Annotated in this window: 61 protein-coding genes, 2 tRNA genes, 1 other RNA gene and 1 pseudogene; 56 read left to right on the top strand and 9 right to left on the bottom strand. The window is 28.0% G+C overall.

Annotated features, from left to right (window positions below):
- Nucleotides 1-96 precede the first annotated feature (96 nt).
- From HCG70_RS09200 to HCG70_RS09095, 22 genes are all read left to right on the top strand, one after another.
- Nucleotides 97-1,164 (top strand): ABC transporter permease, encoded by a 1,068-nt coding sequence (locus tag HCG70_RS09200; RefSeq protein WP_055291507.1) that lies wholly within the window; start codon nucleotides 97-99, stop codon nucleotides 1,162-1,164.
- Nucleotides 1,164-1,838: a hypothetical protein gene (locus HCG70_RS09195; protein ID WP_055291508.1), complete on the top strand. Its 675-nt coding sequence runs from the start codon at nucleotides 1,164-1,166 to the stop codon at nucleotides 1,836-1,838. Before HCG70_RS09200 ends, HCG70_RS09195 begins: the two co-directional genes overlap by 1 nt.
- The gene (locus tag HCG70_RS09190) at nucleotides 1,828-2,718 is read left to right on the top strand and encodes an ABC transporter ATP-binding protein (RefSeq protein ID WP_055291509.1); all 891 of its coding nucleotides are present in this window, start codon (nucleotides 1,828-1,830) and stop codon (nucleotides 2,716-2,718) included. The genes HCG70_RS09195 and HCG70_RS09190 overlap by 11 nt, the downstream gene beginning before the upstream one ends.
- Nucleotides 2,719-2,979: 261 nt before the next feature.
- Complete coding sequence (locus HCG70_RS09185) at nucleotides 2,980-3,318, top strand: hypothetical protein (protein WP_055277854.1); 339 nt, start codon at nucleotides 2,980-2,982, stop codon at nucleotides 3,316-3,318.
- A 20-nt stretch (nucleotides 3,319-3,338) separates the two neighbouring features.
- A complete protein-coding gene (locus tag HCG70_RS09180) occupies nucleotides 3,339-3,644 on the top strand; it encodes a hypothetical protein (RefSeq protein WP_055277853.1) in 306 nt (101 codons plus the stop codon).
- A 74-nt stretch (nucleotides 3,645-3,718) separates the two neighbouring features.
- Entirely contained in the window at nucleotides 3,719-4,345 is a 627-nt protein-coding gene (locus tag HCG70_RS09175; protein WP_055277852.1) for a hypothetical protein, read from the top strand.
- Between the two features lie 82 nt (nucleotides 4,346-4,427).
- The gene (locus tag HCG70_RS09170; RefSeq protein ID WP_055277851.1) at nucleotides 4,428-4,736 is read left to right on the top strand and encodes a DUF960 family protein; all 309 of its coding nucleotides are present in this window, start codon (nucleotides 4,428-4,430) and stop codon (nucleotides 4,734-4,736) included.
- Nucleotides 4,737-4,755: 19 nt separating this feature from the next.
- Entirely contained in the window at nucleotides 4,756-5,106 is a 351-nt protein-coding gene (locus HCG70_RS09165; protein WP_055277850.1) for a hypothetical protein, read from the top strand.
- Between the two features lie 1,279 nt (nucleotides 5,107-6,385).
- Nucleotides 6,386-6,661 carry a Mor transcription activator family protein gene (locus HCG70_RS09160; protein WP_055277849.1) on the top strand — a complete coding sequence of 92 codons (276 nt, stop codon included), beginning with the start codon at nucleotides 6,386-6,388 and terminating at the stop codon, nucleotides 6,659-6,661.
- Nucleotides 6,661-7,002 carry a hypothetical protein gene (locus HCG70_RS09155; protein ID WP_055277848.1) on the top strand — a complete coding sequence of 114 codons (342 nt, stop codon included), beginning with the start codon at nucleotides 6,661-6,663 and terminating at the stop codon, nucleotides 7,000-7,002. Before HCG70_RS09160 ends, HCG70_RS09155 begins: the two co-directional genes overlap by 1 nt.
- Nucleotides 6,992-7,846: a hypothetical protein gene (locus HCG70_RS09150; RefSeq protein WP_055277847.1), complete on the top strand. Its 855-nt coding sequence runs from the start codon at nucleotides 6,992-6,994 to the stop codon at nucleotides 7,844-7,846. The genes HCG70_RS09155 and HCG70_RS09150 overlap by 11 nt, the downstream gene beginning before the upstream one ends.
- Before the next feature lie 99 nt (nucleotides 7,847-7,945).
- The gene (locus tag HCG70_RS09145; RefSeq protein ID WP_055277846.1) at nucleotides 7,946-9,151 is read left to right on the top strand and encodes a hypothetical protein; all 1,206 of its coding nucleotides are present in this window, start codon (nucleotides 7,946-7,948) and stop codon (nucleotides 9,149-9,151) included.
- Nucleotides 9,152-9,428: 277 nt separating this feature from the next.
- The gene (locus HCG70_RS09140) at nucleotides 9,429-10,820 is read left to right on the top strand and encodes a phage/plasmid primase, P4 family (RefSeq protein ID WP_055277845.1); all 1,392 of its coding nucleotides are present in this window, start codon (nucleotides 9,429-9,431) and stop codon (nucleotides 10,818-10,820) included.
- A gap of 274 nt (nucleotides 10,821-11,094) precedes the next feature.
- Nucleotides 11,095-11,640, top strand: a complete 546-nt coding sequence (locus tag HCG70_RS09135; RefSeq protein WP_055277844.1) for a hypothetical protein — start codon at nucleotides 11,095-11,097, stop codon at nucleotides 11,638-11,640.
- A gap of 187 nt (nucleotides 11,641-11,827) precedes the next feature.
- Nucleotides 11,828-11,968 (top strand): hypothetical protein, encoded by a 141-nt coding sequence (locus HCG70_RS09130; RefSeq protein WP_156327490.1) that lies wholly within the window; start codon nucleotides 11,828-11,830, stop codon nucleotides 11,966-11,968.
- A gap of 40 nt (nucleotides 11,969-12,008) precedes the next feature.
- Nucleotides 12,009-12,536: a hypothetical protein gene (locus HCG70_RS09125; protein ID WP_055277843.1), complete on the top strand. Its 528-nt coding sequence runs from the start codon at nucleotides 12,009-12,011 to the stop codon at nucleotides 12,534-12,536.
- A gap of 73 nt (nucleotides 12,537-12,609) precedes the next feature.
- Complete coding sequence (locus tag HCG70_RS09120) at nucleotides 12,610-12,993, top strand: hypothetical protein (RefSeq protein ID WP_055291510.1); 384 nt, start codon at nucleotides 12,610-12,612, stop codon at nucleotides 12,991-12,993.
- A gap of 165 nt (nucleotides 12,994-13,158) precedes the next feature.
- Nucleotides 13,159-14,874 carry a recombinase family protein gene (locus HCG70_RS09115; protein ID WP_055291511.1) on the top strand — a complete coding sequence of 572 codons (1,716 nt, stop codon included), beginning with the start codon at nucleotides 13,159-13,161 and terminating at the stop codon, nucleotides 14,872-14,874.
- Between the two features lie 92 nt (nucleotides 14,875-14,966).
- Entirely contained in the window at nucleotides 14,967-16,751 is a 1,785-nt protein-coding gene (locus HCG70_RS09110; protein WP_242858788.1) for an ATP-dependent endonuclease, read from the top strand.
- A gap of 129 nt (nucleotides 16,752-16,880) precedes the next feature.
- A complete protein-coding gene (locus tag HCG70_RS09105) occupies nucleotides 16,881-17,468 on the top strand; it encodes a DUF6037 family protein (protein ID WP_055291512.1) in 588 nt (195 codons plus the stop codon).
- A 12-nt stretch (nucleotides 17,469-17,480) separates the two neighbouring features.
- Nucleotides 17,481-18,023 carry a hypothetical protein gene (locus HCG70_RS09100; protein ID WP_055291513.1) on the top strand — a complete coding sequence of 181 codons (543 nt, stop codon included), beginning with the start codon at nucleotides 17,481-17,483 and terminating at the stop codon, nucleotides 18,021-18,023.
- Nucleotides 18,024-18,052: 29 nt separating this feature from the next.
- Nucleotides 18,053-18,304, top strand: coding sequence for a hypothetical protein (locus HCG70_RS09095; protein WP_055291514.1), 252 nt, complete (start codon nucleotides 18,053-18,055; stop codon nucleotides 18,302-18,304).
- Nucleotides 18,305-18,494: 190 nt separating this feature from the next.
- Here HCG70_RS09095 and HCG70_RS09090 read toward each other — a convergent pair whose 3' ends face one another.
- Together HCG70_RS09090 and HCG70_RS09085 are read right to left on the bottom strand one after the other, a co-directional pair.
- A complete protein-coding gene (locus tag HCG70_RS09090; protein ID WP_042397328.1) occupies nucleotides 18,495-20,441 on the bottom strand; it encodes an NAD(P)/FAD-dependent oxidoreductase in 1,947 nt (648 codons plus the stop codon).
- A 180-nt stretch (nucleotides 20,442-20,621) separates the two neighbouring features.
- Entirely contained in the window at nucleotides 20,622-21,689 is a 1,068-nt protein-coding gene (locus HCG70_RS09085) for an AraC family transcriptional regulator (RefSeq protein ID WP_154821277.1), read from the bottom strand.
- A gap of 126 nt (nucleotides 21,690-21,815) precedes the next feature.
- Here HCG70_RS09085 and HCG70_RS09080 point away from each other — a divergent pair, with 126 nt between their 5' ends.
- The 10 genes and pseudogenes from HCG70_RS09080 (at nucleotide 21,816) to HCG70_RS09035 (ending at nucleotide 28,707) form a co-directional block, all read left to right on the top strand.
- Nucleotides 21,816-21,989 (top strand): DNA/RNA helicase domain-containing protein, encoded by a 174-nt coding sequence (locus HCG70_RS09080; protein ID WP_078061306.1) that lies wholly within the window; start codon nucleotides 21,816-21,818, stop codon nucleotides 21,987-21,989.
- A 356-nt stretch (nucleotides 21,990-22,345) separates the two neighbouring features.
- Entirely contained in the window at nucleotides 22,346-23,011 is a 666-nt protein-coding gene (locus tag HCG70_RS09075; protein WP_042397335.1) for a response regulator transcription factor, read from the top strand.
- The gene (locus tag HCG70_RS09070; protein WP_005211996.1) at nucleotides 23,008-24,453 is read left to right on the top strand and encodes a HAMP domain-containing sensor histidine kinase; all 1,446 of its coding nucleotides are present in this window, start codon (nucleotides 23,008-23,010) and stop codon (nucleotides 24,451-24,453) included. Before HCG70_RS09075 ends, HCG70_RS09070 begins: the two co-directional genes overlap by 4 nt.
- Nucleotides 24,454-24,661: 208 nt before the next feature.
- The gene (locus HCG70_RS09065; protein ID WP_042397341.1) at nucleotides 24,662-26,020 is read left to right on the top strand and encodes an FtsX-like permease family protein; all 1,359 of its coding nucleotides are present in this window, start codon (nucleotides 24,662-24,664) and stop codon (nucleotides 26,018-26,020) included.
- Between the two features lie 11 nt (nucleotides 26,021-26,031).
- Nucleotides 26,032-26,664 (top strand): ABC transporter ATP-binding protein, encoded by a 633-nt coding sequence (locus tag HCG70_RS09060; RefSeq protein ID WP_005212002.1) that lies wholly within the window; start codon nucleotides 26,032-26,034, stop codon nucleotides 26,662-26,664.
- Between the two features lie 47 nt (nucleotides 26,665-26,711).
- The gene (locus HCG70_RS09055; RefSeq protein WP_005212003.1) at nucleotides 26,712-27,074 is read left to right on the top strand and encodes a hypothetical protein; all 363 of its coding nucleotides are present in this window, start codon (nucleotides 26,712-26,714) and stop codon (nucleotides 27,072-27,074) included.
- 333 nt (nucleotides 27,075-27,407) lie between these two features.
- Nucleotides 27,408-27,620: a hypothetical protein gene (locus tag HCG70_RS09050; protein ID WP_042397347.1), complete on the top strand. Its 213-nt coding sequence runs from the start codon at nucleotides 27,408-27,410 to the stop codon at nucleotides 27,618-27,620.
- A gap of 41 nt (nucleotides 27,621-27,661) precedes the next feature.
- Nucleotides 27,662-27,976 (top strand): annotated as a pseudogene (locus HCG70_RS09045) (hypothetical protein).
- A 66-nt stretch (nucleotides 27,977-28,042) separates the two neighbouring features.
- Nucleotides 28,043-28,381, top strand: coding sequence for a hypothetical protein (locus tag HCG70_RS09040; protein ID WP_195951586.1), 339 nt, complete (start codon nucleotides 28,043-28,045; stop codon nucleotides 28,379-28,381).
- Nucleotides 28,382-28,401: 20 nt separating this feature from the next.
- Nucleotides 28,402-28,707 carry a hypothetical protein gene (locus tag HCG70_RS09035; RefSeq protein ID WP_042397354.1) on the top strand — a complete coding sequence of 102 codons (306 nt, stop codon included), beginning with the start codon at nucleotides 28,402-28,404 and terminating at the stop codon, nucleotides 28,705-28,707.
- A gap of 254 nt (nucleotides 28,708-28,961) precedes the next feature.
- Here the strand turns inward: HCG70_RS09035 and HCG70_RS09030 are convergent, their stop codons facing one another.
- Nucleotides 28,962-32,669, bottom strand: coding sequence for a M60 family metallopeptidase (locus tag HCG70_RS09030; protein ID WP_221697690.1), 3,708 nt, complete (start codon nucleotides 32,667-32,669; stop codon nucleotides 28,962-28,964).
- Between the two features lie 62 nt (nucleotides 32,670-32,731).
- On the opposite strand from HCG70_RS09030, the gene HCG70_RS17390 reads away from it, so the two are divergent.
- The 11 genes from HCG70_RS17390 to HCG70_RS08980 all read left to right on the top strand — a co-directional run bounded on the left by HCG70_RS17390 (nucleotide 32,732) and on the right by HCG70_RS08980 (nucleotide 41,017).
- Nucleotides 32,732-33,136, top strand: a complete 405-nt coding sequence (locus tag HCG70_RS17390) for a reverse transcriptase domain-containing protein (protein WP_260457804.1) — start codon at nucleotides 32,732-32,734, stop codon at nucleotides 33,134-33,136.
- A gap of 30 nt (nucleotides 33,137-33,166) precedes the next feature.
- The gene (locus tag HCG70_RS17385; RefSeq protein ID WP_052330635.1) at nucleotides 33,167-33,712 is read left to right on the top strand and encodes a group II intron maturase-specific domain-containing protein; all 546 of its coding nucleotides are present in this window, start codon (nucleotides 33,167-33,169) and stop codon (nucleotides 33,710-33,712) included.
- A 227-nt stretch (nucleotides 33,713-33,939) separates the two neighbouring features.
- A complete protein-coding gene (locus HCG70_RS09020) occupies nucleotides 33,940-34,287 on the top strand; it encodes a PepSY domain-containing protein (RefSeq protein ID WP_042397360.1) in 348 nt (115 codons plus the stop codon).
- A 37-nt stretch (nucleotides 34,288-34,324) separates the two neighbouring features.
- On the top strand, nucleotides 34,325-34,993 hold the full coding sequence (locus HCG70_RS09015; protein WP_042397363.1) for a response regulator transcription factor: 669 nt from the start codon (nucleotides 34,325-34,327) through the stop codon (nucleotides 34,991-34,993).
- 2 nt (nucleotides 34,994-34,995) lie between these two features.
- A complete protein-coding gene (locus HCG70_RS09010) occupies nucleotides 34,996-36,372 on the top strand; it encodes a cell wall metabolism sensor histidine kinase WalK (RefSeq protein ID WP_052330636.1) in 1,377 nt (458 codons plus the stop codon).
- Between the two features lie 104 nt (nucleotides 36,373-36,476).
- Nucleotides 36,477-37,094 (top strand): PepSY domain-containing protein, encoded by a 618-nt coding sequence (locus HCG70_RS09005; protein ID WP_052330637.1) that lies wholly within the window; start codon nucleotides 36,477-36,479, stop codon nucleotides 37,092-37,094.
- A gap of 160 nt (nucleotides 37,095-37,254) precedes the next feature.
- Nucleotides 37,255-37,986 (top strand): MerR family transcriptional regulator, encoded by a 732-nt coding sequence (locus HCG70_RS09000; RefSeq protein WP_221697689.1) that lies wholly within the window; start codon nucleotides 37,255-37,257, stop codon nucleotides 37,984-37,986.
- Between the two features lie 347 nt (nucleotides 37,987-38,333).
- Nucleotides 38,334-38,675 carry a zinc ribbon domain-containing protein YjdM gene (locus tag HCG70_RS08995; RefSeq protein WP_042397370.1) on the top strand — a complete coding sequence of 114 codons (342 nt, stop codon included), beginning with the start codon at nucleotides 38,334-38,336 and terminating at the stop codon, nucleotides 38,673-38,675.
- Nucleotides 38,676-38,799: 124 nt separating this feature from the next.
- On the top strand, nucleotides 38,800-38,982 hold the full coding sequence (locus HCG70_RS08990; protein ID WP_042397374.1) for a hypothetical protein: 183 nt from the start codon (nucleotides 38,800-38,802) through the stop codon (nucleotides 38,980-38,982).
- 786 nt (nucleotides 38,983-39,768) lie between these two features.
- Nucleotides 39,769-40,659: a polysaccharide deacetylase family protein gene (locus HCG70_RS08985; RefSeq protein ID WP_042397378.1), complete on the top strand. Its 891-nt coding sequence runs from the start codon at nucleotides 39,769-39,771 to the stop codon at nucleotides 40,657-40,659.
- Nucleotides 40,660-40,711: 52 nt separating this feature from the next.
- The gene (locus tag HCG70_RS08980; RefSeq protein ID WP_042397381.1) at nucleotides 40,712-41,017 is read left to right on the top strand and encodes a hypothetical protein; all 306 of its coding nucleotides are present in this window, start codon (nucleotides 40,712-40,714) and stop codon (nucleotides 41,015-41,017) included.
- 56 nt (nucleotides 41,018-41,073) lie between these two features.
- Here HCG70_RS08980 and HCG70_RS08975 read toward each other — a convergent pair whose 3' ends face one another.
- Nucleotides 41,074-42,681 (bottom strand): DEAD/DEAH box helicase, encoded by a 1,608-nt coding sequence (locus HCG70_RS08975; protein WP_042397384.1) that lies wholly within the window; start codon nucleotides 42,679-42,681, stop codon nucleotides 41,074-41,076.
- Nucleotides 42,682-43,089: 408 nt separating this feature from the next.
- Nucleotides 43,090-43,812 carry a 1-acyl-sn-glycerol-3-phosphate acyltransferase gene (locus HCG70_RS08970; RefSeq protein WP_042397387.1) on the bottom strand — a complete coding sequence of 241 codons (723 nt, stop codon included), beginning with the start codon at nucleotides 43,810-43,812 and terminating at the stop codon, nucleotides 43,090-43,092.
- Nucleotides 43,813-43,962: 150 nt separating this feature from the next.
- Between HCG70_RS08970 and HCG70_RS08965 the strand changes: the two genes are divergently transcribed.
- Both HCG70_RS08965 and HCG70_RS08960 read left to right on the top strand, forming a co-directional pair.
- Nucleotides 43,963-44,418 (top strand): staygreen family protein, encoded by a 456-nt coding sequence (locus tag HCG70_RS08965; RefSeq protein WP_042397390.1) that lies wholly within the window; start codon nucleotides 43,963-43,965, stop codon nucleotides 44,416-44,418.
- Between the two features lie 57 nt (nucleotides 44,419-44,475).
- Nucleotides 44,476-44,550 (top strand) — tRNA-Arg (locus HCG70_RS08960).
- 49 nt (nucleotides 44,551-44,599) lie between these two features.
- Here HCG70_RS08960 and HCG70_RS08955 read toward each other — a convergent pair.
- Nucleotides 44,600-45,493, bottom strand: coding sequence for a DUF368 domain-containing protein (locus HCG70_RS08955; protein WP_042397393.1), 894 nt, complete (start codon nucleotides 45,491-45,493; stop codon nucleotides 44,600-44,602).
- A gap of 222 nt (nucleotides 45,494-45,715) precedes the next feature.
- Here HCG70_RS08955 and HCG70_RS08950 point away from each other — a divergent pair, with 222 nt between their 5' ends.
- The 6 genes from HCG70_RS08950 to ppcA all read left to right on the top strand — a co-directional run bounded on the left by HCG70_RS08950 (nucleotide 45,716) and on the right by ppcA (nucleotide 50,912).
- Nucleotides 45,716-46,960 (top strand): HlyC/CorC family transporter, encoded by a 1,245-nt coding sequence (locus HCG70_RS08950; protein ID WP_042397396.1) that lies wholly within the window; start codon nucleotides 45,716-45,718, stop codon nucleotides 46,958-46,960.
- Between the two features lie 110 nt (nucleotides 46,961-47,070).
- Nucleotides 47,071-47,541, top strand: coding sequence for a nucleoside deaminase (locus HCG70_RS08945; protein WP_042397399.1), 471 nt, complete (start codon nucleotides 47,071-47,073; stop codon nucleotides 47,539-47,541).
- Between the two features lie 11 nt (nucleotides 47,542-47,552).
- Nucleotides 47,553-48,326 (top strand): prolipoprotein diacylglyceryl transferase, encoded by a 774-nt coding sequence (gene lgt / locus HCG70_RS08940; protein WP_042397474.1) that lies wholly within the window; start codon nucleotides 47,553-47,555, stop codon nucleotides 48,324-48,326.
- 198 nt (nucleotides 48,327-48,524) lie between these two features.
- Nucleotides 48,525-48,614: transfer RNA gene (locus HCG70_RS08935), tRNA-Ser, on the top strand.
- A 3-nt stretch (nucleotides 48,615-48,617) separates the two neighbouring features.
- An RNA gene (ffs, locus tag HCG70_RS08930) (signal recognition particle sRNA large type) lies at nucleotides 48,618-48,882 on the top strand.
- A gap of 413 nt (nucleotides 48,883-49,295) precedes the next feature.
- Complete coding sequence (ppcA, locus tag HCG70_RS08925) at nucleotides 49,296-50,912, top strand: phosphoenolpyruvate carboxylase (RefSeq protein WP_042397402.1); 1,617 nt, start codon at nucleotides 49,296-49,298, stop codon at nucleotides 50,910-50,912.
- 61 nt (nucleotides 50,913-50,973) lie between these two features.
- Here ppcA and HCG70_RS08920 read toward each other — a convergent pair whose 3' ends face one another.
- On the bottom strand, nucleotides 50,974-51,465 hold the full coding sequence (locus HCG70_RS08920; protein ID WP_195951637.1) for a dihydrofolate reductase: 492 nt from the start codon (nucleotides 51,463-51,465) through the stop codon (nucleotides 50,974-50,976).
- On the bottom strand, nucleotides 51,465-52,256 hold the full coding sequence (locus tag HCG70_RS08915; RefSeq protein WP_042397409.1) for a thymidylate synthase: 792 nt from the start codon (nucleotides 52,254-52,256) through the stop codon (nucleotides 51,465-51,467). Before HCG70_RS08915 ends, HCG70_RS08920 begins: the two co-directional genes overlap by 1 nt.
- Nucleotides 52,257-52,749: 493 nt before the next feature.
- Between HCG70_RS08915 and dnaX the strand changes: the two genes are divergently transcribed.
- The 3 genes from dnaX to recR all read left to right on the top strand — a co-directional run bounded on the left by dnaX (nucleotide 52,750) and on the right by recR (nucleotide 55,462).
- The gene (gene dnaX / locus HCG70_RS08910) at nucleotides 52,750-54,378 is read left to right on the top strand and encodes a DNA polymerase III subunit gamma/tau (RefSeq protein WP_042397411.1); all 1,629 of its coding nucleotides are present in this window, start codon (nucleotides 52,750-52,752) and stop codon (nucleotides 54,376-54,378) included.
- A gap of 88 nt (nucleotides 54,379-54,466) precedes the next feature.
- The gene (locus tag HCG70_RS08905; RefSeq protein ID WP_042397414.1) at nucleotides 54,467-54,811 is read left to right on the top strand and encodes a YbaB/EbfC family nucleoid-associated protein; all 345 of its coding nucleotides are present in this window, start codon (nucleotides 54,467-54,469) and stop codon (nucleotides 54,809-54,811) included.
- A gap of 54 nt (nucleotides 54,812-54,865) precedes the next feature.
- On the top strand, nucleotides 54,866-55,462 hold the full coding sequence (recR, locus tag HCG70_RS08900; protein ID WP_042397416.1) for a recombination mediator RecR: 597 nt from the start codon (nucleotides 54,866-54,868) through the stop codon (nucleotides 55,460-55,462).
- A gap of 151 nt (nucleotides 55,463-55,613) precedes the next feature.
- On the opposite strand, the gene HCG70_RS08895 is transcribed toward recR, so the two are convergent.
- Nucleotides 55,614-56,462: a DegV family protein gene (locus tag HCG70_RS08895; protein WP_042397418.1), complete on the bottom strand. Its 849-nt coding sequence runs from the start codon at nucleotides 56,460-56,462 to the stop codon at nucleotides 55,614-55,616.
- Nucleotides 56,463-56,711: 249 nt separating this feature from the next.
- On the opposite strand from HCG70_RS08895, the gene HCG70_RS08890 reads away from it, so the two are divergent.
- A complete protein-coding gene (locus tag HCG70_RS08890) occupies nucleotides 56,712-56,987 on the top strand; it encodes a DUF2508 family protein (RefSeq protein ID WP_042397421.1) in 276 nt (91 codons plus the stop codon).
- 79 nt (nucleotides 56,988-57,066) lie between these two features.
- A complete protein-coding gene (locus HCG70_RS08885; RefSeq protein ID WP_042397423.1) occupies nucleotides 57,067-57,315 on the top strand; it encodes a pro-sigmaK processing inhibitor BofA family protein in 249 nt (82 codons plus the stop codon).
- The last annotated feature ends 356 nt before the right edge of the window (nucleotides 57,316-57,671 follow it).

Here is a 57,671-nt window from a genome sequence, read left to right as displayed (position 1 = left end):
AAAATAAACTTGAAGGTAAGTAGTCGAGGTAAAAGATATGGGAGGAATATTTAGAATTTAAAATAAACTTTAAAATAAAGAATGGAGGCAAAGAATATGAGAGGAATAATAAAAATGACTATTAAAGATATGATAAAACAACCCTTTTATTATATTGGATTAATACTATGCTGTTGCTATGTATATGTAAATCTATGTCAATATTTAAATGTGCAATATTTTGAGAATGATAGCCAAATTGTTACCCTAGATGAAAATAGTATTTCAGATGCAGACATAATGAATGGATATATTCCTGTAAATGATAACGAAAAAGAACAACTGGCATTAAGTACAATTTATAAGAATTTAGTTGAAGAATTAGATGTAGAACCCAATGAAGCTAAAGAGGTAATTAAAGAGTATAAACAAGGGATTAGTATAGATGACTTTGCTAACTATTTAGATGAAAGTTATGGCTATAAGAGTGCAGAGTATGCTTTTTATGACGCTAATATGAAACAAGCAACTATAGAAGAAGCAAATAATTATATTAGAGAAAAACTAGGTGAAGAAAATTATACTGAGTGGTTTTCTAAAAAGTTTGTAGATTATTTTGGAGTATGCTTAATATTCTTTATGATAGCTTTATTTCCAATATTATATATGAAGGATTGTAAAAGAGATATATATGAATTGATTCATACCAAATCCATATCATCTATAAAGTATATTGGAGGGAAAGCCATAGCAGGTTTTTTAGCTATGATTCCAGTAATATTAGTAATAACTCTTTTTTATAATTTTTTAGCTATGAAGATTTCATATAAGTGGGGATTTAATTCTTCAATGTTTGATATTTTTAAATATGTAATAATATTTATTTTACCAAGTGTAGTGATGGCACTTGCAATTCATAGTTTAGTAACAGTTATATTTAAAAATCCACTGCCAACAATACCTATTATGATTTTATATATTCTTTATTCTAATATAGGTGCAGAAATATTAGAGGGTAATATTCATTATAAGACACATCCTTTAAGTATATTTATTAGATTCCCTGAAATATTTTTTGAAACTAAAATATCTTTAGGAATGTATATTAATCAAATATCATTATTAATAGTTTCAATACTTATTTTTATGATAGCAACTGTTGTTTGGAAAAGGAGACGTTTTTGATGAAGCAGGATTTAGTAATTGTAGTTAGTAAATATAAGTTATGGATTTGTATAATATATGTAATGCTATTATCTATAATTTTTCCATTAGCATATGCTGATGAAATAGGAGGCGTTATTGATCCATATAGTTCACTTTTGTCTATTCTTTTCTTTTCAGATTTATTTTATTTAGAGATTTTAGAAAAGAGGTATGAAGTTATTAAGTTAAAGTCTAAAGACGTTTTAATAGGGATAGTAAAAAGAAGGTTTTTTATAGCTTGGTTATTTGTAGAATTATTAGCATTAGTTCAATATAGTTTGTATTTAATGAAAGTCAATAATAATATAGGGAAAATGGATAACTTATCAATGATTATAATTACTTTAATTGCAACAGGAGTAAGTATCGCATTTTTCGGATATTTAACTGTAGTATTAGTGAATATTACAAAGAAAATTGGTATTGGCGTAGGAATAGCTGTACTTATTTGGTTCTTATTAAATTCAACTATTGGAATGAATATTTTTAAAAGTGCTAATATATTTGCTTTCTGTGAGTTTTTTACTAATGATTTAGATTATAGTTGGGTAATTGGAAAATTAATAGGAGCTATTATTGTATTATTTGGAATGACTGTATTTAAAAGCAGCTTAATTTATTATAAAAATGAGGTGAAGAGATATGACAATTAATATAAAAGGGTTAACTGTAGAATTTAATAATGGTACTAAAGCTATAGATAATCTAAACCTAAATATTGAAAAAGGAATATATGGTCTATTAGGAGAAAATGGAGCAGGGAAAACTACGTTAATGAGAGTTTTAACAACAATATTGCCAGTATCAAAAGGAAATATTTTAATTAATGGAATTAACTTAGAAAAAAATAATTATGAAATGATACAGAAACAAATTGGATATCTACCTCAGGAGTTAGAAGTATACCCAAGCTTGACAGTTAGAGATTCACTTGAATATTTAGGGAGAATGTCAGGAATACCAAAAAACATATGCAAAGATAGAATAGATTATTATTTAGAAAAAACAGGGTTGATAGATAAACAGAATAAGAAGAATAAACAACTTTCTGGTGGAATGAAAAGAAGAGTTGGTTTAGTTCAAGCTTTATTAAATGAACCACCAATTCTAATTGTAGATGAACCTACAACAGGATTAGATCCAGAAGAAAGGATAAAAATTAGGAACTTATTAGTTGATTTTGGAGAAACAAGAACTGTTATCTTTTCAACACATGTAATTGAAGATATAGCATCTACATGCAATAAATTAGGGATTATGCAAAAAGGTAATTTAATCTTTAATGGAGAAATAAGTGAATTGTTAAAGAATGCAGAGAATCATGTATGGAATTGTTTAATAACAAATGAGAAAGAAATATTAGAATTATCTAGATATGCAACAATATCGTCTAAGCAATATGTAAATGGTAATATAATGACTAAAATTATATCAGAAGAAAAGCCTAGAATAGATTGTATAAGAGCAGAAGTAACACTAGAAGATGCTTATTTATATATGATGAAGATGTATGAAATAAATGATGTTAGATAAAATGCTTTAAGTTTTAGAAATTGCAATATAAAAATTCTAAATATATAAAACTTTTTGATAATTTAAGAGATTCTAAGCATTAAATTACAATTTAGGGATTAGAGTTTGAGGAACAATAGTAAACTATTACGAAATAAATCTAAAATATAAATATATATTATAGTTAAGAATAATATATTTAATAAAGATATTACTTACAAGAAACTTCTATGTGTAATTAGATTGCATATAGAAGTTTTTATATTTTAGGGAGGATTAATGATGAAGAAGATTTATAAAGAAAATCAATTGCTAGAAGTAAACAATATACCATCAGAAGTAATTGAAAGCATAAAAGTAACAATATATGTACTGAATGAAAACTATGGAGTTAATAGAGATATAGAATCAGACTTAGGTGGATATATAGTTGTAGCAGAAAATATCGTAGATATCCAAATACTGAAACAAGATAAATTACAAGGACTAATACCAGAATATACTGATATAATTGAATGTAGTGAAGGAGTTAATTGGACTTCTTCACTATTTTTGATTTCAAGTGATTATGCAATTGTAGTAGTAACAACAGAAGAACTTTCTAAGTTCCTATTAGAATAAGATGAGGAGGTTGAATAAACATGAGTAAGAAGAGTGAAGCAAAGATAATAAAAGAAACTAAGTACTGCAAAATAATAAGCCAAGGGAAAGTTGGAGAAGGAGAGTACACATACTCAATAGAGAAAATCTACATAAAAGAACTAAAGAGAGATGAAGTAAGGTTCTGTGTCTACAAGGCAACTAGAAGAGGTGATGAAACATACATTCCAAGAAGTCTTGATGTAACAGAACTAGAATTAATAGAGCTAATAAAAGAATCCATAAGTAGAAAAGTATTTTCAGAGGGATTCATTGAAATGTTAAAACAAGAAATAAATAAAATCTAAAAGTCTTAATTGCTATAAAGATAGTGATTAAGACTTTTTGCATTTAAATAAAAGGATAGAAAGAGTGAGTATAAATGTTTAATAAAGATAATGTGTTCATTGCAGTTAATGAAGAAGTTTCTTCAATAATTCAGCAGTATATAATAAGAGAAATTAAGAAAGTATTAGATAAATACAAGAGTATAACAACAGAAGAAATAAGTAGAGTAGAAAAATTAATAAACAGCATAAGTGATAAAGAGTTAAAGGCGGAATTCCTAAATGATTGGAGTATGTCAATAAAGTTAGCAAAAGAAATTGGAGAAAATGAAGTTGATGACAGGATAATTTCTATGTACCGAAATCTAAAAAGTAATGGATTAGAAGAATTATCAATAGGACATGTTATTAATTGGTGTAATGAGTTAGATGAACAAGGTTATGTAATGATTGATGATTATAGCATAATTTATAAAAGTTCAGCTAATCTAAAAGATATTTCAAGAGAGCTATTAGATGATATGCTTGATGATGCGATTTATGTTGATTCATTAATAGATAAAGATTCATTAGTTGAATATTGGATAGAGCAAACTAGTAAGGAAGAGGTAATAGATGACTTAATTAGAGGAAATAATATTGAAGAATTATTAGGACTTGCTCCAGAAGCTATATATGAAGATGAATATAATAAATATTTATATTCTGAAATAGATTGTTAAGAGGTTATATCTTAGTTGATAAGGTATAGCCTTTTTACTTTTAGATTGAGATAAGAAATTAATAATAAGGAGATAAAGAACTATGTTCAAGAAAGATAATAGATATGTAACTAGAGGTGTAAATGATGAAGTAGATATAAGATTACAACTTATAATGTGGAGCATGATTGATAAGTTGAAGGATGAAGAAAGTGTTGAAGTGGATTACTTACAGGTGTTCAAGATAAGAAAAAAAGATAGTAAGGTTGTAATAAATCAAAGCCAAGAAGTTCCTGAATATTCATGCACATATGAAATAGAGATAGAAGATATTCAGATAGAAGATGAGATTAAAGTTTATGTAATAGATAGTGGAGAATATTCTACAATGCTTTTTCCATCAGAATACTAATTGAAGGAGATTCAAGTAAATGATAAATAAGCTAAGTAAAGAGAAATATTTTAAATATGATAGCAAAGAACTTCTTGGAGTAATGAGGTTCGACTTCTATGATGGAAGATTATCTAACCAATGGAATCCTAGAGAGTTAATAATTGAAATGAATGATAGGAAATTAATAGATCTAAAGAAGTTACAACAAGAACTTAATTATATTCAATTCACAGTGGTAGAAGATTTCAATAAAGTTGTAGAGCTATGTAATGGTACAGGTTATGATAAAGAAACTCTAGTATACATAGAGCTTGAAGAAGGTAAGTATGTGATAAAGCTAATACCTGTAAAGGATAGTTACTCATATATATACACGTACAAGAGATAGGAGGAGAAAGTTATGGATATAGTAACAGTAATAAAAGTAGTTGGAACAATATTAACAGTTGTAGCTACTTCAATAGAAGCAACAACTAAGAAGTAGTGTGAAATATAATATCATCACGATAAATAAAATAATAAATTAATTGTGATGATATTATAAGAATAAGCTAATTTTTTTATAACAATAATAAACTACTGGAAAATATCGTTGTAATAGGAGTGTTGATGTAACGATAGTGACGATATTTTCTGTAAGAAAAAGATTGAAAGTATAATGTAGAAGATGTAACTTAACTACAAAGAAAGATGAAGTAGAAAAAGTTGAGTAGGTAATCTAGATAAATATGTCCTAAAAGCAACGATAACACATCAGAAAACAGAGATTTTAGAAAAGGTGAAGAAATGTAGTAATAGGAATGAAAAAACGTAACGAGAGGATAAATCGAATGTTTTAATAATAATCTAGTAATGAATAAAGAAAAATCAGTAAATAATAGATTCATAACTATGTAAACTAGGAGATCAAGGCATGAAAGACTATGAGATGTTGAAGTTGGATGAAAAGATAATTTCACTCAAAAATAAAAAGAATCCAAAAGATAAAACATATAAATAATGGAACTTGGAAATAGGGAACTCGGTATCAGGAAAGGGCAACGGGGGGATAGGGGGGCTAAGGTCTTAATAGAAAATAAGGATTGAAATAGATTAATAAAAATATATTTCAATTAAAAACAAATAAAAAAGAATAAAAAGAAATTAATAAATAGAGAGATAACAATAAAGAATAGAAGAAAGAAGTAAATAAATATTCAGTATAATATAAGAATTACAATAATAGATAATTAATCAGATATAATGATAAAAAGAGTTGATAATTAATGAATATAATATCCAGTAATTAAAGATTAATAAATCAAAATGTAATACAAACTTTAAGTGGAGTAAATAGATAAAAAATCTATATACCAATAAAGATAAATAGATCAAAAAACAACAATAACATATCAAAAAACAGGGATTTCATAAAATGTGAATAAGAGTAGCATCCAAAAAGAAAAACATAAATAAAAAACCAAATTAACTGTTTTAACTGATATGTTTAGATATATATTATAAATTTGATAAAGAGTTAATGTTTCTAATGAAAGAAGCATTAACTCTTTTTATATTAAATTTTAAATTAATTATTAGTAAGTTTTTAATGAATTTTTCAATGATTTATTCGCATGAATAATCATTTTAAAGTAGTTATTATTTTTTATAGGAGGTGAAGTTAATATATGGATATAAGGAAGGAACATTTTAATGGAGTATATTCGACCATCTTTGAGCATATGGGAGAAAGAGTTACAAGAGAAATACATAGTGTGTTTAGGGGTCAGCAATTTAATTTTCCTAAAAAGTTATATTCAATGGAATATGTAATTAGATATTTAAAAGAAAATTATAATGGAAAGAATGTAAGGCAATTAGCTAAAGAACTTGACTATTCTGAGAGATGGGTTCAAGCAATAATAAATAAAAATAAAATAGTATCAAGAGGGGATGAAAATTAATGAATATTTTTGATGTAGGAGGGATTGTGTCAACTATAGCTTTAATATTCACGTTACTTATAGGTACAGGAATATTTATAGGAATAAATACAATATTTGAATGCTGGTATTTTGGTTGGAGAGCTTTAATTGGAGAATGGCTTGGATGTGTTATAGTAGCAGCATTTATTGTTAACTTTTTAAGTGGAATAGTTGGGGGATTGTTTTCGGTATTATGGTTTCTAATAAAATTAGTTGTAGTTATTGGGGGATTAGGAAGTATAGCAATATTTATTTATTCAAAGGTTAAGGGTAAAAATAATACATTAGGAGGAGAGGAGAAGGTTAATAATGAAGAGTAAAAAAATATTAATAGGTATAGTGGTAGTTGTTGTATTATTTATAATTGGATTAATAGGTAAAAATAATAATGAAGCAAAAATGGTTATAAAGAATGCAGAAATAGCTATTAATGAAGGTAATTATGAAAAAGCTAGAGAGTTATTGTATACAGTAGTTGATGGTAATAATAAAAAAATAGATAAGTTATGGAATATAGTTAATAGTTATCAAAATGCTCAAACAGCAAACTTAGAAGCAGGATTAAAGTATCTTGATGAAATTGATAATAGTTATAAAAAATATAATAAGTTAAAAGAAGATGTAGATAATTTAAGAGAAGAATTATTATCTACAAAGAAAGTTAGGGAAAAATTTAAATTAAAAATTGATGAAGTAAAAGGTTTAATAGATAAAGGTAATTACAAAGAAGCTATGGAGTTAAGTGAAGAAACATCAGAATGGCAACATATAGAGCAAAAAGATAAAAACACTATGTACGACTTACATGTACAAGCGATGGAATTATATAGTGAACAAGTGAAAGAAGAGAGAAAAGAAGAACAGAAGAAGCAAGATGAAGAAGAGAAAATAAAAAATGAGCAAGAAGAACAAAGCAAGAAGGAAAATCAAGAGAATAACTTTTCAAAAGAAGTAGCACAAAAAATAATAGACAAATTAAATAATGATAATGGAAACAGTCGTAATTTTTATGAAATAACATCAGATTTAAAAACTGATGATAATGGTAAAAAGTATTTTGATGTTGTAGCAAAGGATAAAGACTGGATAAAGTTTGATGACCATACTGTATTAGCTAATTATAAATTGTATTCTAATGAAGATTTAGTTGAAGTTCAAAATTAAAAAGGGGGAAACCTCTTTTTTTTATTTTTTAGGTAGATGTTATTAAACTTACTATTTAAAATATAAGTAAAAAGCAGTCTATAATTATGGAGAATTTTAATGAAAAGAAAGACAGATAAGAATTTAGAAGCAATAAGAGAATACATAGAAAATGAATTAAGTAGAAATGAAATTACAGAGGAAAGAAAAAGAGAATTAAAAGTGATTAATGATTATTATTTCTCGGAATTAACTGGGGAAAAAATATGTACACAATATAATATAAGTAGAAGAACACTATACAAGTATAGAGATAGATTTAATATGATGTTTAGTAATAAAGCTAGTTATGGAAATTTAAAGAAAGGAAATAATAAGCTTTATGATTTTCAAAGAAATAAGTTAGAAGATGCATTAAGTAAATCACCATTTATTGAAAATTTTAAGTTTTTAGAATGGAATGAAAAGATACTAAAGGAGTATATAAAGGAGAAATTTAACTTAAGTTATACTAATCAACAGTATAAAAGAATTATTGAAAATATAAAGATTGATTATAAAAAACAGTTTGATAGTATATGCTCAGGCTATGATGACATTATATATGTAGACTTCTTTAGTGTAAAAACTGCAAATATATCGTATGAGGAAGAGGTTATAATTAGAACTAAAGTAAAGGATATTAGGAAGGTATGTTATATTTTTTTAGAATACTTAAAAAATAAAGAGTATTTAAAGGATGAAATAAAAGCAGAAAATCTTTTAAAGAGTACTATACATACAAAAGCAGAAGAGATAATAGAAAATAGCGATATTGTTGTAAAAGTTTTTAGTGAGTATATTTGCGTGGAAGATGAAAAAGTAAAACAAAAACTTGAAGAAAGATTAAAAAAAGAAATAGAGTGTATTAATGAAAGAAAATATACTGTTATTACAAGTAAAGATAAGTTGGATAAAAAAATAGAACTATATGTAATAATAGGTATAAATAAAAAGGAAAATATTTTAGTAGAAAGTTATTCGGGAAGAAATTTTGAGGATAATATATTTGAGAAATTCATAAATAAAATAAGCAATAATAAGAGGGTTATAGTAATAGTTAAAGAAGACCAACTTGGTAAGAATAAATTAGATGAATTAATTAAGGCTAAAGATAAAAGGAATGTGAAGCTACTTTATATTAAAAATACAAATAATAGTAAATATAAATATATAAACAGAATTAAAGAAATCTTAGAATATGAATTTAACGATATAAAAATATTATCAGGAAGAAACTATATTAAAGAGATAGAAGGAATAGTAAATATGAAAAAAGGATATTAGGAGCAAAACTTCTCCTAATATCCTTTAATTGTATACCGGAAATAATTGTAATAAAAAAATACTATATTTAATGAAAATGAATGTAATAGTTAGAAAACAAGAGGAAATAAAAGAAAATTAGTAGTTAATGTTATTTTAAAGTATAGATATTTTACTAGAAAGTCTTAATAAGGACGGGATTACAGAATGATGAGATTTAAATAATCAAATATAATAAAGCTGTAAACAACATAAGAAGTTCATTACCTTACTTGATTAACAAGTAAGGAGGGAAGAAATGTTTTCAAAAGAACAATTAAAAGAAATTGAAAACATGGGGATAGAGATATCTCCTAAATCAGAAAAAGTAAAAGCCTTTAGTCCAAATAAGTTTGCTTCATACATAGCAGATAACTTAAAGATAATCAACAATAAAGATTATTTCTATGTATATAAAGATGGAGTGTGGAAGAAACTGGATGATATGTACTTATTCCAAAAGTTAAGAAATAAGTTACATACATACTTTGATGATATCTGGTCTTTGAAAAGTGAAAATGAATATATACAAGCTCTTAAGAGAATAGTTTATTACGGTGGAGACTTAAATGATAAAAAGAGATATTTAAATCTTTTAAATGGAATGTTTGATTTAGAGACATTCACATTAGTTGAACATAGTCCTGAATTCTATAGTAGTATTCAATTACCGATAACTCTAAAAAGAGATGTGGATTGTCCTAATTTCAAGAAGTTTTTAGGTCAATGCTTTTCAGGTGATGAGGAAGCAATAAATCTAGCACAGGAATGGGCTGGATATTTACTTACAGCAGAAACAAGAGCACAAAAAGCACTAATACTATATGGCCTGGGCAAAAATGGAAAAGGGGTCTTCATTGACATCATTAGCGAGTTAATAGGTGAAGATAATATATCTAGTATAGCAATGAATGAGTTGCATAGACCATTTTCAAGAGTATGTATATATGGGAAGCTAGCTAATATCAGCAATGAAAACGAATTCAATGGTAGGAGTTTTAATACCCAATATTTAAAGGCTATCGTAGGTGAAGATAATATAAATGCTGAACAAAAGCATCAACCTGTATTTAACTTTAAACCTACAGTTAAATTAGTGTTTACAACTAATAATCTACCTCACACAAATGATGGGGGATATGCACTTATGAGAAGGTTATGTATGCTTCATTTTACTAATACAGTAAAGGAAGAAGATAGAGATATGCATTTAAAGGACAAGCTTAGAAGTGAATTAGATGCTATATTCCTATGGGCATTAGAAGGACTGAAAAGACTTAAAGAAAATAACTATAAATTCTCAGAGTGTAAAAGTTCTAATGATCTACTTAAACAGTATGAGAAAGAATTGAATCCAATGATATTATTCTTTGAGCAATGTGTTATTAAATGTGAAAGTACTCATAAGGAGAATAATAAAATTATTTATAACACTTACAGGGAATGGGCTAGAGCAAATGGAATGGAAGGACAAGCTAAAATAAGTGTTCAAAAGTTCTGGAAGAAGTTTGAGGAGTACGCTAAATCATTAGGCTATGACTGTAGAAGTGGAAAGTCAAATGCTTTTAGATACCATACAGGGGTAAGAATAATTGGAGATTTTAGAATTTCTTTAGCTGACTCTAGGATAGCAGGACAGTTAGGTGGTTAAGTTAGGATTAAGTTGGAATGGATTCAAGAAAGATAAATCAATAAATAGGGCGTAAGGACTAAGTAAATTTAGAAAATCTCCTAAAAGAGATTTTCTAAATAAAAGAAATTAGATAGAGAAAGGAGGTGATAAATATGCGTCCATACGTCCAACTAAGATAAATCAATGGAAAAGATACATAAAATGAATCCTAGAAAGATACACAATAAAGTCCAGTAAGACAAGTAAGGTAATGAGGAAGAAAAAATAAGGTGAAGAAAAGGAGATAAAAACAATGGCAGTAGTAAAAAGAAGACAATCACCATCAGTAATGGGAAAAGCAATGACAAGAGAAAATCAGGAGAATGATGTGGATGGGAAAGAGAGAACAGAAAAGGCGGTAAAAAAGGAAGAGATATGGAAGCCAAGAGAACCGAAAGTAGAATTAGAATACAATGGATTAGAGGAATTCCAAGCATCAGAAGCAAAGCAAAGTACTTGGAGAACAACTGATTCTGGAATACTATCAATAGTAAAATCTGAAACAGGAAATAGGCTAATGTTTGCAAAGGAGATGATGGATAAGCTAAGTAATCCTAAAAGAGTAGTAATTTCATTCGCAGATGAAAAAATTGCTATAGGAGAACAATTACCTAACAATGAGAATTATTTAAAGGTTAATTACTCAAAAACAAAAGGAGTTATCTATTCAGCAGGAGTAGTTAAAGAGATAGTAGATAAATATGACTTAGATTTTAGTACGAGAACTTCAATTACATTTTCAGAAGTTAAGTACGTTAGATATGAAAATCATGTAGTAGCAATAGTAACTATAGTTTAAATAAGAGGTATAAGTATGAATGAATTAACAACAGAAGACATAATTGATGCAATAACAGAAACGATAAGATTGTACATACTAGCTTCAAAGCTAGAGGAGTTAGAAGAAGACTAAATAATCTACTAAGCATTGATCCGAATAAGTTCAATGCTTAGTGAAACTAAAATAATTTTAGGGGGAATACATAGTGAGCATTAATAGTCAGTTAGAGAGATTAGCATTAGAATATTCAGCAAGTATAAGAGAAGAAGATGTAACACTAAAAGAGCAAGAAGAGATAATGAACAGTGAATGGTTTATAAGTTGGATGAAAGAATATCATCAATAAATAAAGTTGAAAATCAATAAGATTAGAGGGAGAGATAAACATGGCAACTATAAAGAGAGATGGAAGAATTACAGAAATAGAAGTAGGATGTAAGAAATGCAGAATAGTAGGCTATCAATCAAATGGTAGAAAGGCTATAAAAAGAAATGTATTTAAACAAGGATACATAACATTTGAGCTTGAGGATGGAACAGAAGTAAAACAATATATGCTTATAGCACCATGGAATACATATTTATTTTATAAATTAATTAAGGCTATTAAAGCAGAAGGCTTTAATATATTCAATGAATGTGATGCATTTGATGAAAATGAAATAATAGGTAAGGAAGTAGTAATAGAATTAGAAAATGAAGTTAAGGATTCTGGTGAATATATCAATGTTACTAATATCTATAATGTTGAGGAAGGAGAGATTATCATAGCTTATGATAATAAGTTAAAGGAAAAGAAGTATTCAGAAATGGAGAAAAATAAAGAAATGAGCATGGAGTATATAAGAAGTAAAGCAAATGAAGTTATTCCACAGCAGGAAATTACAAGTGAAGAGGACTTAATGAACTTTTAGAGGTTATATAGGTACTTTAGTTAACATCTAGAGTACCTATATTTAGAGAGTTATAACTGGAGGAGAGATAAAAATGATAAATATAAATAAAATAATGAAAGAAAATGTATCAATTAATATGAATTTAGATGTAGAAAATAGAGGATTGTGGGAAAAGGGAAATCAATTGGGCTGTGATACTATAACTTTAACTATTCCAGTTAATGAAATATCTAATGATATAGATATTGATAAGCTAGAAAATGACTTACATTTTGAAGTAAGTAATTTTACTATAAATAGCAACGAAGTAAAATTTAATATATTTACTGGAGAAACAATATTCTTTAGTTCTTTAGTATCTATATATGAATATATAGAACACTATGTAAGTTTCTTATGTGAAAAGCTAGATAGATTTATTAGTGAAAGTTTTAAGCTAGAGTTTGATTTCTATATGTCTTTTATGGAAGATTAAAATAAAAGTAATACATTCAATTAATATTAAGAGACTAACTTTAAAGTTTACTCTTAATATTAATTGGAGAAATATATAGTAATATTTAGTTCTAGAAAATATCTAAATTAATAGATAGATATATATTATAAATTTGATAATTTAATAGTGAGGGAGAGCTGTAAGATGATTAATAATTATGTATCAATTGATATCTCAATACAAGAATTAATAAAGAGAATTAATAGAGTCCCTAGAATAGCAATATATTGTCGTGTAAGTACGACAGAACAGGCAGAAACTGGGTACAGTATAGATGAGCAAGAAAGATTGCTAATTGATTGGTGTAATAAGAATGGATTAGAAGTTTTTAACTGTTATTCGGATAGAGGAATAAGTGGTAAAAATATTAAGAACAGACCAGCTTTAAAAGCATTATTGAAAGATGTAGAAGATAGAAAAGTAGATATGGTAGTGAGTTGGAAGCTAAACCGTATCAGTCGTAAGCTTGCAGATGTTCTTAAAATAATGGATTTACTAGAGAAAAATAATGTTACATTTAAGTCTTATTCAGAGCCATTTGAAACTACTACACATGTGGGAAGAATGCAAATGCAGATGATGGCAATGATTGGGGAGTTTGAGCGTGGGACAATCTCTCAGAACGTAAAGGTTTCCATGTGTGCTAAGGCTAGAGCAGGCGAATGGTGTGGTAACCGTGTGCTAGGCTATGATTTAGTACCAATGGAAGGTACAGAAAACAATAAAAGGAGAAAATCAAGACTAGAAATAAATAAGGAAGAAGCAGAAATAGTAAGGATAATATTTAATGAGTATGCTAGTGGTAAAGGGTATAAGGCAATTACTAATAAATTAAATAAACTAGGATGTAAGACTAAGAAAGGTAACAATTTTTCACAAGGTTCAATTAGAGATATCTTAATGAATCCAGTATACATAGGAAAGGTTAGGTACAATGTTAGACAGAATTGGAGTGAAAAACGTAGAAGAAACATCAATCCAGAGCCAATAGTGGCAGATGGAATTCATAAAGCTATAATTGATAATGATACATGGGATAAAGTTCAAGTGATGTTACAATCTAAATCTGGTAAACCTTCAAGAGTCTATGATGGATTTTACCCATTAACGGGAATATTAAAATGTCCTAAGTGTGGAGCTGGTATGGTTATTTCAAGAACTACTAATGTACTAGCTGATGGAACTAAGAAAAGAATAGCTTATTATTGTTGTGGAGCATGGAAAAATCAAGGTACAGGTATATGCAATTCAAATACCATAAGAGTAGAGAAAGCTAATGAGTATGTGTTTAATAAACTTTCAAGTGTTTTATCTAATGATGAAATGATTAAATCAATAGTAAGAAACATAAATAAGGAAAGAATAAAGAGAGTAGATCCAAGTAAGAGTGAGTTAGAAAGAATAGATAAGGAACTAGAAAACATAGATAAGAAAAAGAGAAAGATTTTTGAAGCATACGAAGATGACATAATAACAAGAGAAGAATTTCTAACTAGAAAAGATGAGCTAAATCAAAGAGCTAAAATATTACAAGAGTCAAAAGAACCTCTATTAGTTACATTAGCTGATGATGTAAGTGAAGAAATATCTTATGAGTTTATTAAAAGTATACTAGACAATTTCAGTAAGTTGTTAAATAATAAAGAGTCAAGAGAGCAGAAGAAGAAGTTATTACATATGATAATTTCTAAGATAACAATAAATGAATTAAGAGAGGTTGATTCAATAAACTTAACTATAAATGATAAGTTAGTAGATTATATAAGTAAAGAAGAAGGAGTATCTATAAAGGATGCTCCTTCTTCTTTTATGTTAAGAAATGTTGGGATGAGTGTATTGAATTTAGATATTATAGTATAGATTTAAAAAAATGTAAGTTAATGTGTAAATATAGATAATATATAAAAATATGGTATAATTTTGATGTTAAATATTAAAGGGGAGAGATTCAATTGAAGTTAAGAGAATTAATAATTAAAAATTATGGTTGTATTGGAGAAAATGAATTAAGAGTGGTAATAGATGATATAATTGTACTAATTGGACCTAATAATGTTGGAAAGACCACAGTATTAAATGCTTATGAATCTTTTGCTGGATCAGGAGTAGCTTTAGATAAAAATAAATTCCATAAAAATAGCACGGATTCTCCAATAGAGATATCAGGAATTTTTTCAGATATAACAGATGAGGATAAAATACAAATAGGAGAAAAATGGATATTTAATCATCCTGATTATAATGAATGTATAAAATATAAATATGTATGGGAAAAAGAGAATACTAAGGGCGTTAAGTATTCTTGGAATAATGAAGAGGAACAATGGAAAAAAGGAGGTATGGGAGGATGGGATACGAAGATAGCTAGTTGTATACCTGTACCGATAAAGATAAATCCATTAGATAGTCCAGAAGAGCTACAAAAACAAATAATAGAAATATTATCCGAAGCAATAAAAGAGAAATCAAGATGTGATGATGGAAGAATTAAAGATTTGATAGATAATCTTAATAAAATTGCTGAAGAAGTAAAAAAAGAAATTGAAGATACATTAGATATAACAACAGATAAACTTGAAGAAAATATGAAAAATATATTTCCAGATTGTAAAATATTAATAAAGCCTCAAGCAGGTAAGTTTGAGCCTGAAAAAATAATTGCATCAGGAAGCCATATAAGGATAAAGGATTTAGAGGGAAATGACTATCCACTATCTAGTCAAGGTGCTGGATTACAAAGGACATTTTTATGGTCTGCAATAGAGGCTTTATCAGAGGCGGGAAATTATAAAAAAGGTAAAACTAAAATAAATAATGATAAACCTAGGATGTTGTTAATTGAGGAACCAGAATCATTTTTACATCCACCAGCAATTAGAGCAGCTAGAGAGGCTCTATATAAAATAGCAGAAATGCAAAATTGGCAAGTGATGATTACAACACATTCACCAATATTTATAGATGTTTCAAAACCACATACTACAATTATAAGAGTAGACAAGGATATTGATTCTAAAACAAGAATTTTTTCTACTGAAAAAGCAAATTTTGATGAAGATGAAAGACAAAGGTTGCAAATGATTAGAATGTGTAATCCTAGTATTAATGAATTTTTCTTCGCAAATAATATTATATTAGTTGAAGGTGACACAGAGCAGACAGTATTAAATTATATAAAGAGTATAAACTCTAAGTATACAGGAATACAAATAGTAAATTGTCGTGGTAAGGCTAATATTCCAATGTTCATGAAGATATTAAATCACTTTGGCTTAAGTTACACTGCAATTCATGATATTGATGCTCCATATTCTATGAGAAAAGAGAAAAAAGTGAAAAATGCTATGTGGACAATAAATGAAAAGATTTTTAATGAATCGAGAATTAAAAATGGAATGGATAATATGATAATTGCTAATATGCCTGATTTTGAATTTCAATATTTTAAATATCTTCAAAGAGGTGATAAACCATATAATGCTATATGTGAATTAAGAAAAGTTGAGTTTATTAATTCAGATAGGTATGAGGAGTTAGTAAATATACTTGAAAGTATTATTTCTAGAAAGCATAGTAGAAGCATTAAGAGTATTGATGATTATTATAGATTACTATCTAAATATGTTAAAGAAGAGATACCAGAACCAAAGGAAATTTGGCAATTAGACGAATATAAACAAGCATTTAAAGAAGTTAGTGTAACAGAGGAAATTACTGTAGATAATATAAAGAAATAAGTATTAGTAGAAGTTCGCTTTATCATTTTATACTAAGAGATATTATACTGGGAATATTTAACTTAGAATATATGTTAGATTTATAGTGTTATAAGAAAATTAAAAAGTTATATTAAGGGGAGAATTTTAATGAAATTAAATGGGATTAAGGAGTTTCATAACTCTATGAAAATTAATGGAGTTAAAAAAAGTAAATTTATATTTACTTATAATAATGTAGTTTTTGATATATTTTTCTTTACTGATGAAGTTCCATATAAATTATGTATAGGGGGTAGAGCTAATAATTTTTATTTTGAACTAAATGTAAAGAAAGGCTATATAATTGATATAAATATTGGAGATAAATATTTAAGATTATTAGAAATATTAGGATTAAAATATAATCCAGATAGTCCATTTAAGACAATATATTTCTTCAATGAATTAAATAAGAATATACCCAAGAAGATAGATACTAATAACAAATGGAAACCTAGCGATTATGCAATATATAAAAGAAATGTGGAAGAAGCAGAAAAAATATATTTTTGTGGTTGGTTTGATAATGATAAGGTTGGGAAAAAAGTAAGAGAGAAAAACTTAGAAAAGACTAAGGAGATACTGGGAACAGATGCGTATTTAATGTGTAAGAAAAATAATATTAGTAGTAAATGGACAGAGGATGAAGAGGGAGCTACTGAATATTTTTTGCCAGATAAGATAGTCAGGGACTAGAAGGGAGATATTATGAATAATAGAGAAAATTTAAAAAAAGAGATTATAGAATTTATACAATCAGATGATGAAAAAATAATGCTTATAACTGGAACACATCAATTTGAAAAGCATATGGAAGTGTTGAGAACATTAAATCAAAATGTACAAGATGGTGTTAAAGTTTTATTTAGGATTAATGGAAAAGATAATATTGATAGTATTTTTCAACATAGTCTTAAATCAGCAAAATTGAACACAAGAATTAAAGTAGGAAACTTGAGAATGTATATAGACACAATAAATAAAAAGTCATGGAGAAATGAAAGATATAATGTATCTATATTGTATCCAGTAGATTCAATATGTAGAAAGAAAGATGAACAACGTAAAGAAATATTGGATGACCTAATAAGAAATACAGTTCATAAAGTATTTATAGTTTCGTGGACTGATTCGTATGATTATAGCTGGTTAGATGAATTTGGAATAGATAGAACAGTTGTATTTGATGCAGAGGAAGAAGACTCAGCTTATCATGGTAGAGTAATAGAGAATATAAATAGATTTAAATAAAATATGTACAGTTAAGGAGTGTGAATAAAATGGTAGTTACAAATATTATGCCATGTATAAAGGTTACAAAAGAGAATAATATGAGTGGTATGGATATGTACATTGATTTAGGTTCTAAGATAAGAGTTACAGATGATGAGGGTAATATAGTAGAAGGTAGAGTATTGTTTTTAGAGTTAGCTAAGTACGAGGAAGAGGATGATATGCTATATCTATCATTAGATAATGAAAAGCAAGTTAGTATAGGTATAAGTTATATAGTAGATATAGAAGAGATGTAATTATAAGTAAAAACCTCACTTAATACTGATACGGAGAACCGTACCACAAATAAATGATATTTATAAATATATTTTATATATTTAGATTTTAATGAAGCTAGAGGTACAGTAGTTAGATTTATTTTTTACACAAATCAATCTACTGTCCCAAAAGAGTATATGACTCAGTAAAAGTCATATACTCTTTATATTACAATTCTTTAGCAATAGCATATCCTGCATGAATAGCATCCTTTATTGTTCCAACATTGTTTGCGTCTCCTATAGTGTGATAAGGCATTTGAAGTTCCTTTAAAGTATCAGCCAGTGTGGTGTCTGTGCGGTAACCTACGGCGAAGATAAGGGTGTCGGCATCAGCAATGCAGTGGATTTCACCGTCTTTGCTATAGTAGATTTTATCTTCCTCTACCTTTTCAACCTTGGCGCTACAGATTAGCTCTATGCCTTTTTTCATCATACGTTGTACAAGTAAACTTCTACCTGCGCCTGTTTCTGTTGACATGATTTCTGGAGCCATTTCAATTACAGTGACTTTTCTGTCTCTAGGAAGACGGTCATAAACTAGGGGTGCAAGATAATCTGCAGTTTCACAACCTACAGAACCACCTCCAATAATAACGATTTTACGGCCAGGGAAGGCTTTTCCACCTAGAATATCATCAGCAGTTGCCCAATGTTTAAAGGATGTAAATGGTTGGATAACAATAGGGGAGGCACCATTGCTTATAATCACTTCATAATCAGCAAATTCATTTTGTAATAGTTCTTTATTAACAGTACAGTTTAAACGAATTTCAACTCCAGTTTCTTCGAGTTTTCTAACCATGTATTGTGTAACCTTTGAAAGATCTTGCTTAGCAATTGGCACGGAAGCTATACGCATAAGTCCACCTAGTTCTTCATTTTGATCGCAAAGGACTACATGATGACCTCTTTTCTTTGCAACATAGGCTGCTTCCATACCAGCAGGTCCGCCACCAATAACAAGAATTTTTTTCTTTGTGTTAGATAACTTAAGAGTATCCTCATTTTCAATTTCAAGAGAGGGATTGATTGTGCAAGCTACACGCTTTCCAAACATAATACCGTTTAGGCAACGAAGACATCCAATACATGGACGTATATCATTATCCATACCTTTTTCGGCTTTATTAGCAAATTCAGAATCACATAAATTAGCTCTTCCAATCATGCAGATATCTGCTTTACCATTGGCGATTAATTCATCAGCAATCCAAGGCTCTGTAATTCGTCCAACAGTAGCTATTGGGATTGACGTATGTTTTTTGATTTCTTCTGATAACTTAGCGTGAGAACCTTGCTTTGTACCAGGTGCAGGGATTGAGCTACCACGCATGATAGTAGTTCCTCCAGATACGTGAATCATATCAGCACCAGCTTTCTCTAATTGCTTAGCAATGTATATTCCATCGTTAAGATTTAAGCCTCCATCACAGTATTCATCACCAGAAATTCTTACATCAATGATGAAATCTTTTCCGCACGTTTTACGAACTTCTTCAATAACTTCTAGTGTTAATTTCAAACGGCCATTGATATCACCACCATATTCATCAGTTCTTTTATTATATAGAGGAGATAAAAAACCTCCTAGTAGACCGTGGGCATGAGCAGCATGAATTTCAACACCATCTCCTCCAGCGGTTTTAATTCTTAAGGCTGCTTCACCAAACTGCTTGATAATAATCTTTAATTCTGGTATGGTTACTGGTCTTGGGGCTTCCTTCGCATAGGTAGGCCCAACATTTGATGGTGCGATTAAACGAGGTGTTCCCGGAATAGGGAAGGCCATGTAAGCAGGATGGAATAATTGGGGAAGGATTTTTGCTCCATACTTATGGACAGCCTCCGTCAACTTTTTCCAACCAGGAATATAAGAATCATCACTTATGGACATATCTCCAGGTAAATATGTGTAAACAGGTTCAATAGTAGTTACTTCAGTAACAATAAGACCAACACCACCCTTTGCTCTTGCAGCGTAATGCTCAACTAAAGTATCTGTTACATAACCTTTATCTGCTAGGTTTGTAGATATTGGTGGCATAAAAATACGGTTTTTAACTGTGGTTTCACCAATTTTGATAGGTGAAAATAAATGACTATATTTTTTCATATCCTCATCTCCTTTTTCTTTGATGTTACCATATTATTCAATTAGTATCCTTGTCCTAGCTTGATGTTAAAGGTTAAAATATGTCCTCATATTTGAAGATTAAAAGCGAAATGAGATAATATTAAAGCGAAAAATGACTTATAATAGAAAGTTACAAGGTAGATTTTAAGTTCCTCCATTTTAAACTTTAGCAATATCTATAATAATTTCATCATTACAGTGAGTTATAGTGCTTTTTACATCTTTAGATGTTTGAATGGAGCAAAGAGTATGCCCTTCTTTCACTTTGATTTTTATGCTATCATTTTCATAAAGGATGTTTTCTGATTCTTCTAACAGGTGTTGAAGGAGCTGCTTTTGATTATAATCTAGAGACATTATTTGTTCTCTTTTATCTTCATTAAATTTCATGTTATTGACAAACTTTTTGCGATAGTGGCTAGGAACAATTCCATAAAGTTCTTTGAAGGTTGTGGTATAGGCTTTAGAATTTGGCATGCCACAATCAGCAGCAATCTGCTCAATGGATTTTTTCCCCTCTAATAAAGATTCTATGGATTCACGAATTCTTACTAGAGCAACATATTTTACAAATGGAATACCTGTATACTTCTTAAAGAGTTTGGAAGTGTAAGAAACGCTAAACATAAGTGTATCTGCTACATCTGTTAAACGTAGATCCTCTTGATAATGGCTATCTATGTACTGAATAGCTTTAATATAGTTTTCTCTATGAATAGATTGAAGAGGTAAACGTTCAATAGGATACTGCATGTGATTAGAAGTTATATAAACAATTTCCATCATTATTGTATTTAACTCAAATAAATTATTATTACCACGTAATAGAACTCCAACTAATTTACCTATTTGAAGCTTTAATTTTTTCAATAATTTCAAATTATTATTGTCAGTGCAAACAATTGATTCGTAGGAATGCTTTATTTCTCCTATCATTGCTGATGGAAAGAGAGAAAAATCAATATGTATGGTTAAAATCACATTTTCTTCTCTAGAATTTTGACGAATTATATGAATATCATTTGGAGCAATGATTAATAGTTCATGCTCTTTAATTATATGAGAGAAGTTTTCTGTAATAACCTCATATTCTCCCTTTAAAACGTAGGTTATTTCTAGACTACTATGACGATAAAATACTTGTCTGCTAAAGCTGTTAATGCTTAGACTTAAAGGATAACCGAATTTTTGACCTGAAAAATCATAATAATATTTCATATTTTGCATAAAAAAACCCCCATTTATTGTAGTTGCAGATTTAACGTATTTTTTCTTTAGATATATAAATTAAAATTATATTACTAATAATAGATGCTTTTACAAAAATAAACAAGTTGTTATTCTTGATAATGATTGAATGATAAAAGTCTTAGCGAAATAAAGAAATTATATAGGGAAGATAGACAAGATATATTAGAAAAAGCTGATGAGCTTATTAAGAATACTTATCGAGTTCTCATTACTAGAGGGATGAAAGGATGCTATATTTATTGCGTATTTGAAAAAAAATTTAGTTATAGCAGTTAAATTTGTATTGGTTGCTAATGAATAATATATCACTAATTTAAATAATTAGAATTATGAATAATGAACCGTACCATAAGTAAGTGAGGTTTTTACTGAAATTAGGTTAATAAATAAGGGAATTTGAGAAGGAGAGGGTTGAGAATATTATCATTTAAGTAAGCCTTTATATATAGAACTTTAGTGATAAATTATATGTGGAATTGGTATATAAATAATATTATTAATTTAATGTTAAGAGTGTTAATTTATGAAATTAGCACTTTTATATTTATAATATAATTGAAACTTTATGTTATTATGTATTTATAAAATAAATTCATTTTGATATATATTATATAAAATGGAGGAAAATATAAATGAAAATTAATATATTAATTGTTGAAGATGAAAAAGAAATAAGGGAAGGCGTAAGTGAATATCTAGCAGAGGTTGGATATAGCGTTATAAGTGCAGAAGATGGAATGCAAGCAATAGAATTATTTAAGAATAATAAAATTGATTTAGTAATTTTAGATATAATGCTTCCAAAGGCTAACGGATTTGTTGTTTTAAATAAAATTAGACAAGAAAGCAATGTTCCAGTAATTATGTTAACAGCAATGAGTGATGATTATACCCAAATTATGAGTTTTGATGAAGAGGCAGATGATTATATTACAAAGCCATTTTCAATAATAGTTTTACATAAAAGAATAGAAGCACTTCTTAGAAGAGGAGTAAAAGTTAGTGAAAATAAAAAGTGGTGTTATGGAGATATAGAAATTGATTTTGAAGGATATTCAGCAAGAAAGAATGGCGAAAATATTGATTTAAAACCTAAGGAAATAAAATTAATAGAGTTATTATTAAAGTATGAGGGAAAGGTTTTAACAAGAGCACAAATCTTAGATAATTTATGGAGGATTGAAGAAGCACCAAATGATAGGGTTATTGATGTATATATTAAAAATATAAGAAAAAAGTTGTTATTAGATTGTATAGTAACAGTTAAGGGAATTGGATATAAATTTGAGGAGAAATGATGAATAAGTTAAAGCTATTTTCAAAAACATATATATTTACCATGGGGATAATAAGTGTAATAATTTTAATTTCAAATGTTTTAATTTATTTAGCATTACCCAAGGTATATGTGAATAATAAACAAAAGGAAGCTGATAAAATTATTGAAGATTTAATTGAACAAGTAAATAAATCTGATAATAAGGAATCATTTAAGATAGCAAAGAATTTTGCTGAAAAATATAATATTCAAGTTTTACTTACTATAGGAGATGAAAAAAGGGTATTTCAAGGTTTGCACAAAGTAGATATATATGTTAATGAAGAGGAAATTACAGAAAACTCTTTAATAATTCCTAATTTAAGTGGTGAAAATATTATAGAAAGTTTTGATGATGAAAATGGAGAAATATTCGGTCAATATATTAATATAAATAATTTATCAATAATAAAAAGTAGGGACTTTAAAAAAAGTAATGATGTAAATGGAAGTGCTAAAATAGTAATGGATTTAGAATCATTCACAGAAACAAGAGATATTATATTAAAAATACTTCCATATTCTATTTTTATAAGCTTGCTTATAGCACTTATTGCATCATATATATATGCAAGAAAAATTACAACTCCAATAAAAGAAATTTGTGATGTTACAAAAAAAATGGAGAATTTAAATAAAGAAGCCTTTTGTGAGGTAAAAACTGAAGATGAAATAGGAATATTAGCAGCTAATGTAAATAGTTTATATGAAAATTTATTAAATACAATTGTATCATTGGAAGAGGAAATAAAAAATGTAAGTGAATCTGAAAAAATTAAGGTGGATTTTTTAAGAAGCGCATCACATGAGCTTAAGACACCACTAATGAGTATGTATATAATGATTGAAAATATGCTATATGATATAGGAAAATATAAAAATCATTATATATATTTAGAAAAATGTAAGGATATAGTTAGTGAATTAAGTAAAATGGTTCAGGAAATTTTAGATACTTCAAAACTTAATATAATAAATAATAAAAATGAAAGTGTATTAGATTTAGGTAGTTTAGTTCAAAAGAACATAGAACCATATAAATTAATAGCTAAGTCAAAGAAAATTAATATTAAAATGAATTTAAAAGAGTCTTTTAATATTAAAGTAGATGAAAAATTATTTACTAAAGCAATCTCTAATATTATTTCTAATGCAGTAAATTATACTGATGAGGGAAAGGAAATAAGAATATATATAAAAGATAAAAAACTTATTATAGAAAATGATTGTAAGCCAATTTCAGAAGAACATTTAGCACATATTTTTGAGGCATTTTATAGAGTTGATTTTGATAGAAATAAGAGTAGTGGGGGGAATGGGTTAGGATTATACATAGTTCAACAAATTTTAAAAATGTATAATTTAGATTATTCTTTTAAATCAATATTAACTGGAATGAGTTTTGAAGTTGATTTTAATTAAATATTTGAAATTTGTTCATGTTTAATAAAAAATAAAATAGTTGAAAAATAACGGGTATTAGATTAATAATATCCTTATTTTTTTATAAAAAATAATTTAATTAATACGATTCTTAATGAATTTTATAAACTTAATTTTTAAATTTCATAAATATTTCATATTAGGTTGATAGAATGTACTCAAGTTAATAAACAAGGAGGACATAAATATGAATGTATTTAAGAGATCAATATTATATATAACAAGAAAAAAAATAAAAAGTATTATTATGTTATTTATATTATTTGGAATAGCAACGGCAGTTTTAAGTGGAATTTCAATTAAAAAGGCAGCAAATATAGCAAGACAAGATTCAAATAAGGATATGGCAAATACTTTTGAATTACAAGCTAATTTTGCGGGTAATTTTGAAGGAACAATTCCAGAAAATTTAATTGATAAGGTTTCAAAGGTAGAAGGTGTTAAGAATTATGATGCAGCAATTCAAGGAGCTGGTTTAGATTTAGAAAATGTAAATTATATAAAACCTGAAAAAAATGTAGTTCAATATAATGATGATTATAAATATGAAAAACTTTTTTCTGTAGAAGCACATAAAAGTTCAGAATATGATACTAAGTTTATAAGTAAATCATTAAAGCTGATTGATGGTAGACATATTGTTGCTACTGATAAAAACAAGGTATTAATTCATAAGGATTTAGCAGAAGCAAATAATTTAAAAGTTGGAGATACTATAAAAGCAACAAAGAGTGCTGGAGATTTTAATGCATCAACTTTATCTAAAAGTGATTATGACCTTGAAATTGTAGGTATTTTTGAAAGTGAAAATACTGAAAGAGCTGGACATAAATTAGAAATGCCAGAAAATCTTTTAATTACTGATGTAGATACTATTAAAACTTTATATGGATATTCAGATGGAAATGTAAAATATACAAATGCTACTTTCAATACAGATACTGATGTAGATAAAGTAACATCAAAATTTAAAGATATTCCTACTGATTGGAATAAGTATACAATAGTAAAAAGTGAAGATACATTTTTAGCTTTATCTAAGTCTTTTGATTCTTTAGATAAGATTATAAATATGGTTTTAATTGGAGCAATAATAGCTGGAGTAATAATACTTTCATTAGTGTTAGCATTTTGGATTCAAGGAAGAGTTCATGAAACCGGTATATTACTTTCAATAGGAGTTTCAAAGTTTAATATTATTTCTCAATATATAATTGAATTATTACTTATAAGTATATTAGCTTTTGGAGGATCATATTTCTCAAGTAAGGTAATTTCACAAAATATAGGAAATACAATAGTTGCACAAGCAGGTAAGCAAGCGGTTCAAGACGTTCAAAGTGGATTTGGAGGATTTTCATTAGGAAATGATGTTAATAGTTCTTTAGCAACTCGTACAGTAGATGAAATAGATGTAAAAGTAGAGGTTGAAGAATTAATTTATGTATATGTTATAGGAACAGTTATTATCATACTTTCAGTAATGGCATCATCAGCATCAATAATTAGATTAAAACCAAAAGAAATATTATCCAAAATGAGCTAGGAGGAAAATAAATGTCAATTTTAGCATTAAATAAAGTTAATTATTCATATAAAAATGGAAAAAAAGTTTTAAATGATATAAGCATGGAATTTGAAGAAGGAAAACTTTACGCTATTTTAGGGGCTTCGGGTTCAGGAAAATCAACGTTATTATCACTATTGGCTGGATTAGATGAACCTAGAAATGGCGAAATATTATATAATAATCAAAATATAAAAGTAAAGGGATACGAGAATCATAGAAAAAGCAATATTTCATTAATATTTCAAAATTATAATTTAATTGATTATATGACACCTTTAGAAAATTTAAAAATAGTTAATCCCAAGGTGAATAAGAAAATATTAAACAATTTAGGGTTAGCTGATGATGAAATTAATAGAAACGTATTACAACTATCAGGGGGACAGCAACAGCGTGTTGCCATTGCAAGAACACTTGTTACAGATTCACCAGTAATATTAGCAGATGAGCCAACGGGGAATTTAGATAGTGATACAGCTGATGAAATTATAGAAATATTAAAAACAAGTGCACATAAACATGGAAAGTGTGTAATAGTGGTTACTCATAGTAAGGAATTAGCTAAAAAAGTAGATGTTGTACTTGTTCTAAAAAATAAAAAACTAACACAGATTAATTAATAAAAATTATATTATTAACAATAAGTTTTTAGAAGGAAGAATTAAGTATGAAAGTAAAACATTTTAAAGATGCAAATTTAATAAGTAAAGTACTATATGTTATTTCAATAATTATATTAGCATATACATTATTAACTATATATAATTCACATGTATATATATTATCACTTGTAGCATCAGGTAAGATTGTGGTAAGTAAAAGTATATTAGTGGTAATAACATATTACATTAATTCATCATTACCGTATGCATTTTATTCAATAGCAACATTTTCTATGGGATATATTATCAATGAATTAAATGTTAAAAGGGAAGTAGAAAAAGATATAAAAACTGATTTAGAAGACTTTAATAAATTAAATGAAGATGATAATGAATTAGAAGAATTAATAGAATATTTAAAAGATTAACTAGCTGTTAAGGATTAATTTAGAAAACTCTTGATATTCACTTGAGAAAGTTATTATGATGTTAGGGTAATGGGCAAGATGGTAAGGGATAACAAGCAATTGGATATAAAGTAAGTTTTGAGAAGGAGTATCAGTTAAGGGTGCTCCTTCTTCTTTTAGGTTAAGAAGTTTTGGAGCAACTATGTTGAATTTGAACATTACTATATAGAATAATATGGGGATGTAGATCATAATTAAATTATAATTTTAAAAGTATATTAGAAAAGGAGAAAAGTAATGAGCAAGTTTACAACCTAACTTAACACCGATACGGAGATTCAATTACATAGTCCAATGCATACTCTTCTTGAAAATGTAGGTCATGAAGTTGAGAATATAGATTTTATATATTTTGAAAGAGCATTTTCTAATGAAGTTAGACCACAAAAGGGAGAAAGCAAAGAATTATATTGGTTTACTAAAGAAGAAATTGAAAGTAATGATACTATAAAACCTCATGTTAAAGTAATGGCATTAGATGCATTACGTATTTTAAGTAATATATAAATATATATTATGATTATGTAGTATATAAGGAGGTTGTATCTATGAATAATGAGATTATACGTAGAAAAATGAAAGAGTTTCCGTAATGGAATGATAGAAATGGTTGTTATACAGATGAAAATTGTGATTTAGAAGAAGTACCAAGAATGACATATGATGATTCAGTAAAATATTTCTTTGGTGTGATGAATGATGATTTCTACTATAACATAACAGATAATATTTTTGAATTATCTTATGAGGAAGTAATTAAATATGCTAAAGATAATAACTTCTATGATTCAACATATGAAAAATTAAATCTGTTAATAAATAATGATAAGCCAACAATAGAATTTTATAAAAGTTTACTTTAGTAAAGCTCTTACTTGTATTTAGATATGCAAGTAAGAGTTTTTTATATGTAGAAGGGAGAAAGTATAATGAAAAAAGTTTATAATGAAAGTCAATTAGTTAAATTAAATAGCATACCAGTAGAGGTTATTGAATTCGTAAGAGAACTAATAATTATATTAAATGAAGCATATGGAGAGGATAGGAATGTAGAATCTGACTTAGGTGGATATGTATTAATAGCAGAAAATATAGTAGATATCGAAATATTGAAACAAGATAAGTTACAATGTTTAGTGCCAGAATATACTGATGTAATAGAAGTTATGAATGGAGAAAATTATACTTCAAGCTTATACTTACTTTCTAGCGATTTTTCAATTGTAGTAGTATGTACTGAAGAACTTTCTAAGTTCCTACTGGAATAAGATAAGGAGGTAGAATTAATGTGAGTAAGAAGAGTGAAGAAAAGATAATCAAGGAAACTAAGTACTGCAAGATAAAAAGCCAAGGAAAAGTTGGAGCAGGAGAATACACATACTCAATAGAGAAAATCTACATCAAAGAACTAAAGAGATACGAAGTAAGGTTCTGTGTCTACAAGGCTACTAGAAGAGGTGACGAAACATACATTCCAAGAAGTCTTGATGTAACGGAGCTAGAACTAATAGAGCTAATAAAGGAGTCAATAAGAGAGAAAGTATTTTCAGAAGAATTCATTGAAATGTTAAAACAAGAAATAAACCAAATCTAAAAGTCTTAATTGCTACAAGTATAGTGATTAAGACTTTTTTACATTTAAATAAAAGTATAGAAAGAGGGAGTATAAATGTTTAATAAAGATAATGTATTTATTACAGTTAATGAAGAAGTTTCTTCAAGGAATTAGGTATTAAGTATGATGAAAATATGAGAATAATAATAGTTAAAAATAATGATAAGTTAAGAAGAATTTAAATTGATAACAAAAAAGAAATTGGATTAATTGTCCAATTTCTTTTTTGTTATTTATTTAGACTTTGTAATTTTTCTTTTTGTTAAAATTAATCCCAATATTACTAATAGCAATAACGATAAAATAGCTATATATTTTGATAATGAATTTACCGTTGCAGGAATATCTTCTATATTTTCATTAGTCTCATTATTACTATTTGTATCTTCAGAAATCATCATAGTTTCTGGATTAACTTCAAAGTCTTCTGCTAAAGTTTCAGTCATTACTGAGTTTTCCACAGGTTTTTCAGATTGACCTTGAGGTGCTTCAGGTACTACTGAAGTTTCAATAGGTTTTTCTACTGGAACATTAGATGTATTTGGTATATTAGTAGTTCCATCAGGTTTTTCCGCTGGAGCATTAGGAGTACTTGGTACATCAGGAGTTTCTCCAGGTTTTGTTTCATCATTAACTTTATTTGATAATACTATTATTTTTCTTTCGACGATAATAGTGTTATTATCACTATCTGTTACTTCATATTTTACAGAATAATCTCCTTCAGTTAAGCTAGTTAAGTCTAGTGTAGGTAATTTTAGTGATTTTATTAAATCTCCATCTTCTAAATCTGTTACACTTACTCCATTAGAAAAATCAAATCCCTTACCTTCACCTTCATTTATTACTATATCATCTAATCCGGTTATTACTGGTAATTGATTTGTTACTGTTACTATTCTATCTACAGTTGTAGTATTTCTATCACTATCAGTTACAGTATAAGTTAATGTATAGTCTTCATTTGTTCCTGGAGTAGGCTTACCCAATTCTCCAGTTACATTTATTTGTAATCCAGTTGTATCAATATCATCACTGTAGCTAACTCCATTCATCTTATTAAAGGTGTCAACTTGTCCAATTCCTATTTTTATATTATCAGCACCATGTATAACTGGTGGATTTGATTTAGCAGGAGCTTTTCCTTTATAAAAGACACCATCTGTAGATATCATATTAAGAGCTATTTCTTCATTTATGGCACGAACCTCTATTACATGCTGACCTTCATTTTGCATATTTAATGTAACTGAAGGTTCTCTTAGTGATCCTGTTAATTTAACTTTTTCCCACTTACCACCATCTACTCTGATTTCTACTTCAACATCTTTAGCTACATATATATTACTTTCTTTTCCATCAAAACAATACATAAAGTAACCAGTAGTTGTATTGTATGTTGCACCATTTACAAAAGCACCATTAGAATCTTTTGACCAATCTCCTTCGTATTGTATAAAACTAGAGTCTTGAGCTATTACATTTTTAACATTTGTTTTATTTGATAACTTCACTTCTGCAACTATTGTTATATCACGGCCATCTCTATTATTTAAAGCACTAATTTTTAAGTATTTAGCTTTTGTTTGCGGTAATGATATTTTTATGTCTGCAGGAGCATTTGAATTATCTTTTCTTGTTTTATCTTCATATATTTGTGTCCAAACAGTTTTATCTCCATTATATTCATCTGCTATAAATATTTCATAATCTCCTATTACGCCAACATGGTCATATGTACGTGTATATATTTCTAGATTATTAAAAGATTTTTCTCCACCTAAATCCAATATATATTCATGTGGAAAAGGTGTTTTATTAGAATTATCATAAGATGAGTGGAAATATGTACTTATATCTCCATCAACTATATTTTCTTTATTACCTTCATTATGAGAGTTTGGATCATTATTAGGAACAACTCCTTGTGGAGTACTAATAACTGTTAATCCTTTTACTGTAGTTTCATCTGCTGTTGCTAAACTTGATGGTCTAATATACTCAGGATCTGGCATTACATAATTTCTATCAGTAATTTTACCTACATCATTTAAGTTAGAATAAATCTTAGTTATTGATTTCCAACTAGTATCTCCTGAAGTTTTTCTAATATTTACATCAGCCCATCCAATACCGCCAGTATTTTTAGCTACCAATGTATATTGATAAATTTTATTAGCTTCTAAATTTACAGTAAAGCTAGTTGATTTGGCTCTGCCTTTATTATCTGTTTGCTGTGCAAGCTTAAGTGCATCATCAACATTATTTGCATAATCATTAGTTATAGATTGTAGTGTTGTTCCATCATCTAAATGTATTTGAAAAGCAGCTCTATCATCTCCAAAAGCTTGGAATTCATATTCTCCAGCTTCATCTACCATAAAGTATCCTTTACTTCTAGATAATCTATCACCTTCTGCGGAATCAATTCTCATTCCAGTTGATGTTGAACTTCCATATGGTGTACTTGTTGGTAAAACGTCTAAAGCTTCGTAAATATCCCATTTAAGTATATCAAAATGTTCTACAACACTAGCATTATAATCTAGAGCTATAGTACAATTTAACTTAGTTTCAAGACTTATTCCGTCTTTTTCAACTTTAACTGTTAATACAAATTCATCTAATGCATTTTCAGGCATTGATGTACTAGCTAAATAATCATATTTACCATCTTGTCTTAATTGTAAAGTTCCATATTTTGGCTGAGATACATCTATTACAGTTACATTACCAGGTGAAACTAAACTTTTTTGGAAGTCAAATGTATAACCGCTAGATGGAATATAGAAAGGTCTACCTGTTTCTCTTCCTACTTCCCCCATTGCATACACACTTTGCACTGGAATAGTCTCTTTATATCCAAGAGCTTTTATCTTATCAATGGTTTCTTGTTTTAATGGCCAACGTAATTCTTTTTGTATATACCATGTATAATCACGTTCACCAGCCACACAAAATCTATATGCCATATCATCATATCTATCATCTCTCTTCAGTCCGCCTTGACTTTCAAGCTTATAATCATATGGTGGAAGATATATTCCGTTAAAGGTTCCTCCCTCATAAGTTGATTTAATAACATTAACATAGTTTATTGGTCCAATTTCATGAGCAAATGTACTAAACATAAAGTTACCTATATTCGGTACACCAGGATAATACTGAACGCCTTCAAATATTTGTTGCTTTAAACTACTATATGGATCTGCAACCTTATTCCAATCATCGGTTCCATTTTCTCCTCTAGAAGCTGCTATATTAGTATATAAAATATATGATGCAGCACTTAAAGCATTATTAGTTATTTCAGTAAAATCAGTTCCAAGGCCCCATTCATCAGAATATGAACTATATCTTCTTTGATAATGGTGATTTATTTCATGTATTATTCCCCAACTTCCATTTTTCACTAGACCATCATAATCAAATGCATCTTTTGACCATTCTGGTGGTAAATTACATGACCAGCTCCATACATTTGCATATGCTATACCAGCGGTTATATATTGGTCAAAAGTAAGAGTCATTGGTGTTGTTCTATTTTCAAGTCCCATTGTATTGGCACTTAAGGCAGTTACATTTGTCCAAAACTCTGCTGCTTTTTGTGGATCTTCAATATGACGAATAAATTTAGCTGGAAGTATAAATCTTAAATAAGGAGTTCTTATTTCAGCAAATATACCTGGTGCATCTTTTGCAACTTTCCATTCTTCAGATGTTGTTTTACCTAAATCATAATATGGTGTATCAACTACCCCTTTAATATCTACCTCAATATTTGCGCCTGAAGGAACAGATTCAGCTATTTCTATAAAGACCATTCCTCCAAAAGGTGTACCTACTTTAGTTTCGGTTTCACTAATAGAGAAAGTTTTTCCAAAATACGGCATACGATTTTCGTTAATATGATTATAATAATATTCTTCTGTATCAACCATAGTCATACCTACGCTAAGTTTAATTTTTCCTTGCTTAGCGTATTTTAAAGCTTCATCATTTAATGTTACATCTAATTTATGATGAAAATTTCTCAGAGAATAGCTTTGGATTCCGCCCTCGCAGAGGTGTAAAAGATGCAATAAGGAAAGCTGAAAGTTATATTAACGAAGGTTATACATGGGTTGTAGACATAGACTTAGAGAAATTCTTTGATAAAGTAAATCATGATATTTTAATGTATAAACTATCGAAAGATATTAAAGATAAAAGAGTTTTGAAACTAATAAGGAAGTATCTGCAATCAGGAATAATGATTAATGGAATAGTAACATCAAGCGAAGTAGTAACGCCACAAGGCGGACCACTAAGTCCGCTATTATCTAATATTATGCTAGATGAATTAGATAGGGAGTTAGAGAAAAGAGGACATAAATTTTGTCGCTACGTGGACGACTGTAATATTTAAGTAAAGAGTAAAAGAGTCGGAGAGAGGGTTATGGAAAACATAACCAGATTCATTGAAGGTAAACTAAAACTCAAAGTAAATATCAACAAAAGTGCAGTTGAAAGACCTTGGAAAAGAAAATTCTTAGGGTTTACACTAGGGATTATGTTTGGTAAGGCATATTCAAGCATATCTAAACAATCATTAAGAAAGCATAAAGATAAACTCCGAGAAATATTATCAAGGTCAAAACCGATGACCTTAGAACAAAGAATAATTAAGATAAATCAAGTTAACATAGGTTGGATTAATTATTATGGAATAGCAAAGTGCAAAGGTATTGTTGTTCAATTGGATAAATGGATTAAACGGAGATTAAGAATGTGTATATGGAAACAATGGAAGAAGGTTAAAACAAGATATAAAAACCTTAATAAATTAGGACTTAATCACTATCAAGCAATAAAATTCGCCAACACCCGTAAAGGATATTGGCGAGTAGCAAATAGTGTTATATTAAATACTACACTAACAAATCAATTCTTTAACGACTTAGGCTTGAAAAGCCTAACGCGTCAATATATTAAAATTCATTAAACTTAAGGAACCGCCGTATACCGGACGGTACGTACGGTGGTGTGAGAGGACGGAAAATAAAATAATTATTTTCCTCCTACTCGATTATATTTATGTTAATAATATTATTAAAAATATAGTGATGAAAAAGATTAAAAAATTTTAATCTTACTTTCATTCCTACTTCATGAAAAAGAGAAATCAATATTATATAATTCATAATACAGATTAAGATAAGGAGAAACAAAATGAATAAATATTTAGAAACAGCAAGAGAAATAATAAAAAGAAACAAGAAAAAAATGGTAAAAAGAATTTCAATATTATTAGTTTTAGGTGTTGCAGTATGTGGTATAGGTGCTATTACTGTATATAGTATAGCTAAATCTAATATTAATTATACAGTTGATGAAGCAAAGGTAATAGCACTACAAGCGGTTCAAGGAGACATATTAAAGGTTAGGAAAAGCTTAGAGTTAGATAATCTTAGTTTTGAGTATAAATTTAAAATAAAAAATTCAAATAATATTCTTATAGAAGTTAATGTGGATTCTAACTTGGGGGTTATTACAGATATAGATAATTATTATGATTAAACATTATATATAAGCGTATTATAAAGGAGGAAGTATAGTGAAAAGCATATTAATAGTTGAGGATGAACCTAATATTTCCGATTTTGTAAAAGGGGAATTAGAATATGAAGGGTATGATGTTTGTATTAAGGAGGATGGTAGAGAAGGGTTAGAAGAGGCATTAAGAAATGAATATGATCTTATAATACTGGATGTTATGCTTCCTTCAATGAATGGATTTGAGATATGTAGAAGACTAAAGAGAGAAAAACAATCTCCGGTAATAATGCTTAGTGCAAAAGATAGTGTTATGGATAAAGTTAATGGGCTTCAAATAGGTGCTGATGATTATATTGCTAAGCCATTTGCAATAGAGGAGTTACTTGCACGTATTGAAGTGGTTTTTAGGAGACAAGATAGTTTAAATAATTCTATAGTAAAGTTTAAGGATATTGTAATTAATAAAAGCTCAAGAAGTGTTAAAAGGAATGGTAATGAAATAAGTTTAACTAATAAAGAATATGAACTATTAATGATATTAGTAGATAATAAGGATAAGGTAGTTACTAGAGAAGAGCTTTTAGAAAAAATATGGGGTTATGGGTATGAACCGGAAACTAATGTCACAGATGTATATGTAAGATATTTAAGAACAAAATTAAATAATGAAAATAAAGAAGAATATATACAGACAGTTAGATCAGTTGGTTATATTATGAGGGGTTAGTAATGAGAACTAAAAAATTACCTGTATTTTTAGAAATTATGAAAAGTTCCTTTTTTATAATAAGTTTAATTTTGATTATATATACAATTGGTCAATTAATTACATTTTGGATATTTACAGATGAGTATGAAAAAGATTTATTAGAAGCTAAATATAAAGAGATAAGCAGCTTATCTAAGGATATAAACATAGAAATATCTGAAAATGGGTTTTATGAATATTTACAACAGTTAACTAAGGTTGATGATGATGAATATATTAGGATTTACTCAACAGATAAAATATATTATGAATCCCCATCTGAAATATGGGAAGAAATTAAATTTGACTATGTAAATCAAGATATTATAATGGGATCTAAGATTTTTGATTTTGAGATATATATGGTAATAACAGGACCAATAGAGATAGGAAATTCTCAATATACGATACAAATAATTAGAGAAAATGAGATGTTTCAGGAATTTACTGAAAACTCCTTACCGATTTTAATTTTTACTTTAATTTTAGGATTAGCTTTAAGTGGTATAGGAGCTATGTATGTTTCGAAGAACTTTATAAAGAGACTTAGAAGGCTTACAACAACTATGAATGAAATAAAGGAAAAAGGAATTAATAAAAGAGCTGAAATATCAGATTTAAATGACGAAGTAGATAAAGTAAATATAGTTTTTAATTCAATGATGGATGAATTAGAAGAGGCATTTCATGAGCAAAGTAGGTTTGTATCAGATGCATCACATGAATTAAAAACACCATTAACAGCACTTCATGGACATTTAAGTATGCTTAAAAGATGGGGAAAAAATGACAAGGAACGTTTAGAAAAATCTTTGGATATATGTTTAAAAGAGGTAGAAAGATTAAAAAAGTTAGTAAATGATATGTTATTACTATCTAAGGCAGAAAAATCAGTAGTAGACTTAAATAAAGTAGATAAGATTGATCCTGTAATATTAGTTGATGAGGTTATAGAACAATATAGATTTTTAAATCCAAATGTCACATATATAGTTAATATTGATGAAAATATAAGAATAAAAGTTGAGCCAAATGATTTTAAGCAGTTATTAATTATATTTGTTGATAATTCAATAAAGTATAACAATAAAGAGAATGTTGAAATTTCAATAAGTATAAGAAAAGAAGCTAGTGCGATAAAATTAGAAGTTAAAGATAATGGAATTGGTATACCAAAGAATGAAATTGATAATGTAAAGAAAAGATTTTATAAAGTTGATAAATCTAGAGTAAATAATAATTCTTTTGGAATTGGTTTATCCATTGCAAACAGAATAGTTAGCAATTATAACTCTAAGATTTATATAGAAAGTGAATTAGATAAATATACAATAATAAGCGTATATTTTAAGGGATAAAAGTAGGGAAAATTAATTATCTATATTTAATGAAAATTTTATAATATTTTGGGATATCATAGATAAAAATATTAATAAAAAGATGTATATAAGTGGAGGATAAAATGAAAAAGGCAAAATTAGCAGCAATTATGATAATAATTTCTATTAGTTTAGTAGGGTGTAATAACTCAGGTGTATCAAATTCAGGTGCAACGAATGAGAGTACAACAAATCAAAATACAACAAATCAAACTGAAACAAACTCAGGTATAACAAATAATGAAGTTGTTGGGGCTAATAAGATAACAATTGATCAGGCTAAAGAAATAGCACTAAACCATGCAAAATTAACAGCAGAGCAAGTTTCATTTATTAGAACTGAAAGTGAATTTGATGATGGAATAGAAAAATATAATATAGAATTTTATTATAATAATCAAAAATATGATTATGATATTAATGCGGTTAATGGACAAATAATTCAATATGATTTAGAAGGAGTTATTAATAATAGTCAAAATAATTTAAATAGCACAGCTAATATTTCAATAGAGCAAGCAAAGGAGATTGCATTAAACCATGCAAATTTAACAAGCAATCAAGTTATATTTTCAAGAACAGAATTAGATTATGATAATGGGATACAAAAATATGAAGTAGAATTCTATTATAATAATAGAGAATATAGTTATGAAATAAATGCTAATACTGGAGATATATTAGGGTATGAGCAAGATTAATATATTAAGAGAAGGTGCCACTCTTTAGAGAGAGGTGCCTTTTTTTAGTAGATAATTTAAGCTTAAAAATAGTATTGACTCTAACGTTACGTGATAAATTAAAATTATATTTGTAGCTAAGATAAACAAAATAATTTATGAAAGGAGGTATATAAAGCTAATGAGGATAAGCGAAGTAGCAAAGTTAACAGGAATAACGGTAAGAACATTGCACTATTACGATGAAATAGGGCTATTAAAACCAAGTGAAATAACAGAGGCTGGTTATAGGTTATACTCTAGAGAAGATCTGGAAATATTACAACAAATACTGTTTTTCAGAGAACTAGATTTTCCTCTAAGTCAAATAAAGGAAATAATGAATAATCCCAATTATGATAAAGAAGAAGCACTTAAAAAACAAAAAGAATTGCTAATTCAGCAACGACAAAGGATAGAAGGATTAATAAAATTAATAGAAAAAAGAATAGAAGGAGATAATAATATGAGCTTTAAAGAATTTGATATGAATGAAATAGAAGAAAATAAAAAGAAATATGCTAAAGAGGTAAAAGAACGTTGGGGAACTTCTAAAGCGTATGAAGAAAGCGAAAAGAAAACAAGTAGTTACAATAAAGAAAAATGGGGAGACATTAATCAAGAGACAAGTGAGATATTTAAGGGGTTTGCTGAATTAAGAAATTCTGATCCAGGAAGTGAAGAGGTGCAAGAATTAGTTAGAAGATGGCAAAAGTATATTACTGATAATTTCTATACTTGTACAAATGAGATATTATCTGGATTAGGTTTAATGTATGTGGAGGATAAAAGATTTAAAGAAAATCTAGATAAGAATGGTGAAGGAACTGCTAAACTTATGGAAGAAGCAATAAAGATTTATTGTTCAAAATAATATGACACTTAAATGACACAAAGGAGGATTATTATAAACACATAAAGTAGTTAATGCAAAACAATTAATGATTAATAATAATCCTCCTTTTGAAATATAAAGGCGCCTAACACGAGAGTCCCCCTTAAGTGTTAGGCTATTTTTATATTTTAAATAAAAAATAAGATTTAAATGAGTTATTTTGAGTTTTACGGATAATAATAGTAATGATTTTTAATAATAGAAATAAGTAAATTAAAGGAATTGACAACGGTTTGTCAATAAAAGAATAGTATGATAGTATATATTAATGCATAGGATACTAATATGTAGTTAAATAACGAGATAGCAATGGAGGAAATGAAATTATGTTACCAAACTGTCCAAAATGTAATTCAGAATATACTTATGAAGATGGAAATCTTTTAATTTGCCCAGAATGTGGTCATGAATGGACTGCTGCAAGCCAAGCGGCTGAAGAAGAAGCAAGTGTTATAAAAGATGCTAACGGAAATGTTTTAAATGATGGTGATACTGTTACAATAATCAAGGATTTAAAGGTTAAAGGTGCTACATCAGCATTAAAGCAAGGAACAAAAGTTAAGAATATTCGTCTACTTTATGATGTAACAGATGGTCATGATATAGACTGTAAAATAGATGGATTTGGAGCAATGAAGCTTAAATCATCAGTAGTTAAGAAGATATAATTAGAGATAATATATAAGGACTGTTTATATTAAAGTTAAGCAGTCCTTTTTACTTGTAGTAATATAAAATTTATATTGTATGATATAATTAAAATAAAAATTAAGTTTTTGGAGGCGATAGTTTATGTTCACTAAGGAAGAACTTTTAGTAATAGAAGATGCTTTAAAAATAGCTGATGAAAAGTACATAAAGTTGCTTGATGAAAGCAAAAATAATAAGAATAAAATGGTTGCATTTAACAGAAAGCAAAAGAAATTATGGTTAGTTCAAAATAAATTAAATAAAATACTAAAAGAAGAAGTCTAAAAGTATTATTTTATGGTATCTAGTATAAAAACTAGATACTTTTTTTATTATTAATTTGATTTATGGGGAAAATTAATTAAAATACTTAATTTATAAGTTTATATCCATCTATAAATTTTATTATACAATATCTAATTTATTAATTTCTTACCATGTATTTAATAAATATATATATACCTATTTTTATTAAACGATAATTAATAATACAGGGAGATAAAATAATACAAATGAACACTAAAATTAGTAAAATGTTGATTTATTTAACATAATGTAGTATTTTGATATTTTTTGAAAAAAATCCATTATAATACATAAGAAAATTTGTAAAAAAATGTCTTCACCTCTGTTTTTATATAAATTCTATAAATAAATTATATCCAAAATAAGTAAAAGAATAATAATCAATAAACTAATTCAATTTATTGATTATTAAGAATATTTTCAAAATAAATATTGTAATATTTAATAGAATATTTATTTTAAAAACAAAAACAAGGTGATTTATATTTTAATAAAAAAACCAATATATATATTATTATATAATATAAAATTTATATAATAATATAAAATATATGAAATTTTAAAACAAAATATGTAAAATACAGTAAAAAAGAAATGAGTAAAAATTATATAAATAAATTTAAAAATAAATGCTAGTGATAATAAAAAATGAAATATTTATAAAAAAATCTTTCATAAATGAATTTGTATAATTTATTTACAAAATTAAACATTTAAGATAGAATTACATAAGTGAAAAAATAAATAGATAAAGGGGAATATAAAATGAAAAAAAGATTTATAGCAATTACATTTTTATTGTTGATAACTTTTGGAATGATAGCTTGTGGAAAAAATGAAGTTTCAAAAGAGGAAAATATAAATGAAACAAATCAAGAACAAGCAACAGGAAGTCAAGAAACTACTGAAGAACAGCAAGAGAATCCTAATAAATGTGGTAATACAGAAGAGCAAGATCAAGCTCAAATTGAGTATATAAATATAGCCCCAGAGGAGGTAAGAATACCTATTCTTATGTATCATTCAATAAGTGATGAAGATCCTAGTAATAACTTATTAGTTCCTCCTGCAATGTTTGAAGAGCAAATGGCATGGCTTGAAGCTAATAATTTTACTGCAATGAATTTAGATGAAGCTTTAGAAGCTATGGAGACTGGAAAAGTACCTAAGAGACCTGTTGTTATAACGTTTGATGATGGATATGCAGATAATTATAGTAGTGCTTTTCCATCATTAAAAAATCACAATTTAAAAGCTACTTTTTTCATAATAACTGATGGAGTAGACAATGGTTATTATATGTCATCAGATAATTTAAAAGAAATGCAAGCTGCAGGAATGTCTATAGAAAATCATACGGCAAATCACTTAGAATTAAATGGATTGTCAAAAGAAGATGCATATGATTCAATTAAAAGAGCACAAGACTATTTGAGAAATGTCATTGGTTCAGATGGAAATTATCTTTGTTATCCAGTAGGAAAATATAATGATGAAACTATTGCTATAGAAGAAGAGTTAGGAATAAAGGCAGCAGTAACAACTCAAGGGGGAATAGCTTCGATAAATGATGGGATTCATACTTTAAAGAGAGTTAGAATATCGCCAATGAGTATTGATAGCTTTGCTTCAATATTTTCAGAGTATATTAATTAAAGATAAGCTATACTATAAATGACGAAAAAAATAATACTTTGGAGGGATAGTAGTGGCAAAAATAACAAGTAAAAATAACAGTTTATTAAGAGATTCAAGAAATAAAGTTTCACCTAAAGTATATAATCTTTTACTGGATTTAGTTAATGATGACAAAGAAGAATTAGCGGAAATTGTTTTAAAAATAGATTATTTAATAGAGTATGCTAATAGTGCAGTGAAAGCAAAGGATTATAGTGAAGCATTAGAAACTATTCAAAGAGCAGAAGAAAGAATAAAGTTAATTAAAAGAGAATATTATGATGTAAGTCATTTAGAATACTTAATTGAAGGTGTAAAATTAAAGATAAAAAAATAAAACAATGCCCTATAGATAGAAACATCTATAGGGCATTGTAATTATATTAATATAAATTATTTAGAAGATCTTTTGTTTCTGCTTCTCTTTTTGTTGTTAGTTGAAACTTCAACGTTAACTCTTCTCTTATTGATTTTTCCACCAGTACACTTTTCAAGTACTTGCATGTGAATAGCATCATCAACATTAACAAATGCGAAGTTTTCCATTATGTCTATGTCTCTTATTTGAGAAGCTCCTACTTTTGCATTATCCTTAATGTAATTGATTAAGTTTTTAATAGTTAAGCCATCTCTTCTACCAGCTGAGAAGAATAATCTAACGTCATTTCCCTTAACTTTAGCTGGCGCTTCAAGTTTATCAGTTGAGTAATCAAAAGATAGTTGATTTTTAAATTGGCTTTGAAGTAATGAAGCTATAACTTTTACAGAATCATGAGTTTCAGTTAATTGAGTAGCAACATTAACAAACTTAGAATAGTCTTCAGCTTCAATTATTGAAGAAACTTCTTCTGTCATTGCTTTGAACTTAGCATCGTATATTTCTTGAACTGTAGGTACTTGTCTTTTTTCAATATTACCTTTAGTAACATTTTTAATTTGTTTAAGGAATCCAAATTCTTTAGGAGTAATTATACTGTAAGCAGTTCCTTCACGACCAGCTCTACCAGTTCTACCAATTCTATGAACATATGATTCAATATCTTGAGGTAACTCATAGTTAAATACGTGAGTAACTCCATCAACGTCAATTCCTCTTGCAGCAACGTCAGTAGCAACTAAGAATTTTAAAGAACCATTTTTGAACTTAGCTAAAGTTTTCATTCTTTGAACTTGAGACATGTCTCCGTGCATACCTTCAACCATGTATCCTCTTGCTTGCATTGCAGCAACTAAATCATCAACACCTTTTTTAGTTCTGCAGAAGATGATACCAGCAGATGGATTATCAAGATCTATTAATCTACAAAGTGCTTCTAATCTTTGAGATCCGTTAACTTCAAAGAAGTTTTGTGTAATTGTAGATCCTGTCATTTCCTTTCTTGCTATAGCGATATGTTGAGCATCATCTTTTAAGTATTTTTTAGTTAATTTCTTTATTTGAGGAGGCATTGTTGCAGAGAATAAAAGAGTTTGTCTTTCTTCTGGAATGCTCTTCATTATTTCTTCCATATCATCAATGAATCCCATGTTTAGCATTTCGTCTGCTTCATCTAAAACTAAGAACTCTACTGAAGATAGCGGTAAATTTCCTCTTCTTATATGGTCTAAAACTCTACCAGGTGTACCAACTACAATGTTAGCTCTCTTTAAATCTCTAGCTTGAAGATGAATTGGTGCACCACCGTATACAGCAACGATGTTTAATTTTTCGTACTTAGTTAATTTTACTAATTCATCGTGTACTTGTATTGCTAATTCTCTTGTTGGAGCTAGTATTATTGAACCAATAGCATTTTTTACTGTTAAGTTGTTTAATATAGGTAAGCCAAATGCTGCTGTTTTTCCTGTACCAGTTTGAGCTTGCCCTATAATATCAGTTCCCGAAAGGGCAACTGGAATTGCTTCGGCCTGAATTTGAGATGGTGTAGTAAAACCTAAATCATCAATAGCTTTTACTAAAGTCTCCTTTAAGCCTAAATCATTAAATGTTAAATTCGTCATATAGTATCCTCTTTTTTCATGTATTTTTTTATTTATTTCAAATTATTTAAATAATTATCTCTCATCAATCGACTTTATTAAGTATATAGCAAAAATATAATTAATGCACTAAGTATTTATTGTAAAATATGAAATAGTTGTTTATTTTTCATTTAATCAAAAAATGGTAATGTTTTCATTGGCAAAAATAAAAATTCCACAAAAATATAATTGACAATTGGCCGAAAATAGTTCAAAATATGCAATGGAAATAGTCATTACTTAAATTTTAAATATTGTGTTATTGTGTCATGGAGTATGTGGGAAGTTTATCTACCTATGTACTCTATTTTTTTACAATAAAAAAGATGAGATTGACCTCATCTTAATATAACAGGTCGTACAACTCTAAACTTGTACGACCTGTTTTTATTTAGATAATTTAGATGCAATTATATTTTGTACTTTCTTAGGTAATTCATCTTGTTCTTCTTTAGTTAAAGAAGCTGTTTCTATAGCGGGATGAATATATAAGTTTACAGTAGCTGGTTTAAACCAAGGACCATCACCATGTTCCATAATCTTATAAGAACCATCCATAGTAACTGGAATTATAGGACTCTTTGATTTTGTTGCTAATTTAAAGCTACCTGCTTTAAAGTCCTTCATTGGACCGCCTTTACTTCTTGTTCCTTCAGGGAATATAACTAATGAATGACCTGCTTTTAAAGACTTAACGCCTCTAATTATAGCCTCACCTGATTTTCTAAGATTACTTCTATCCATGAATATACAATGCATAAAATTCATCCAAGTTCTAACTAGAGGGATTTTTTCAACTTCAATTTTTGAAATAAATCCAATGACTTCAGGAATTTGAGTGATATATATAGGAATATCAAAGTTACCTTGATGGTTACCTACAAACAATACTGTCTTGTCTTTAGGGATATTTTCAACACCATGAACATTAACTTTTACACCAGCTATTTTCAACAATGAATTAGCCCATGTAGTAGTACATTTATATATTAATGCTTCACTTTCGTCTATTCTATTTTTTTTAATTAAATATTTAACTCTAAATGTAAATGGTACGCTTATTATTAAGCTTAGAAAAAACCATATGTACCAAATTATAGTTCTAATCATAATTTTGCCACTCCTCAAATTTAAATGTTAAGTAAAGTATACTATAAAGTATATATAAAAAGTAATATTTTTGAAGTAAAAATATTTAACTAAGTAGTAATATATTCATATACTAATCTTAAAATTAATTTATTTTGGAGTAAAAGATAAATGTTTAAATTTAATCCTAAAAAATTAAAGGTTATATATAGGGATGAAGTAGATAGGAATAAATTAGAGATTCCGAGAAAGTATACATTAACACATAGTGATAGAACCGGAAATTTATTTTTAACTATAGGTAAAACTTATGATTATAAGAGTATTGATTATAATATAAGGGATGAAGTGTTAGCTTTTTGGGAAAAGAGTGATAAATATTATTTAAAGGTAAAATTAGAAGTAGATAATGGAAGTTCACTTCCAAAAATAATAATAAGGAATAAGATATTTAGAGAGGATTTACCACTTGCTCTTAATGCTATTGTATATGGAGATAAAATGCTATTTGAAAATAATAAAATGCTGTATAAGGCGCATATAATAGTGTATTTTAAATCAAAAAATGAAAAGTATAATGTTATAGAAGATTGGGGTGAAATAAAGGATTATAAATATAAAGAATAGTAAGTAGAAAAAATTGACATAAGCAAATGAGTGTAATAAAATATACTTATGGATCTTGCTCTCATAGTTTAATGGATAGAATAGTCCCCTCCTAAGGGATAGATACAGGTTCGATTCCTGTTGGGAGTACCATAATAAAAATCGCTAAGAAATTTAAGTTTCTTAGCGATTTTTATTTATATTATTTTGATTTCTTTTCTAAAAAATCTTTTGATTTTTCCAGTACTATTATTAAAGATCCGCCTATAATAAAGAATATCCAGCTGAAGTTTGAAAGATTCATTGCTGGTTGAGGGACTTCTAAAGTAGTAGGTCCCATAAATACGGCATATAAAGATCCAACCATTAATCCTAATATTAAATAAATCATAGCAGATCTATATTTACTTAATAAGAATTTAATTATTTTAATTGTACTTAAAATACCTGTAATTACACCTAATCCAAAGATTATTAATACTGGTAAATAAGAAAAGTTAAGTGATAAAACTTCTTTTATTGCACTTATAATTCCTGTGTAAAGTCCAAATATTAATAATAAAGTTGAACCTGATATACCAGGTAGAACCATAGCAGAAATAGCAATTAATCCAGCAACAAATACAAATATACCAAGTCCAAAGTTTAAACTTCCTAATGAAAGATTCATGCCACCATTAGTACCTGCAGGGTTAAAATACGTAATTAGTCCAACAATTAGAGCACCGATTAAGGTAAAAATAATATTTTTATATTTACCTACTAAAGAATCCTTTTCCTGTTTAATTATTAATGGAATTGCAACTATTATAAATCCAGTAAATAGTGAACTTATACTATAGATGTGTGAATCAAATATAGAAGATAGTATTAGTACAGATAAAACCATACCAGTTACCCAACCGATTCCTAACTTAATTAAAAAGAATAAAGCCTTTTTCTTATCTTCTTTGCTATCTTTTGATATTAATGAGTTTAGAGAGCCTATAAAATCATCATAAAACCCTAATATAAAAGCAATAGTACCACCCGAAACACCAGGTACACTATCAGCTAAGGCCATAAAAAAACCTCTGATAAAATTAATAATATACACAATATCACCTCAAAATAAATATGTTAAGTATAAAATTATAATACTAAAAATAAAAAAATAATAGCACATTATTATTAAATTAATATTAAAAATATTAAAATTTCTATTGAAATAAAATGTAAAATTTGTGTTTATTTATTGGTAAATTATATCATATAGTATTAACGTATGATATAATAAATATCAAAAATATTTTATTAAATTACTAGGAGAGTGATTTTTTTGGAACCCAGTCAAGTGTGGCAGATAATAGTACTTATAATTTTACTTGTATTGTCTGGATTTTTTTCAATGTCAGAAACCGCCCTTATGGCACTAAGTAAAATAAGAATTAGACATATGGTGGAAGAGGGAGTAAAGGGAGCTAAGTTGGTTGAAAAGTTAACAGAAGACCCAAATAAGTTATTAGGAGCCATATTAATAGGCAACAATATAGTCAATATTTTAGCATCATCATTAGCTACAACATTATTTGTTTCTTTAGTAGGTCCAAGTGGGGTTGGAGTAGCAACTGCTGTAATGACAGTATTAGTACTTATATTTGGAGAAATAACTCCAAAGTCAATAGCAAAACAAAAATCTGAAGAAGTATCGTTAAAAGTAAGTAAACCAATAAATATAATAGTTAAAATATTAAAACCTTTTATAGGAATATTTTCGTTTATATCAAGTTTATTTATAAGATTATTAGGTGGAGATCCGAAGGCTACGGAACCATTTATAACAGAAGAAGAATTAAGAACTATGGTAGGTGTTAGTGAAGAAGAAGGTGTGCTTGAAGATGTTGAAAAAGAAATGATTTTCAATGTTTTTGATTTTGCAGATTCTCAAGCTAAAGATGTTATGGTTCAAAGAGTAGATATTGTAGCAGTAGATACCGAAGCTACTTACGAAGAAGTTTTAGAAGTTATAAAAACAGAGCAGTTTTCTAGAATACCTGTATATAATCAAACGATTGATGATATAGTTGGAGTTTTGTATGTTAAGGATTTAATTATAGCAGGTCAAAACAAAGAAGGATTTAAAGTTTCTGATTATATGAGGGAACCTTATTATACATTTGAATTTAAAAAAATTAAGGAATTATTTAATGAAATGAAGAAAACCAGAAATCATTTAAGTGTTGTTTTAGATGAATATGGTGGTACCGTTGGTATAGTAACTATAGAAGATTTAATTGAAGAGGTATTTGGCGATATAGAAGATGAATATGACGACTATGATAAGGAAATAGAAGTTGTAAAAGAGGATGAATATATAGTAGATGGAAGTGCCAAACTTGATGATATAAGTGAATTAATTGGAGTAAATATGGAGTCAGAAGAATTTGATTCTGTTGGTGGATTAATTATAGGAGAATTAGGTAGATTCCCAGATAATAAAGAAGAAGTAACTTTAAACAAAATAAGATTTGTTGTTGAAGAAGTTGATAAGAATAGAATTAAAAAAGTAAGAATTTACACATAGTTACTAATTGAAGTAATAAGGTAAGAGTTAAGAGTTTTAAATGGTAAAATGAATTTTATCAATGGCACTTAGCTCTTAAATTTTAGCCAATAAAAGGTGGAAATGACATAATGAATTATATGGATATTGCTCTAGAAGAAGCTAATAAGGCTTATTTAAAGGGGGAGGTTCCTGTAGGGGCTGTAATAGTAAAGGATAATAAAGTAATAGCTAAAGCTCATAATTTAAAGGAAACAAATAAGTCAGTATTGGCACATGCTGAAGTATTAGCTATTGAAGAGGCTTGCAAGGTATTAGGTGATTGGAGATTAAATGGGGCAGAGATGTATGTAACATTAGAACCTTGTTCAATGTGTGCATCTGCAATTGGGCAAGCAAGAATTTCAAAATTATATATTGGAACATTTAATAAAGATATGGGGGCTTGTGGGACAATTTTAAATATTTTAGATTATGATATTTTTAATACTTATGTAAAGGTAAATTGGTGTTATAATAAAGAATGTAGCGATTTAATAAGTAAGTTTTTTTATGAAAGAAGACAAAGAAAATTAATAGAAAAAGGGGAGGATAAGAGATGAATCCAGTAGCAATGAATCCGGTAGCATTTGAACTATTTGGTCAGCCTATAAGGTGGTATGGAATCATTATTGCAGGAGGCGTATTAGTTGCATTTTTTGTATCGTATATTCTTGCAAAGAAAAAAGGACTAGATTTTGATATTATTACTGATGGTTTTTTATGGAGTTTTCCATTTGCGATAGTTGGAGCTAGGCTTTATTATGTGGCCTTTGAATATAAAAATTATCATTCATTTTTAGATGTAATAAATATAAGAAATGGTGGTATGGCTATTCATGGAGGGTTAATTGGTGGATTGGTTGTTGCATATATATTTACAAGGATTAAGAAGATTAATTTTTTTGAATATATTGATGTGATAATGCCAGGAGTAATATTAGCTCAGGCAATTGGGAGATGGGGAAATTTTATGAATCAAGAAGCTCATGGAGGCCCAGTTACAGAAGCGTTTATAAGTAAATTCCCTGAATTTATTCAAAGAGGAATGTTGATAAATGGAACATATTATCACCCAACATTTTTATATGAATCTATTTGGGATTTAGTTGTATTTGTATTATTAATATTTATTTTATATAAAAAGAAACAGCAACATGGTATCGTAATAGGAAGTTATATGGTACTTTATTCGTTAGGAAGATTTTTTATAGAAGGATTAAGAACTGATAGCTTAATGTTCTTTGGATTAAGAACTGCTCAAATAATAAGCTTAATAGGTATTATTTTTGGAGTTTTAATTATATTTATAGCAATAAAAAATAATAAAAATAAAAGCAAAAATTAAATATCATAAAAATAAATAAATGCGACTCGAAGTGGTAAACTAATATAGTGATAAACTGCGAGTCGCATTTATAGATTTACGATGAATTATGAAAGTAAATCTTTCTATTGAACTACAATAATATTTATGTTAGAATGAGAAAGTATCAAGATTAAGTAAAATAAAAAATGTTTTAATTAATTTCTAGATATGTGATATGGAGAGATGTCCGAGTGGTTGAAGGAGCACGCCTGGAACGCGTGTATAGGGGAAACTCTATCGTGGGTTCAAATCCCACTTTCTCCGCCATAGCCGTACTAGATGGGGAGTTAGCGGTGCCCTATAACCTGCAATCCGCTATAGCAGGATTGAATTCCTCACCGAGGCTTTTAATCTTTCTGGACTGCCCTATGCAAGTGATGTTGAGGGTCGGGTCCCACGCGACGTAAGACTGTGAACCTCGTCAGGTTCGGAAGAAAGCAGCGATAAGCAGCCCCTGCGTGTGACGTGGATCAATCTTACCTGAGTTAACTACATAGGTAACGCTTAGAGGTTACTGTCAAAGTGAGGTGTACGGTTTTAAATTATCCTTTCTTGCTAGAAAGAAAGGCTTTTTTAATGTTTATAAACAATTTTAATTAAAATGAAAATTAATTATGAAAAATGATATTTCATTTTTCGTTCAAATTTATTTATTAAATTAAGGTTACTCTTCAATAGGATTAACAATATAGGACAAAAAAACAATAGGACAGAAAAATAGGGAAATCTCTTGTTAGATATCCCTATTTTTCTGTCCTTTTTTAAATTTAAAAAGGAAAATATTAAAAAACATAACTATTTAAGTTAACTAAATGATAATATAAAAATATTAAATGCAAGTTAAAAGTATTAAAAATTGCATTTTTTAAATAAAACTCTTGTAAAACCATATAAAAATGAAATATAATAAAAATATGAAATTCAAAAAGATTTAAGGGGGCTATTTAAATGAGAAAATTTCCGACTTCGATGATGACACAACATCCTGATAATGTAGAACAATACATATCAATCCAACATGAACCAGAAGAGGCAATACAAGGATTAACACCTCAAGAGCAAGGTGGTCTTGGAATTGATGAAGTAATGATAGATTTTGAAGGTAAATTAACACCTTATCATCAAACATCACAAATTGCATTAGGTTTAATTGGCAAGGGTATAGTGCCGGGTGAAAATGTTAGGATAACACCTAGAATACCAAATGCAAATAAGGAATCAGTATTTAGACAGTTAATGAGTATAATGTCTATAGTTGAAACTAATGCACAGGCTTATCAGCTTACAGGGGTACAAGCTATAAGAGAAGTGGTTGTACCAATGGTAGAGACAGGGCAAGAAATAGCTGAATTCCAAGAAAGAGTAAATTCTGTTATTGAATTAGGAAATAAAAATTATCCAGTAAAATTTGAAGAAAATAGTGTAAGAATAATCCCATTAGTTGAAGATGTTCCTGCATTAGTTAATGTTGATAAAATATTAAATGATTTTTATGAAATTTCAAAGGAAAAAGGATTTAATATAGACTATTTAAGATTTATGATAGCACGTTCAGATACAGCAATGTCTTATGGATTAATATCAGGAGTACTTTCTGTTGTAATGGCAATCGATAAGGCATATAAATGGGGAGAAGAACATGGGGTAGAGGTTGCACCTATATTAGGATGTGGATCATTACCATTTAGAGGACATTTTACTGGTGAAAATGTTGATAAGATATTAGAAACTTATGCAGGAGTAAGAACTTTTACTTTCCAATCTGCGTTAAGATATGATCATGGTGCTGATGAAACTAAAAAGGCTGCAAGAGAGTTAAGAGAAAAGATGGATATGTATAAACCAAGAAGATTCTCTGAAGAAGATATAGCTCTTATGAAGGAATTCATAGGAATATTATCAAAACACTATTTAACAACATTCTTAAAGGTAATAAATACTGTTTCATTTGTATCTGACTTTATTCCAAAGAATAGAGATAGATTAACTAAGGCTAAAACAGGTTTAGAATATAACAGAGAAGTTGCTAACCTTGATAATATAGCTAACTTAGTAAGTAATGAAGAGTTGAAGAAAGAAATATTAAGTATTGATAATTCTACTGAATATGCGGTACCTAGAGCTATTTCATTTACAGGAGCTATGTATACATTAGGTATGCCGCCAGAGCTTTTAGGAATGGGTAGAGGACTTAAGGAAATTAAAGATAAGTTTGGACAAGAAGGTATAGATAAATTAATTGAATTCTATCCTATGTTAAGAGAAGACTTAGGATTTGCAGCAAGATTTGCTAATGCTGGTGTTAGTAAAAAGATAATAGATGAATCTGCAAGACAAGAATATAAAGAAGATATGAAGTATGTAAATGAGATATTAAATCTAGGATTAGATTATGATTTCATGAACGATAATGAATTCTATCATACTCTATTAAAGACAACTAGACCAATAATAATGCATTTAATTGGACTAGAAGATGATATAATCCAAAGCAAAACTGAAGAGTTAAAGATTCTTAATGAATGGATTATAAGAATGGGTAAAGTAAGAGGAAGTATTGGATAAAATTAATGTTTAAAATAAAAAAGTCGGTTTTACCGACTTTTTTTATTTTAGTTGAAGTATTTTATTTTCTTATTAAATCAATAAACTGATATTTTAATCCACTTTTTTCACAGGTATAAATTTCTGATTTAAATTCAATATTAAATTCATTAAAATCTATTTGTGGAAAAGTAGTATCTCCATGGAATGACTTATACACTTTTGTTAAAAATATTTTATCCACACTGTGGATAACTTGTTTGTATATCTCTCCTCCACCTATAATAAATGCATGTTCAGGTGAATTTTTATACATGTTAATAACTCGTGAAAAGCTGTGGATAACTTCTACATTTGCATTATCCACAGAATAATTTTCATCCCTTGTGATAACTAAATGTTTTCTATTAGGCAAAACGCCAGGCAATGATTCAAAAGTTTTTCTACCCATTATTATTGTGTTTCCAGATGTAATTGCTTTAAATCTTTTTAAGTCTTCTGGTATATGCCATAAAAGCTTGTTATCTCCACCTATAACATTGTTTTCAGCTACAGCAACTATTATAGATAGCATTAAACAGATACCTCCATTTTTATTGCAGGATGATATTTATAATCTATAAGTTTTATATCATCTGCTGTGAAATCATAGAAGTTAGTTATTTCTGGATTAATCCAAAGCTTTGGAGCTTCATACTCGTCATTAGCTCTAGTTAATTGAAGTTTCATTCCTTCTACTTGATTTTCGTATATGTGTGCATTATTAATTACATGAGTAAATAAACCAGGTTTAAGTCCAGTTACTTGTGCAATTAAATGAACTAATACAGCATATTGTGATGTATTAAATGGTACACCTAATGGTATGTCTCCTGAACGTTGGATAAGCATACAATTTAGTTTGCCATCTGTTACGTCCCACATAGTCATGAAACAACATGGTTGTAGAGTCATATGGGGTAGGTCTTCTATATTCCACATAGTCATAAGCATTCTTCTATCCTGAGGATTAGTCTTTAATGTTTCAATAAGCTTATCAATTTGATGGAATTTAGCTATTTGATAACCATAGCCACGACCAATAGTATTATTTTCATCAACCCATTCATCCCAAATGTGTACATTTTGTTCTTGTAACTTAGTTACATCATTAGATTGATCTCTATAAATCCATAGCATTTCTTTTACAGCTGTCTTAAATGCAACAAATTTAGTTGTTAGAATAGGAAATTCCTTTTCCAAATTAAATTGCATCACTTGATGTGGAAGCTTATAAGTTGGCATACCAGTTCTATTATTATCGTAATAGCCATTATTTAAAATATCTTCAACTATATTTAAGTATTTTTTGTCATATAAACTCATATAAATACCTCCTTAAATATATAATTACTATTTTACTATAATGAATAGATATAAAACAGAGGGAAAAAAATAATAAGTCGATGAAAGTATCTATTTGTCTAAAAGTTAAAAAAATAACAATAAAATGTAAATAAAATACAAGTGAGTGTTAAAAAAATAACAATAAAAAGAAATAAAATGCAGATAAAGAAAATAATATGCATAAAAAAATAATAATTATGCAAAAGTTACAAAGGAGTGTCTTTCGTGGAAATACACGTTGAACTTGCAAATTAAAAGTAAAACTTTAGAAACAGGGAAAAATCTTTAACTATTAATAGAATTTGGTTATAATAATTAAAGGAAACTCAACTTTATTTGATGATTAAGCACAGGTTAAGTAACTTTTGCTAATCAAATCTGAGGCTTGGAGTATCAATTAACCTAGATTAACTAAATTGAAATTTATAATATAACTTAATAGATAAATACAGCAAAGAAAGAGGTGATTGTATTGGCATATACAGCTTTATATAGGGAATGGAGACCCAAAACTTTTAATGATGTCGTAGGTCAGGAACATATTACAACAACATTGAAGAATCAGATATTAAATCATAGAATTGCTCATGCATATTTGTTTTGTGGAACAAGAGGAACAGGTAAGACTTCTACAGCAAAAGTTTTTGCAAAAGCTCTTAATTGTCTTAATTTACAAGATGGAGAGCCTTGCAATGAATGTGAAATGTGCAGAAAAATAAATGAAGGTTTAGCAATAGATGTTACAGAATTAGATGCTGCTTCAAATAATGGTGTTGATAAAATTAGAGATATTATTGATGATGTTAAATATCCACCACAAGAAGCAAAATATAAGGTTTATATAATGGACGAGGTACATATGTTATCCGCTGGTGCTGTTAATGCTTTTTTAAAGACATTAGAAGAACCACCTAATAATGTTATATTTATTTTAGCAACAACAGATCCTCAAAAGCTTCCTATTACTATTCTTTCAAGATGTCAAAGATTTGATTTTAAAAGAATAAATAACAACGAAATAACAGCAAGGCTTAGAAAAATAGTAGATGATCAAAATGTTCTTGCTGATGAAAGAAGTTTAAATTTAATTGCAAGAGTTTCTGATGGAGCAATGAGAGATTCATTAAGTATCTTAGATCAAGCAATTTCAATGGGAAATGGTAATGTAGATTATAATACAGTAGTTAGTATGCTAGGATTGGTTACAAATGAACATTTATTTAATTTAACTAATGCAGTAATACAAAGAAGTGTAGAAAAAAGTATAGGAATAATAGAAGATGTTATTTATTCTGGTAAGGATATATATTTATTTATAAAGGATTTAATTACTCATTATAGAAATTTACTTATGGCTAAGGTAACTAATAATCCTGAAGAAGTACTTGATATGTCGGAAGAAAATATTGCTTTAATAAAAGAGCAAAGTGCTAGATTAAGAGCTGAAGAGATAATGAGGTGTATAAGAATACTTCAAGAGGCAGAAAATAATGCTAAGTTAAGTAAACAAGCAAGGTTATATTGTGAGTTAGCTATAATTAAAATGTGTAAAATAGAATATGATACATCTAGTGAAGTTATGTTAACTAGATTAAATAAACTAGAAGAAAATTTAAAGAATGGTAGCATAAAGGTTGCTACAGTAGAGTCTCAAAATAATAATATTAATGCAGTAAAGAAAAGTATTAATAATGTAGAAAGTAAGAAGCCTACTCAAACTCAACATATTGAAGAAACTTTAAGTGGAAATTCAGATTCTAGGATTACAATAAATGATGTTCAAAAAGCATGGAGAGATATATTAGAAGCTTTCAAGGCAAGAAGAGCCATGGTTATTAGTTCATTAATTCAGATTGGAAAGCCAATAGCTTGTGCAAATGGAATAGTTACAGTTCAATTTGAAAAGCAATATCAATTTAGTAGAGATAGATTAAGTGAAAGTAAAAATAAACCTATTATTAATGAAGTTTTCTCTGAAATATTACAAGAAAATATTAAAGTAAATTTTGTAGTTGAAGAAGATAATAAAGGTAGTAAAAGTACAGAGGATATTTTAAGAGAAAAAATTGGCGATGATTTTATAGATTTTATAGATGAATAAAAAGTATAGAATCACTTTATTCTAGTAAATATTAAAAAAATACTATATAATAAAAAATAGATTTTATTTGTTTTAAGGAGGATATTTTATGGCAAGAGGTGGATTCCCTGGAGGTTTTGGGGGAGGAAATATGAATAACTTAATGAAGCAAGCACAAAAGCTTCAAAGAGATATGGAACAAGCACAAAAGGAACTTGAAACTAAAGAGTTTGAATCTTCAGTTGGTGGCGGTGCTGTTGTAGTAAAAGTAAATGGTAAAAAAGAAGTTTTAGCTATAAATATAAAAGAAGAAGTTGTAGATCCAGATGATGTTGAAATGTTAGAAGATTTAGTGCTAAGTGCAGTTAACGAAGCATTAAAGAAGGCTGACGAAGAAACTTCAAATAAAATGGGTAAATTAACTGGTGGATTAAATATACCAGGAATGTTTTAATTGATAATGGGCTGTTGAAAGACAGCCTTTTATTAATGGAAAAGGAGTGTAATTATGGATTTTTATCCGGTTGCTATAGAGAAATTAATTGAGGAATTTGCAAAATTGCCAAGCATTGGTCAAAAAACAGCACAAAGACTTACATTGCATATTTTAAATTTGCCAGAAGATGAAGTTAAAGAATTTGCTTCAGCCTTAGTAAAGGCAAGAGGTACTATTAAGTATTGTTCTGTATGTGGAAACTTTACAGATAAAGACCCTTGTGCGATATGTGGAAATCCAAATAGAGATAAAAATGTAATTTGTGTTGTAGAACAACCAAAAGATATAATGACTATGGAAAAGGTTAAAGAATTTAATGGAGTATATCATGTGCTTCATGGAAACCTTTCTCCTATGCAAGGAAGAGGACCTCAAGATATAAAAATAAGAGAGCTTGTTGCAAGAATGAGTGCAGATATTAAAGAAGTAATAATTGCTACTAATCCTAATGTAGAGGGAGAAGCAACAGCAATGTATATATCTAGAATACTTAAACCGTTAGAAGTTAAAGTAACTAGAATTGCTTCAGGACTTCCGGTTGGTGGAGATTTAGAATATGCTGATGAAGTAACACTTTCTAAAGCTCTTGAAGGAAGAAAAGAAATTTAATCAGTAACAAGTTCAAGTGACAAATTAAGGGGTAAACTCCCTAAGGAGTTTCTAATATAAATAAAGTCAGCTTAAGCTGACTTTATTTATCAACTTGCAACTTATCACTTGTCACTCTCTAATCTTGTCATTTAGCAATTCTATTACTATCTTAGTAGTGGTATGCTACACCAATGCTACCTGGACCAACATGTAATCCAATTATAGGACCTATCGATTGAATTTTTATATTAGAAATTCCTAATTTATCTTGTAGTTTATTGGCTAATTCTTGGCCTTCTGATTCACAATTTATATGATGGACTATTAAGCCTTTTATTGGTGATTTTAAATTCTGTTCCATAACTGTATCTATTATTTTATCTATGGCTTTTTTCTTTGTTCTAACTTTAGTAAGTACAGTAGTTTTACCATCAGTAACTGTTAAAATAGGTTTTATTTGAAGTAGTGATCCAAATAAAGCAGCTGCACCACCTATTCTTCCACCCTTTTTTAAATAATCTAATGTATCAGGAACAAATATAAATTTACTATTTTCAATAACACTTTTAGCTATAGAAACAACTTCATCTAATGACTTGTTATCAGCAGCTGCTTTAGCAGCTTCTAATATGGCATATCCTGCTTGCATACAATTGCTTCTAGAATCTAACATTACTATATTAGCATTAGGATATTTTTCTAAAATCATTTCTTTAACTAAATTTGATGTTGAAAAAGTACCGCTCATATCAGAAGATAAGAATATTCCTACTATGTCATGACCCTCTTTAACTTGAGATTCTATTGCTTTATAAAAATCATCAATACTTGGTTGAGAAGAGGTAGGAATTGATGGTGATTTAGACATTTCTTTATAAAACCAATCATTTTCTAAATCTGTTTCTCTATAACTTTTCCCATTTAATAAAACATTAAGTGAAACTATAGAAACATTATATTTATCTATGTATTCTTTTGGTAAATAACAAGTGCTATCAGCTATTATTCTTATACTCAAAAAAAACACCTCCAATATTAATTGACATATTTAAAATATTATACCAAAGTATTGAAATTAAGTACAGAAAATATAATGTTAACAAATATAATTCAAAATTTTATATTTTGTTAATTGAACTTACTCAGCGACTGAAAGGAGTCGAGTTTCCTTATAATATTATAAAAATAGAATATAAGAATGGTTTAAATTGAATAATATAGTAAAAAGTGGATAGTATCTAAAATAAATGTTTTTAGGAGGGGCAGAATGAGTATAAAAAATATTTTAAATTTTATTTTAGTACACTACAAGGATGACGATACCATTGATAATAAAATATTAAATGAAATGCATGAAGCTATAATTGAGCTTGAAGTAGCAGAAGCTATGTTTAATTCAGTAAACGATCCAAAACTTATAGAGGCAGCTATTTATAGAGAAGAAGCAGCAAAAAAGAAAGTAGACTATATATTATCAGTTGCAAAAGAGCAATATTCAAATATAAGAAAAGAAGCTGAAGCTAAAGAGGAAATGGAAATATAAAGAATATTGTTATATAATATAAAAAAATATAATACTATATTATAGTAGTTATTTTATATTATATAGGGGGAATTAGTAGATGAACATAGAGATGGTTATATATGCTTTAGTTGGATTAGCTTTATTATACTTAATAATTAAGCTATTAAAATGGCCAATAAAGTTATTAATAAATGGAATTATAGGTATAGTTTTATTATATGTTGCTAATTTTATTGGCGAATATTTAAATTTCTATATTACCATTAATCCAATAACAGCACTTATTGCTGGCTTTTTAGGAATTCCAGGAGTAATATTCTTAGTAATTTTTCAAATGTTTTTTTAAATAGAAATAGGGGATCTTCAGTGGATGAAGATTCCCTAAGTTTATATAGACGGGAGTTAGAAGATTTTCTAAATTGCCGTAAGCGAAAAGCTTCTGCATAATACATAGTATTAAGATTTATTAAAAAGTGTTACAGTTATTTTAAAATAAAAAATAAATCAGGGTGTAAGCACTACATCCGCTTACACCCTTTTCTATATAAATAGTACATTAAAATAAATAATGTACCGTCTACAATAATACTTTACCCACTTAACATATAAATATGTATGTAAATTGTTATAAATGCTAAGATAAGAATGTACAGAGTGACCAATATTTCTATGTATAATACTAGGTAAAATTTAACACAGTAT

Origin of the sequence: Clostridium sp. K04 (genome assembly GCF_019734375.1) — a bacterium.
GTDB classification, from domain to species: domain Bacteria; phylum Bacillota; class Clostridia; order Clostridiales; family Clostridiaceae; genus Clostridium; species Clostridium saudiense.
The sequence above is the reverse complement of the archived record's forward strand: the minus strand, read 5'-3'. Positions and strand labels throughout refer to the sequence as shown.

Coding starts and splice junctions, on each gene's coding strand:
- HCG70_RS09005 (WP_052330637.1), top strand. CDS start 36,477: ATGAAAAAGGCAAAATTAGCAGCAATTATGATAATAATTTCTATTAGT.
- HCG70_RS09105 (WP_055291512.1), top strand. CDS start 16,881: ATGAAATTAAATGGGATTAAGGAGTTTCATAACTCTATGAAAATTAAT.
- HCG70_RS08970 (WP_042397387.1), bottom strand. CDS start 43,812: ATGATTAGAACTATAATTTGGTACATATGGTTTTTTCTAAGCTTAATA.
- HCG70_RS09190 (WP_055291509.1), top strand. CDS start 1,828: ATGACAATTAATATAAAAGGGTTAACTGTAGAATTTAATAATGGTACT.
- HCG70_RS09100 (WP_055291513.1), top strand. CDS start 17,481: ATGAATAATAGAGAAAATTTAAAAAAAGAGATTATAGAATTTATACAA.
- HCG70_RS09200 (WP_055291507.1), top strand. CDS start 97: ATGAGAGGAATAATAAAAATGACTATTAAAGATATGATAAAACAACCC.
- HCG70_RS08920 (WP_195951637.1), bottom strand. CDS start 51,465: ATGCTATCTATAATAGTTGCTGTAGCTGAAAACAATGTTATAGGTGGA.
- HCG70_RS08995 (WP_042397370.1), top strand. CDS start 38,334: ATGTTACCAAACTGTCCAAAATGTAATTCAGAATATACTTATGAAGAT.
- HCG70_RS09160 (WP_055277849.1), top strand. CDS start 6,386: ATGGATATAAGGAAGGAACATTTTAATGGAGTATATTCGACCATCTTT.
- HCG70_RS09120 (WP_055291510.1), top strand. CDS start 12,610: ATGATAAATATAAATAAAATAATGAAAGAAAATGTATCAATTAATATG.
- HCG70_RS08965 (WP_042397390.1), top strand. CDS start 43,963: ATGTTTAAATTTAATCCTAAAAAATTAAAGGTTATATATAGGGATGAA.
- HCG70_RS09085 (WP_154821277.1), bottom strand. CDS start 21,689: ATGCAAAATATGAAATATTATTATGATTTTTCAGGTCAAAAATTCGGT.
- HCG70_RS09185 (WP_055277854.1), top strand. CDS start 2,980: ATGAAGAAGATTTATAAAGAAAATCAATTGCTAGAAGTAAACAATATA.
- HCG70_RS09095 (WP_055291514.1), top strand. CDS start 18,053: ATGGTAGTTACAAATATTATGCCATGTATAAAGGTTACAAAAGAGAAT.
- HCG70_RS09090 (WP_042397328.1), bottom strand. CDS start 20,441: ATGAAAAAATATAGTCATTTATTTTCACCTATCAAAATTGGTGAAACC.
- HCG70_RS09140 (WP_055277845.1), top strand. CDS start 9,429: ATGTTTTCAAAAGAACAATTAAAAGAAATTGAAAACATGGGGATAGAG.
- HCG70_RS09065 (WP_042397341.1), top strand. CDS start 24,662: ATGAATGTATTTAAGAGATCAATATTATATATAACAAGAAAAAAAATA.
- HCG70_RS09175 (WP_055277852.1), top strand. CDS start 3,719: ATGTTTAATAAAGATAATGTGTTCATTGCAGTTAATGAAGAAGTTTCT.
- HCG70_RS08975 (WP_042397384.1), bottom strand. CDS start 42,681: ATGACGAATTTAACATTTAATGATTTAGGCTTAAAGGAGACTTTAGTA.
- HCG70_RS09055 (WP_005212003.1), top strand. CDS start 26,712: ATGAAAGTAAAACATTTTAAAGATGCAAATTTAATAAGTAAAGTACTA.
- HCG70_RS09180 (WP_055277853.1), top strand. CDS start 3,339: ATGAGTAAGAAGAGTGAAGCAAAGATAATAAAAGAAACTAAGTACTGC.
- HCG70_RS08985 (WP_042397378.1), top strand. CDS start 39,769: ATGAAAAAAAGATTTATAGCAATTACATTTTTATTGTTGATAACTTTT.
- HCG70_RS09145 (WP_055277846.1), top strand. CDS start 7,946: ATGAAAAGAAAGACAGATAAGAATTTAGAAGCAATAAGAGAATACATA.
- HCG70_RS08890 (WP_042397421.1), top strand. CDS start 56,712: ATGAGTATAAAAAATATTTTAAATTTTATTTTAGTACACTACAAGGAT.
- recR (WP_042397416.1), top strand. CDS start 54,866: ATGGATTTTTATCCGGTTGCTATAGAGAAATTAATTGAGGAATTTGCA.
- HCG70_RS17385 (WP_052330635.1), top strand. CDS start 33,167: ATGGAAAACATAACCAGATTCATTGAAGGTAAACTAAAACTCAAAGTA.
- HCG70_RS09195 (WP_055291508.1), top strand. CDS start 1,164: ATGAAGCAGGATTTAGTAATTGTAGTTAGTAAATATAAGTTATGGATT.
- ppcA (WP_042397402.1), top strand. CDS start 49,296: ATGAGAAAATTTCCGACTTCGATGATGACACAACATCCTGATAATGTA.
- HCG70_RS09050 (WP_042397347.1), top strand. CDS start 27,408: ATGCATACTCTTCTTGAAAATGTAGGTCATGAAGTTGAGAATATAGAT.
- HCG70_RS08945 (WP_042397399.1), top strand. CDS start 47,071: ATGAATTATATGGATATTGCTCTAGAAGAAGCTAATAAGGCTTATTTA.
- HCG70_RS09070 (WP_005211996.1), top strand. CDS start 23,008: ATGATGAATAAGTTAAAGCTATTTTCAAAAACATATATATTTACCATG.
- HCG70_RS09170 (WP_055277851.1), top strand. CDS start 4,428: ATGTTCAAGAAAGATAATAGATATGTAACTAGAGGTGTAAATGATGAA.
- HCG70_RS09135 (WP_055277844.1), top strand. CDS start 11,095: ATGGCAGTAGTAAAAAGAAGACAATCACCATCAGTAATGGGAAAAGCA.
- HCG70_RS09125 (WP_055277843.1), top strand. CDS start 12,009: ATGGCAACTATAAAGAGAGATGGAAGAATTACAGAAATAGAAGTAGGA.
- HCG70_RS09060 (WP_005212002.1), top strand. CDS start 26,032: ATGTCAATTTTAGCATTAAATAAAGTTAATTATTCATATAAAAATGGA.
- HCG70_RS09040 (WP_195951586.1), top strand. CDS start 28,043: ATGAAAAAAGTTTATAATGAAAGTCAATTAGTTAAATTAAATAGCATA.
- HCG70_RS09030 (WP_221697690.1), bottom strand. CDS start 32,669: ATGGTTGATACAGAAGAATATTATTATAATCATATTAACGAAAATCGT.
- HCG70_RS09000 (WP_221697689.1), top strand. CDS start 37,255: ATGAGGATAAGCGAAGTAGCAAAGTTAACAGGAATAACGGTAAGAACA.
- HCG70_RS09075 (WP_042397335.1), top strand. CDS start 22,346: ATGAAAATTAATATATTAATTGTTGAAGATGAAAAAGAAATAAGGGAA.
- HCG70_RS09155 (WP_055277848.1), top strand. CDS start 6,661: ATGAATATTTTTGATGTAGGAGGGATTGTGTCAACTATAGCTTTAATA.
- HCG70_RS08990 (WP_042397374.1), top strand. CDS start 38,800: ATGTTCACTAAGGAAGAACTTTTAGTAATAGAAGATGCTTTAAAAATA.
- HCG70_RS09115 (WP_055291511.1), top strand. CDS start 13,159: ATGATTAATAATTATGTATCAATTGATATCTCAATACAAGAATTAATA.
- HCG70_RS08885 (WP_042397423.1), top strand. CDS start 57,067: ATGAACATAGAGATGGTTATATATGCTTTAGTTGGATTAGCTTTATTA.
- HCG70_RS09165 (WP_055277850.1), top strand. CDS start 4,756: ATGATAAATAAGCTAAGTAAAGAGAAATATTTTAAATATGATAGCAAA.
- HCG70_RS09020 (WP_042397360.1), top strand. CDS start 33,940: ATGAATAAATATTTAGAAACAGCAAGAGAAATAATAAAAAGAAACAAG.
- HCG70_RS08905 (WP_042397414.1), top strand. CDS start 54,467: ATGGCAAGAGGTGGATTCCCTGGAGGTTTTGGGGGAGGAAATATGAAT.
- HCG70_RS17390 (WP_260457804.1), top strand. CDS start 32,732: ATGTTACATCTAATTTATGATGAAAATTTCTCAGAGAATAGCTTTGGA.
- HCG70_RS08915 (WP_042397409.1), bottom strand. CDS start 52,256: ATGAGTTTATATGACAAAAAATACTTAAATATAGTTGAAGATATTTTA.
- lgt (WP_042397474.1), top strand. CDS start 47,553: ATGAATCCGGTAGCATTTGAACTATTTGGTCAGCCTATAAGGTGGTAT.
- HCG70_RS09150 (WP_055277847.1), top strand. CDS start 6,992: ATGAAGAGTAAAAAAATATTAATAGGTATAGTGGTAGTTGTTGTATTA.
- HCG70_RS09010 (WP_052330636.1), top strand. CDS start 34,996: ATGAGAACTAAAAAATTACCTGTATTTTTAGAAATTATGAAAAGTTCC.